Below are 54,966 nucleotides of genomic sequence, written 5' to 3'. Positions count from 1 at the left end.
GTCACGTCCTTGCCCATCGCCTCGGCCGCGACCTCGTTGTCACGAATGGCGCGCATCATGCGGCCCCACGGGCTGTTCAGCGCCTTTTGCGCCATCCAGAGCAGGACCAGCAGAACGATCAGGAACAGAAACGAATAGCCCAGTTTAACCGCCAGCGTCGAAGCCGTGACTGTATCCAGCCCCAACCACTCGGCGCGAGCGACAAAGCCAGGGTCATTCTGCAGATCGACCTCGTACCCAACGACCGGCGCAGGGCGCGGGATGCCGTAGACGTTTTTGACGCCCCGGGCCAACCAGTCCTCGTTTTTCAAGATCGCGATGATGATCTCGGCAATCCCCAGCGTTGCAATCGCCAGATAGTCCGAGCGCAGGCCCAGAGCAGTTTTACCAATCAGCCACGCTGCACCAGCCGCCAGCAGTCCACCTGCGGGCCAGGCCAGCAGAACAGGCAGATTCAGACCGCCGAGGTTGCCCGCAACAGCCGGTTCAATGGCCTCGACCGCCGCGGTGTTGGGGTCGAGAACAGCGCGGTAAACAAAGAAGCCGATGATGAGAATGGCAATGATCGACAAAGTCCGAACCCGACCTTTGGGCATCTTCTGCGCCACCAGAACTGTGGCCACAACGGTTGCAGCGCCCAGCAGCAGGGCCAGTACAATACCGAAACCTCCGGCAGACCAGGCGCCAGGTGTTGTCGGGGTCGAGACCAGCACAACGGCAAGCCCGCCCAACGCAACAAAGCCCATGACCCCGACGTTGAACAAACCGGCGAAACCCCATTGCAGGTTCACCCCAAGCGCCATGATGGCCGAGATCAGTCCCATGTTCAGGATCAATATCGCGGCGTTCCAGCTTTGCGTGAATCCGGTCAGCAGGATCAGGCCACCGACAACAGCGAAAAGCAGCGTATTTTTGACAGGCTCGGTCATACCGCTTTCCCCTTAAACAGACCCGTAGGTTTGAACAGAAGCACGATCAGCAAAATGACAAAACTTACGGCGAATTTGTAATCGGTGGACAGGAATTGCACCAATCCCGACGGCTCCAGGTTTTCCGGGGCAAGATAGGTCAGCACCTTTTTCCAGGCGTAAGTGATCGTGACTTCGGAAAAGGCGATGATGAACCCGCCGGCAATGGCACCCACAGGGCTGCCTAACCCGCCGACGATGGCCGAGGCGAAAATCGGCAGAAGCAGCTGGAAATAAACGAAAGGTTTAAAGCTCTTGTCCAGCCCGTACAGGACCCCGGCCGTGGTCGCGAGCGCCGCAACGATGATCCATGTAATCATCACCACCCGCTCGGGGTTGATACCGGACAGCAGGGCGAGATCTTCGTTATCCGAATACGCACGCATCGATTTGCCCGTGCGGGTTTTGTTGAGGAACCAGAACAACAGCACCACGGCAACAACTGCAACGATGACGGTAATGCCCTGAGATGTCTTGATCGCCAGCCCCTCATTCAGCCCGGTCATGGCCTTGAATTCACGTGCGGAGATCACAAACCGCTGACCGTCCGAAAACCTCTGATCGTCCGGGCCGATGATGAACCGCACCAGGCCGTTCATGATGAACATCACGCCCATCGACACGATAACCAGAATGACCGGCTTGGCCTTTTGCTCGCGATAAAATCGATAGACCAATCGGTCGGTGATCAGCACCAGAACGATACAGCCCAATATGGCAAAGGGCAGGGCCAAAAGGGCGGTCGGCAGCGGACCAAAACTGACCCCAGCGGCCTGCAGCCCCCAGGTGACCAGAACGGCGATCATCGCGCCAAAGGCCATCGTGTCGCCATGGGCAAAGTTGGAAAACCGCAGGATACCGTAGATCAGCGTGACCCCCAGCGCCCCCAGTGCCAGCTGGCTGCCATAAGCAATTGCAGGCACCAACACAAAATTCGCAAGCGCGACAAGCGCGTTCAGTATGTCCATCTCACCTTCTCATTCCGCCGGGTGCGGCCTTATGGCATACCCGCGCGCAAAGACACAATATTTCAACGGTTATGGACGGTCGAATTCCGAAGAAAAACTGCATATGGGCAGCGTTCCTTTCGGGCATTCAATGCGCGCCTGACAGGATCATGTCCGTCAGACGCGTCGCTGGCTCAGCTTTGCTGGTCTTGGGATAGTAAATGTGGTCAATTTTTGAGTGTACAGACCCCGCGTTCGTTGCGCTGTTGCCCGCCAGAGGCGCGAACTTCAAGATGACCGGTCTCTGAATCTACCGTGTATCCCACGCTACCGTTGCTTTGAATTTGCAGAAATTCCTGCGCGCCGAGGCTGGGGATCACAAGGACTTCATGTTCTTGACCCTCGGCCAAAAGCAAGCCCTTGGATTGCCCTTCGACCTGTTTCAGCACGACTTGGTGGGCTGGTTCAATTGGGTTGCACCCACCGGGGTTGCAGGTTTCGGTAATCTGGCACTCGTAAACAAATTCACCTTGCGCGGGGGCTTGCGACGCGGCCTGCGCGGTCGCAGGCAGAACGATGGCGGCAAGCGCAGCCAGATATTTCATAATATGTCTCCTGAAGGGGGCAATTGCCCAAAATATTTGAGAATCCAATCAGGATTCCCGCTGTTCGCGCGTTTGTGATTAGGGGCGGATCGTGGCGGAATTTGAGCCGAGACGAGGCGGAATTCTGAAGGGATTAATTTTAACAATTCTTAGGGGAGTGGGGTAACCAGCCGGGAACAAACCGTTTTATTGGAGGTTGTTTATCCGACCAGTGGCGCAAAGCTGCAAACGCCATCTTCTCGCCACGATTGATTGCCTGAAAGCACGCGGTTTAACCGTGTCAAAGAGGCGTTGACACGCGAACACAGCCTTTCACCTGGGATCAACTGAAAGTGAGGGCCGTCATGCAGCCTGTTGAAGTTATTTATCTAATTTATGATCTTTCCCTGTGCCCGAGGGCGCTGAATAAAGGGAGGTACATCATGAAATTCTACGCAGCAGTGATATTGAGCGCGGTTTTGCCTGCGATGGCGCAAGCCGCATCAAGCGACCCTCTGGACGGGGCGGATTTCGTCGTCAATTGCGTATCGGACAATACTGATAGCGCGGTGACATTGGCCAGGTCCGGAGCCACGGATAAGGGATTTATCGTCACAGATGATATTCGCGGAGAGGCGACGATCATTGCCGGTCTGAACTCGCTGACCTTCCTGCACATCATGGACAAGGACGTCGTGACCTTTGTCGTGGATTTCGAGGACTTGAATTATGATATGTCGATCAAAGGCCCGCATGCAGCGCAGGATTTCGGGTCTTGTGGTGATCCGATTGGATGATTGAAATTAGGTGTATGGGTGGTGAAGACAGGGCTGACTAAAGAAGGTCCTGGTTTTCCGGCGCGACGACCTAAAGCGAAGTTAACGCTACAATTTCAACGCGTTGAATCTTGAATAGTCAACTTAAGCAAATGCAGGAAAAAGGACGAAGTTGGAAAGCGCCACAAGGGCGTTGAAGTAGTCCATTATTTGCCTACCTGACAAGTGCCTAGGTACGAACGTGCAGAAGGTATGCCGCTCGTGAGTTTCACATGAACGCCAATTCGTCCGTTTTCTGACAACATGACGTCCCAGTTCTTAAATTCATCCAAAGGGGGCTGACCCTTCATGATAACCAAAACTTCGTTATTTTGGTGTTCCAGAACTATCTTTGCGCCTGATAATACGAACCTTTCTTCACCAACTTGACTGATGGCAGCATACGCATTTTGATCGCTACTATCTTCTGCTTTTAGAAGCTGAAAAGAAAAATTTAGGGGGTCTTTGCAATACCCCTTGCGCGGTTTGCAGTCATTGAAATCATCTCTACCGCAGTCAAGAGGTGGGCTGCAATCGTGTATGGCTGTACAGTGCATCTCATCACCGTTCTCCTTCAAACGCAGAATTTCTGCGAACCCGTTTCCGGGCATAAAAACGAAGGTAGAAACCGTAAGAATGTTGGCAAGATGCTTCATCCTCACCCCCCCAAGAAACTCTTCCGCACCTCGGGATCCGCGAGCAATTCCTTGCCCGTGCCCGAGTACGCATTCCGCCCCTGCACCAGGACATATCCCTTGTCCGCAATCTCCAAAGCCTGACGGGCGTTCTGTTCCACCATCAGGATTGGCAGGCCGGTGCGTGAGACCTCAATGATCCGGTCGAACAGTTCATCCATCACGATGGGTGAGACACCGGCTGTAGGTTCGTCCAGCATCAGCACCTTGGGCTGGGTCATAAGCGCTCGACCCACGGCAACCTGCTGGCGTTGACCGCCCGACAGCTCTCCGGCCGCCTGGTTGCGCTTGTCACGCAGGATGGGGAAGAGGTCATAGACCTGCTCCATCGTCTGGCTGATATCGTCGCGGCGGATGAAGGCACCCATTTCTAGGTTTTCCTCGACCGTCATGGAGGTGAAGATATTCGAGGTCTGCGGCACAAAACCCATCCCCCTGATCACCCGATCCTGCGGCGACAGTTTGGTGATGTCTTCGCCATCCAGCCGTACAGCGCCCGCGCGAACATCCAACATCCCGAATACGGCTTTCATCGCGGTAGATTTTCCAGCACCATTGGGGCCGACGATCACCGCGATCTCGCCCTTGTCCACGGCGATGGTGCAATCGTGCAGAATGTCGGGCCCCTTGCCATAGCCGCCGGTCATGGTGTCACCGATCAGAAAGGGGCCGCCGCTGACCTTGTGGGTTTCCCCGCTGGTCGGATGTGCAGGTGTCATCGTGCCAATGCCCTTGGTATTGGCAATTGTTGCGTCCTTGTTGCCGTGATCGTCCTGATAAGGGTTGTCGCTTGCGCCCGCGGTCATGTCTGGGCCTCCAGCTTGTCTTTGTTCTTCAGGCCGGTGCCCAAATAGGCCTCGATCACGTGTTCGTTGGCCTTGATCTCGTCCAAAGTGCCCTCTGCCAGAACCTTACCCTCGGCCATGCAGATGACCGGGTCGCAGATTTTGCCGATGAAATCCATGTCATGCTCGATGACGACAAATGTATAGCCGCGTTCTTTGTTGAGGCGCAGGATGGTGTCGCCGATGGTCATCAGCAAGGTGCGGTTCACACCCGCGCCGACCTCGTCCAGAAACACGATCTTGGCGTCGACCATCATGGTGCGACCAAGTTCCAGCAGTTTCTTTTGCCCGCCCGAAACCTGACCTGCCTTGTGGTCGGCCAGATGTTCGATCGTCAGGAACTCCAACACCTCATCGGCCTTGGCGCGCAGGGCGCGTTCCTCGTCGGCGATGCGTTTGCGGCCAAACCAGGTGTTCCACAGTGATTCACCCGATTGCGCGCCGGGCACCATCATCAGGTTCTCGCGGCAGGTCATTGACGAAAACTCATGCGCGATTTGGAACGTGCGCAGCAGCCCTTTGTGAAACAGCTCATGCGGAGGCAGGCCAGTGATATCTTCGCCATCCATGAAAACCTTGCCGCTGGTCGGCGGCAACACACCCGCGATCACGTTGAACAGGGTTGTCTTGCCCGCACCGTTCGGTCCGATCAGGCCGGTGATCGAGCCCTTTTGGATTTCCAGCGAAGCACCGTCCACCGCGTGGAACCCGCTAAAATGCTTATGCACGTCCTCAACGACGATCATGGTCTTCCCTTGCCTTTTCCCCGAAAACAGAGGTGCAGCCTTTTGTCACTGAAACAGCCCGGACACAAGGCCCGGGCTGTTCGGTTTTGCTCTGTCAGATGAGGATTTAACGGTAGTTAACCGTCTTCATCTCACCATCGATGACTTCGATTTCGCGGTAAGCACCGGCGCTTTCGCCGGGGCCGATCAGCTCAACACCCGAGGCGCCGACATAATCGATGTCTTGGCCCGCTGCGAGGAGCTCCAGACCCTTGGCCAGCTCACCCGGATAGATCTTTTCACCCGGTTCGTTGGCAACATCCATGATCTTGCCGCCATAGTCCGCCGGGTTGCTGGAACCCGCCGCCTGCATGGCCAGCAGGAACAGCGCCGCTGCGTCATAGGACTCGGGCACGAAGATGGACGAGCCGTCAAAACCCTCGGCCTCGGCCATGGCAAAGAACGAATCCGCAGCTTCGCTTTTCGATCCCGGGGCCTGACCATACGAGCCGTTCAGATCCGGACCGACGTTTTCAGGCAGCGAGTCACCGATCATGCCACCCGGCAGACCAAAGGTGTCAAATGCGCCGCTGTCCAGCGAGGACTGGATGATGCCCAGACCGCCCTGATCCAGATAGCCCGCAACGACCAGAATGTCGCCACCTGCCGATGCCAGCGCGCCGACTTCGGCCGAATAGTCGGCCTTGCCGTCTTCGTGCGCGGCAACGATGGTTACCTCACCGCCCAGCGCCTCGAACGAGGATTTGATCGCTTCGGACAGGCCCTTACCGTAGTCGTTGTTGGTATAGGTCAGAGCGATCGAGTTGACGCCGCGCTCTTTCAGGATGTCGGCCATGATTTCGCCTTCGCGCGCATCCGATGGGGACGTGCGGAAGAACAGGCCGTTATCTTCCATAACTGACAGGCCCGGAGAGGTGGCCGAAGGTGAGATCATGACCATACCATTCGGCACGGCGACGTTTTGCAGAATGGCACCGGTTACGCCCGAACAGTCTCCGCCAACAAGGCCGTTTATGCCTTCGGCAACCAGACGTTCCGCATTAGCGGTGGCCAGAGCATTGTCAGCGCAGCCCGTATCAGCACGTACGGGCGTTACGGTGGACCCGTCCAGCAGTTTGCCGGATTCCGAAACCTCTTTCATCGCCAGCTCAGCGCCGGACGCCATTGCTGGCGAAAGCGATTCAATCGGGCCGGTGAAACCGAACATAATGCCCAGTTTAACGTCTTCGGCCATGGCGGTGCCGGCCAACAGTGCGGTTGCTGCGGTTGCAGTAAGCAGCTTTTTCATGTGGTTACTCCCAAATTGGAACGTGTTCGTTCTGGGCACGACCCTAGGCAAGCTGTTCGGAAAAGAAAAGTCCTCACGCAATTGTGTGGTTGCCACCTGAAGTACTGGTTGTTTTGTTGGGTTTGTCCCGTTTCTGGCGGCTGGCATGCTGCAGGTGGAGAGCTGAATGTTGAGAGTTTTCACGATTCTGTTTCTTGTCTTTAAGGCGGCGCTGCTCAGTGCCGACGTACTGCAAACTTCTTCTGGCCCTGTGCGAGTGACGCCGATGGTCGAAGGATTGGATGCCCCGTGGGCAATTGGTATTTTGCCGAACCAGGGGGTTTTGATCACCGAACGGGATGGCAAACTGCTTTATGTTGCGGATGGGAAAGCCAAATCCGTCAAAGGTGTGCCCGACGTTTTGGCCAAAGGGCAGGGCGGTTTGTTGGACGTGACGGTCGCCCGTGATTTTAGCCAAACACGCGAGATATTCCTTACCTTTTCCAAACCACAGCGCGGCGGCGCCGGAACGGCCCTTGCGGTGGCCCGATTGTCTGAAGGCGGTGATCGGCTGACCAACCTGCGTGTGATCTTCGAGGCTGTCCCGGGTGGTTCATCAGGGCGTCACTACGGTTCCCGCGTGGTGGAAGCTAAGGACGGAACTTTGTTCGTCACAATCGGCGACAGGGGGGAACGCCCCAAGGCGCAAGACAGGTCCAATCATAATGGCACGGTGATCCGCGTGAACCGTGACGGATCGGTTCCCGGTGACAATCCCTTTATTCAGGCAAGCGGTGTGCGGCCTGAGATCTGGTCCTTTGGCCATCGCAATCCGCAAGGGGCCGATTTGGACGCAAGGGGCCGCCTTTGGATATCGGAACACGGGGCAAAAGGTGGGGATGAGGTCAATCTGGTTCAGCCGGGATTAAACTACGGTTGGCCAGTTATCTCCTTTGGCGTGCATTATTCCGGCGACAAAATAGGAGAAGGCACCACGAAGCCGGGTATGGAACAACCAGAGCATTATTGGGACCCTTCCATCGCCCCTTCGGGTCTGATGGTTTATTCCGGCAAGCTTTGGTCGGACTGGAAAGGGGATATCTTCGTTGGGTCGCTCAAATTCGACTATATCGCGCGGCTGGCGGGATCGCCGCTGCGCGAGGTTGAACAGATCAAGGGCCCTGAAACGATTCGGGTGCGCGACATAGTCGAGGCCCCTGACGGGTCAATCTGGTTCATTTCCGTGGGTGAAGGGGCCGTCTATCGTATGACCCCTGAGTAACTTACACCGACAACCGGTCGCCCTGCGCTCCACGCTCGCGATAAGGCGTGGTATTGTAATGCGCCCGGTAGCATTTCGAGAAATGGCTGGGCGAGGCAAACCCGCAGGCCAGCGCCACATTGATCACACTCATATCGGTTTGCATCAACAAGTTGCGCGCTTTGTGCAGGCGCAGCTCCATGTAATACCGTTTGGGCGAACGGCTCAGGTAGCGGCGGAACAGACGTTCCAACTGCCGCGTCGACATGCCGACATCCTTGGCCAGAATCGAGGGTGAGATCGGTTCCTCGATGTTCTTTTCCATCATCAGGATGACCTGGCTCAGTTTCGGGTGACGCACGCCAATCCGAGTTGGTGTCGATAGACGCTGGGTGTCTTGGTCGGTGCGGATCGAGGAATAGATCATCTGATCCGCAACGGCATTCGCCAAATCCTCGCCGAAGTCATCAGCAATGATTTTAAGCAGCAGGTCGATGGAAGACGTGCCGCCTGCAGTCGTCATCCGGTTGCCGTCGACGATAAAGACGGACTTGGTCAGTTCAACCTCGTCGAATTCCTCGACAAAGCTGTCGGAGTTTTCCCAGTGAATGGTTGCGCGTTTGCCATCCAACAGCCCGGCCTTGGCCAAAGTATATGCCGCTGTACATAGGCCACCGATGCGCAAGCCGCGCCTTGCCTCGCGGCGCACCCAGTTCAACACCTTCTTGGTGGTCGCCGCCTGAACGTCGACCCCACCGCAGATCATGACAACATCGTCGCGCTGCAGCTCAACTAGGTCTGAATCCAGCGCAAAGGTAGTTCCGGCCGAACAGCTGACTGTTTCGCCACCTTCACCCATCAATGTCCACGTATACAGCGTTTTGTCCGCCATACGGTTGGCTATGCGCAGGCTGTCTAGTGCCGAAGCAAACGACAGCAGAGAAAATTTGTCCAAAAGGACAAATACGAAATTGCGGGAGTTGGCCGCAGTGTCTTCCACCGTGACAACTTGGCGTTGCTCTTGCATGGCGAGGTGTCCTTGATTCGGCGCCCGGCGACTTTTTGTCCGACGTCAGATTTGGCAGCCACCTTGATCAAAGCTTGTTTGCTGCGTCAAGAGGGCCAAATCGTATATGGTCAGTCTTCAATGCATTTTGTATAGAAGCAACCTGAATACTTCAGCGGAGATCAAAGCTATGACTGAATGGCAAAAAACGAACTGGCGCAACAAGCCCCGGGTTCAAATGCCAGACTATACCGACGCGGCCGCGCTGGCCAAGGTCGAGGCGCAGCTTTCACAGTATCCCCCGCTGGTCTTTGCGGGCGAAGCACGGCGTCTGAAGCAACATTTGGGTGCCGCCGGTCGCGGCGAGGCCTTCCTGCTACAGGGCGGGGATTGTGCAGAAAGCTTTGAACAATTCAGCGCGGATGCGATCCGTGATACGTTCAAGGTGATGCTGCAGATGGCAATGGTTCTGACCTATGGCGCCAAGGTACCGGTGGTCAAAGTGGGCCGCATGGCCGGCCAATTCGCCAAACCGCGCAGCGCCCCGACCGAGGTGGTGGATGGCGTTGAGCTGCCCAGCTACCGTGGTGACATCATCAACGAACTGGCCTTCACACCCGAAGCACGGATTCCGAATCCGGGCAAGATGCTGCAGGCCTACACTCAGGCGGCTGCGACCCTGAACCTTTTGCGCGCTTTCTCGACCGGTGGTTTCGCCGATATGAGCATGGTGCATTCCTGGACTTTGGGCTTCACCGATGTACAGGACGTGCAGAAATACTCGGAAATCGCCGACCGTATTCAGGACACTATCGACTTTATGGGCGCGGCGGGGATCACGGCGGACACCACGCATGAGTTCTCGACCGTTGAGTTCTACACCAGCCATGAAAGCCTGCTGCTGGAATACGAAGAGGCGCTGACCCGTCTTGATTCCACCTCTGGCAACTGGCTGGCCGGTTCGGGCCATATGATCTGGATCGGTGACCGCACCCGTCAGCCGGACGGGGCGCATGTAGAATTTTGCCGCGGCGTCCTGAACCCGATTGGTCTGAAATGTGGTCCCTCGACCACGGCAGAAGACCTCAAGGTTCTGATGTCCAAGTTGAACCCGGAAAACGAGGAAGGTCGCTTGACCCTGATCGCGCGCTTTGGTGCGGGCAAGGCGGGTGAGCATCTGCCGCGTCTGGTCAAGGCCGTCAAGGAAGAGGGCGCCAATGTCACATGGGTCTGCGACCCGATGCACGGCAACACGATCAAATCGGCGACGGGCTACAAAACCCGTCCGTTTGATTCAGTCCTGCGCGAGGTGCGCGACTTCTTTGGTGTGCATCAGGCCGAAGGCACCATCCCTGGGGGCGTGCATTTTGAGATGACCGGTTTGGACGTGACCGAATGCACCGGTGGGGTGCGTGCCGTGACCGAGGAGGACCTCTCGGATCGTTACCACACTGCGTGCGACCCGCGACTGAACGCGACGCAATCGCTGGAACTGGCCTTTTTGGTTGCGGAAGAACTGACCAACCTGCGCCGCGATCGCAACAAACGTGAAGCCAGCTAAGACTTGCTGTCTTTAAGGTTAAAAGGCGGGCTGCACTGGCCCGCCTTTTTTGTCAGTCGTCCCGTGACGCAACCAGTCGTAGATGTGATCCGGGTTTCTTGAATTCTGCTTGCTCTTCCGCAAACCCGGCCGAGATTTGCTGCGCCGGTTGTTGCGGTGCCTGAACGTCTGAAACAGCCCGCACTCTGGTGTCGGGGATTGAGAAACGGCGAGGCGTCGCGCCAATTGCACCGTCGGACATCATGACACCCAACACGCGGCTGACATCGCCAAGATCGCTTTTCAGGGGCAACAGGATCATACGTGCCTGCAACTGGCTGCGGCCCAGTTTACCGGCGGCGACCAATCCAAGCTCGGCAATTGCCGGCTGGGCAAAGACCTGCTCTAATACGTCCGATATCTGGCCACGAGCGCTGGGTTCGAAAAACGCGGTTAACGGCATGCCGCGCACTTCCATGCCTGCCAGCTGTGTTAGATGGCTTCCAGCCAGACGAAACCGGGCCAGACCGGGCGCGATACGTTCCAGAATGAAAGTGTATTCCAGAACGTTCTCAAGCCCGCGCGGATCGATCTGCGCACGTTTGGGGACACCGTCGCCGGTTAACAGCGCGGTCCAGTATGCCTCGACCTGTCGGATGGGCGAGAGGCTGCGCCCGCTGTCAAAACGATCCATTGCGACGATCTTTCCAGAGTTCGATCCGAACCTGTTACCGAAAAACGTTTTCATTTACATCACCCTAGCGTCAATCGCCCGTCATTTATCTAAAATTCCAGATATCGGGACCCTTCAGGTCCGATCATCCCTGACCAAAGCCAAATTGACACGAGTTGAGTCAATTTTGGAGGAATTCTTTAATGAATGGTTAACTTCTGGGCGAAGGCCGAAAACCAGCAAACTCTTGCCCTGCGCCCGCCGATGGCATTAGGTGCGACAACCGAGCAGACAAGGACAGCCAACATGATCAGATCCATGACCGGATTCGCCGCAGGCAAAGGGGCGTATGGACCGCATAGCTGGACGTGGGACCTGCGCAGCGTGAACGGCAAAGGTCTGGACTTACGGCTGCGCATGCCCGAGTGGCTGACCGGGCTTGAAACCGCCTTGCGTGGCCAGCTGTCCAAATCACTGAGCCGGGGAAATGTCACCTTGTCCTTACGGTTAAGCCGCGAAGAAACTGCCCCTGATCTGGTTCTGAATGAAGACGCCATGGGCGCGGCACTTGCTGCGCTGGCCCGTACGCAGGAAATGGCGGTAGAAAGCGGCGTCGCGCTGGCACCTTCGACCGCGGCGGACCTGATAGGGCTGAGAGGAATGTTGGAGGCTGGCAGTGAGGTGGACGACCCCGCGCCTCTGGTCAAGGAATTGACGAACGAATTTGCCGACCTGTTGGCAGCTTTCGTCGACATGCGCCAGACAGAAGGCAAGGCTCTGGCAGACATTCTGGACGGGCAGCTTGCTCAGGTCGCCGACTTAACGGCGCAAGCGGCCGAGCTTGCAGAACAACGCAAGGACAAGACCGCCGAGGCACTGCGCGAAAATCTGGCCCGTGTGCTGGACAATGCGCAAGGGGCTGACCCAGACCGGGTCGCGCAGGAATTGGCGCTGATCGCGGTCAAATCCGATATCACCGAAGAAATTGACCGCCTGAAAACGCATGTGAACGCCGCACGCGATCTGCTGTCGCAGGATGGAGCCGTGGGGCGCAAGCTGGATTTTCTGATGCAGGAGTTTAATCGCGAGGCCAACACGCTGTGTTCAAAGGCGCAAAGCGCCGAGCTGACCTCGGTTGGGCTTGAGCTGAAGGCGGTAATAGATCAGATGCGCGAACAGGTGCAAAATGTTGAATGACGATGGGAACAACTGACATGGCAGATCGCCGCGGCCTACTTATCATCCTGTCTTCGCCTTCCGGGGCGGGGAAATCCACTTTGGCCCGAAGGCTTATGGCCTGGGATGAAGGTCTGGAGTTCTCGGTTTCGGCCACGACCCGCGCACCTCGTCCGGGCGAAGAACACGGACGGGAGTATTACTTTCTTTCAGAGGATGAATTCAGACAGCAGGTTGCCAAGGGTCAGATGCTGGAACATGCGCACGTGTTTGGGAACTTTTATGGCTCTCCGGCTGGCCCGGTGCAGGACTCGATAAATGCGGGCCGCGATGTTCTTTTTGACGTGGATTGGCAGGGTGAGGTTCAGATCCGCAATTCGGATCTGGGTAAGCACGCATTGTCGATTTTCATTCTGCCACCCTCGATCCCCGAATTACGCCGCCGCCTGGAAACCCGCGGTCAGGACAGCGAGGACGTGATCGCCAAGCGGATGCTCAAAAGCTGGGATGAAATCAGCCACTGGGGCTATTACGACTATGTGCTGGTCAACGATGACCTGGATACAACCGAGGAAAAGCTGAAAACCATCGTCAGCGCAGAGCGTATGCGCCGTATCCAACAACCAAGACTGCAAGACCACGTACGCACCTTACAGAACGAATTTGAAGGTTTGTCATGACCATCTATGCCTTGGGCGAACACGCACCACATATCCACGCCGATACTTGGGTTGCACCCGATGCCAACTTGATTGGCAAAGTAGTGCTGGAAGAAGGGTCCTCGGTTTGGTTCGGCTGCACCATCCGCGCTGATCATGAAGAGATTCGCGTGGGCGAAGGCAGCAATGTGCAGGAAGATTGCATCATGCATATCGATGCCGGTTTTCCTCTGACCATCGGTAAGAATTGTACCATCGGCCACAAGGTGATGCTGCATGGGTGTACGATCGGGGAAAACACGCTGATCGGCATGGGAGCCATCGTGTTGAACGGGGCAAAGATTGGTAAGAATTGTCTGATCGGGGCAGGGGCCTTGATCACCGAAGGCAAGGAAATCCCCGACAACTCGCTGGTCATGGGAACGCCGGGTAAGGTTGTGCGGGAACTGGACGAAGCCGCGGCGCAGAAAATCACGCTCAGCGCGTTACATTATCAACAGAATATGCGCCGGTTCCGTGACGAGATGAAGCCTGTGTCCTAACTTGCCGGGAAGGGTCTGAAGAATGTCAGACGACCTGCTTGCCGAATTTGTCTCGGCCATTCCGATGCCGGCTTTGATGGTCGACCAGACCGAACGGATCATTGCCGCCAATGACGATGCCAAAACCCTTCTGACGCAGAATATCGTCGGTCGGCATTTCGCGACGATTTTGCGGCAACCTGGGGTGATTGACGCAATTGAGCAGTGCCTGCATACCAATGGTCCGGCAAAGGCGCGCCACCTGTCCAATGACGGAGCGCAGGACACCACGTTCGAGGTCGAATGCCGTTATCTGAACGGTGTAGGGGCGGTGTCCGGCGGTGCCATGCTGGCGACTTTCCAAGATGTCTCGCATGTCGAGCAGGCCAGCCAGATGCGGCGGGATTTCGTGGCGAATGTCAGTCATGAGTTGCGCACACCGCTGACAGCGTTGATGGGCTTCATCGAGACGTTGCGTGGTCCGGCGCGTGATGACGCCGCCGCGCGCGCGCGGTTTCTTGAGATCATGGCCGACGAAGCCAATCGTATGAACCGATTGGTGGGGGATCTGCTGTCACTGAACCGTGTCGAAAGCGAAGAACGTGTGCGGCCCAAAGATCAGCTTGAATTGACGGGGCTGTTGCAATCAACGCTGAACTCACTGCGCCCGCTGGCCGAGAGTGCCAACGTCGAGGTGAGCTTGAACGCGCCAGAAGGGCCTATCTCGCTGATCGGGGATGGCGACCAGCTGCGTCAGGTCTTCACCAACCTGATCGAGAACGCCATCAAATACGGTGGCAGTGGGGGCAGCGTTGACATTCGGGTGGAATCATCCGAACGCGATTCCGTCATGCGTGGTCCGGCTGTCAGGGTTTTGGTCAGTGACAAGGGGCCCGGCATTGACGCGATACACCTGCCCCGCCTAACCGAGCGATTCTACCGCGCCGACAGCCACAGATCGCGACAACTGGGCGGAACTGGGCTGGGCCTTGCGATTGTAAAACACATAATCAACCGCCATCGCGGGCGTTTGCGGATGCAAAGCGAAGCTGGAAAGGGTTCAACCTTTACCGTAATATTGCCGCGATAACAGAAGCTTGCCAGCCGTGGTCTGCCTGTCATGTAAAAAGCGCATTGCAGCTTTGCGTTCCAACGGCCTGTTTTCATGCGATCTGTCATAAAGCTGTTACATACCTGTCACAAAAGGCTTACGCGCGACTTTTAGACGTTGGCGCAAGATCATCATGGGGATGATCACAAACTGATATGATCAAGGAGACTGGAATGTCCTTTGTAAAACTGTCGGCTTCGGCGCTTGCTATCGCTGCCGTATCGGCCACCGCTGCTGCTGCGCGTGACCAGGTTCAGGTTGCGGGTTCTTCGACCGTGCTGCCCTATGCTTCGATCGTTGCAGAAGCCTTCGGTGAAAACTTTGACTTCCCGACACCAGTTGTCGAGTCGGGTGGTTCGTCTGCGGGCCTCAAGCGGTTCTGCGAAGGTGTTGGCGAAAACACCATCGACGTGGCAAACGCATCGCGCGCGATCCGTGAAAAAGAGATCAAAGCCTGTGCCGAAAACGGTGTGACCGACATCATTGAAGTGCAGATCGGTTATGATGGCATTGTGTTCGCCTCGGACATTAACGGCAACACGTTCGAGTTCACGCCGGAAGATTGGTACAAAGCCCTGTCCGCGCAGATCGTTGTGGACGGCGAGTTGGTCGACAACCCGAACAAAACCTGGGCCGACGTGAACCCGGATTTCCCGGCGCAACCCATCGCAGCCTTCATCCCGGGCACCAAGCACGGCACCCGTGAAGTGTTCGAAGATAAGGTGATCCTGGCTGGTTGTGAGCATCTGGGCGACTTTGACGTCTACAAAGCTGCCAACGGCGACGACAAAAAGGCGGCTGAGAAAGCCTGTATCGCTCTGCGCACCGACGGCGTTTCGGTCGACATCGACGGCGACTATACCGAGACCCTGGCACGCATCGATAGCAATAAGGACGGCATCGGCGTCTTTGGTCTGGCGTTCTACGAAAACAACACTGACAAGCTGCAGGTTGCGACCATGTCAGACGTTGTTCCGTCGACCGAATCCATCGCATCGGGCGAATACCCGGTGTCGCGCCCGCTGTTCTTCTACGTGAAGAAAGCGCATATCGGCGTGGTTCCCGGCCTGAAGGAATATGCTGAGTTCTTTGTCGCGGATGAGATTGCAGGCCCCGATGGCCCGCTGGCCGAGTACGGCCTGGTCTCTGACCCGGAGCTGGGCAAGGTTCAGGAAACTGTTGCAAACGAAGCCGTTCTGGGCGGTGGTTCCTAATCCATATCGAAAACCGAACCGGGGCGTTTCCTTCACGCCCCGGTTCTTTTTGACTCCACTCACTGCCATCCTCACGGAGTTCTCATGGCGTTATCCTGGCTGTTGCTAATCCTGCTTGCGCTGGCAGTGATCGGATATTTCACGGGCCGTTCCCGAGCCCTGGCTAGCGCGGGGGGTAACGCCCGCGAACTGCATTCGTTGCCGTCTTATTACGGCTACAATGTTGCCTTTACGGCGCTTGTACCGGCCTTGGGCGTACTGATCATCTGGCTTTTGGTGCAGCCAATGATCATCGACAACGCAATATCCGGTTTGATCCCTGACAACGCGATCGACGAAGGGTCGGATCGCGGCCTTGTTATGAGCGAGGTGCGCCGCGTGGCTGACGGCCTGAACGGTGCTGTTGCCGCTGGCACGATGACCGAGGCACAAGCGCAGAACGCGAATGCGGATATTGACACACTGACCGCGGCTCTGAAGGACGCGGGCCAGGTTCTGACGCAAGATATCACCCAACCAATCTTGATGGCCGCTCAGAAATACCGCAGCATGACCAGCAGCGGGTCTGTGGCGATGCAGGTCGTAGTGCTGGCGCTGGCCTTGTTGGGTGCGGCCTTTGCTTACGTTCGCACGAATAAGGAATTCCGCGCCCGCAACGTGGTCGAGCAAGGCGTTCTGGCCTTGCTGCTACTGGCCGCGTCGATTGCTATTCTGACCACCGTAGGCATCGTCTTGTCGATGTTCTTCGAGACGCTGAACTTCTTCCAACTGCACTCGTGGAAAGACTTTTTCTTCGGCAGCACCTGGGCCCCGAATTTCCGCGGTGGGAGTGAGCTGTCGATCCTGCCGCTTTTGTGGGGTACGCTCTATATCTCGGTGATTGCCCTGTTGGTGGCGGTGCCGATTGGCCTGTTTGCGGCTGTGTATCTGTCAGAATACGCCTCGACCGTGACGCGGTCGGTCGCGAAACCTTTGCTGGAAATCCTCGCGGGTATTCCAACTATCGTTTACGGCCTGTTTGCCTTGCTGACCGTGGGGCCTGCGCTGGTGTCCCAGTTCGGAAATGGCGGCGCGTTGGGGCTGGGGTGGATGGCAAGTTCCAATGCCGTTCTGACCGCTGGTTTGGTGATGGGCATCATGCTGATCCCGTTTGTCTCATCGCTGTCTGATGACATCATCAACGCGGTGCCACAGTCGATCCGGGATGGCTCGCTTGGACTGGGCGCGACGAAATCTGAAACCGTGCGTCAGGTGGTTCTGCCCGCCGCGCTGCCGGGGATCGTGGGCGCGATCCTGTTGGCCGCCAGCCGCGCCATTGGTGAGACGATGATCGTGGTGATGGCCGCCGGTGCAATCGCCAAATTCTCGGGCAACCCGTTCGAGGCAATGACCACCATTACAACCCGGATCGTCAGCCAGCTGACCGGCGACACCGACTTTGCCAGCCCCGAGACTCTGGTGGCCTTCGCACTGGGTCTGACACTGTTCATCATTACGCTGGGGCTGAACATCTTTGCCCTCTACATCGTACGCAAATACCGGGAGCAGTACGAATGACCGATATTTCCCAAACACCTGGCGCTGCTCCTGCGGCGAAACCCAAGGGCGGTTCGCTGTTTGAAAAGGACGCGCGCACCAAGCGGCGCAATGCGGCTGAAAGTCGGTTCAAGATGTACGGTGTCGCCGCAATCGGTATCGGGTTGCTGATGCTGGTCGTGCTGGTCACGAATATTGTGACCGCTGGGACAGGGGCCTTCCAGCAGACCTATCTTGAACTGAATGTCGAGCTAAAGGCCGACAAGCTTGATAAGAAGGGCAACCGCAATATTGAGGACATCAAGAAGGTTTCGACCTTCGGTTACGCGCCCCTTATTGCATCGGCTCTGGAAGCCGAAGTTCAAGAGCTGGGCATTCAGACCGATCTGAAACCCAAGGCAATGGGTAAAACCCTGTCCAAGGCAGCGCAAGCCGAGCTGCGCAATTACGTCATCGCCAACCCAGATGAGATCGGCAAAACGGTCAGTTTCCGCTTTTTGACCAACAGCCGCGTCGATGGCTATTTGAAGGGCCGTGTCACACGTGAGTCGATTGCCAACGATAAGAGCATCACGGTCGAACAACTTGATTTCGTTGATCAGTTGCGGGATGCGGGCGTGCTGTACAAAGCTTTCAACCCTGATTTCATCTTTGGCTCGGACGCATCTGATCAGCGGCCCGAGGCTGCGGGGATCGGTGTATCGATGCTGGGTTCGCTGTTCATGATGTTTGTGGTGCTTGCGCTAGCGCTTCCGATTGGCGTTGCGGCCTCAATCTATCTTGAGGAATTCGCACCGCAGAACCGACTGACTGATATCATTGAGGTAAACATTTCGAACCTCGCTGCCGTGCCGTCCATCGTGTTTGGTATTCTGGGTCTGGCCGTGTTCATCAACTATATGCACCTGCCGACATCCGCTCCGCTGGTCGGTGGTCTGGTGCTGACGCTGATGACCTTGCCGACGATCATCATATCGACCCGCGCGTCGCTGAAGGCGGTTCCGCCGTCGATCCGTGATGCAGCGTTGGGGGTAGGGGCCTCGAAAATGCAGGCGGTGTTCCATCACGTTCTGCCTTTGGCCGCGCCCGGCATCTTGACTGGCACGATCATCGGCCTGGCGCAGGCGCTGGGGGAAACCGCACCCCTACTGCTGATCGGAATGGTGGGCTTTATCGCCTCGAACCCACCGGATGGCATCGTCGCTGGTTTCCTGTCGCCAAACTCGGCCATGCCGGCGCAGATCTATGAATGGTCCAAGCGCGCCGACCCGGCCTTTTATGAACGCGCATGGGGGGGCATCATCATTCTGTTGATCTTCCTTGTGACAATGAACACCATCGCGGTACTTCTGCGCCGCCGCTTTGAACGCCGCTGGTAAAAGGGGCCCAAGATGAACCAGATGACAAATGTGGAGAGAAACGTGGACTCCAAAAACATCAAGATCGCCGCGAATAACGTTCAGGTCCATTACGGCGATACGCACGCCATCAAAGACGTGAATGTTGAAATCGAGGACAAAACCGTCACGGCATTCATCGGGCCGTCGGGCTGCGGCAAGTCCACCTTTCTGCGGTGCTTGAACCGGATGAACGACACGATCGACATTTGCCGGGTGCAGGGCGATATCCTGCTGGATGGCGAGGATATCTATGACAAGCGCGTCGACCCAGTACAACTGCGTGCAAAAGTGGGCATGGTGTTTCAGAAACCCAATCCGTTCCCCAAGTCGATCTATGACAACGTGGCCTACGGTCCGCGCATTCACGGTCTTGCGAAGAACAAGGCGGAACTGGATGAAATCGTGGAAAAATCCCTGCGCCGCGGTGCGATCTGGGACGAGGTCAAGGACCGCCTGGACGCCCCTGGCACCGGTCTGTCCGGCGGTCAACAACAGCGGCTGTGTATCGCCCGCGCTGTGGCGACGGAGCCCGAGGTTCTGCTGATGGATGAACCATGCTCAGCCCTGGACCCGATTGCAACCGCTCAGGTGGAAGAACTGATCGACGACCTGCGCGCGCGCTATTCAGTGGTGATCGTCACACACTCGATGCAGCAGGCCGCGCGGGTCAGCCAGAAGACCGCGTTTTTCCATCTGGGCAATCTGGTGGAATTTGGGGAAACCGGGCAAATCTTTACCAATCCCGTCGACCCCCGCACGGAAAGCTACATCACCGGCCGGATCGGCTGAACACAGGTATTCAGATATGAGCGAACAACATATTGCATCCGCCTTCGACCGCGACCTAGAAGCCATTCAGGCCCATATCATGAAGATGGGCGGTCTGGTCGAAGCCGCCATCATGAACTCGGCCCGGTCCCTTGAAACACGAGACGAGGAACTGGCCCAGCAGGTCCGTCAGGGTGACAAGGCCATCGACGCTCTGGAAGAGTTGATCAACGAAGAAACCGCCCGCCTGATCGCGCTGCGTGCGCCGACCGCCAGCGATTTACGTCTGGTGCTGTCAGTTCTGAAGGTATCTGCCAACCTGGAACGCATCGGCGACTATTCCAAAAACATCGCCAAGCGCACCACGGTTCTAGCCAGTGGGGGGGATATCAACGGCAGCGCGGCTGCCTTGCGTCGTATGGCACGCGAGGTTGAACGCATGCTGCGCGACGCACTGGACGCATATATTCAGCGTGATGCCGAACTGGCCGCCGAAGTGATCGACCGCGATGAAGAGGTCGACCAGATGTATAACGGTCTGTTCCGCGAATTGCTGACTTTCATGGCTGAGGACCCGCGCAATATCTCGTCCTGTATGCACCTGCATTTCATCGCCAAGAACATCGAGCGTATGGGTGACCACGTCACCGCGATTGCCGAACAGGTCGTGTATTTCGTCACCGGTGAGCGCCCGACCGAGGCGCGCCCGAAAGCCGATATTACCTCTCAATCCGCCTAGGAGTTCAGACGAATGTCCGCTGATCAACCAACCGTTCTGGTGGTCGAGGATGAACCGGCCCAGCGTGAAGTGCTGGCCTATAACCTCGAAGCTGAAGGGTTCCGCGTATCCAAGGCCGCCAATGGCGACGAAGCCATGCTGTTGGTCGATGAGGAACAGCCTGACATCATCGTGTTGGATTGGATGATGCCGAATCTCAGCGGGATTGAGGTCTGTCGCCGTCTTAAAATGCGCCCTGATACACGCGCAATTCCGATCATCATGCTGTCGGCGCGTACGGAAGAGATCGACAAGGTACGCGGTCTGGAAACCGGCGCAGATGATTACGTTGTCAAACCGTATTCGGTGGTAGAACTAATGGCGCGGGTGCGCACGCAATTGCGCCGGGTCCGCCCGGCAACTGTTGGTATACGTCTTGAATTTGACGACATCATTCTGGACGCGGAAACGCACAAGGTGAGCCGTAACAGCAAACCATTAAAGCTTGGCCCGACCGAGTTTCGCCTGCTGAGCACATTCATGGAAAAACCCGGCCGCGTCTGGAGCCGCGAGCAACTGCTTGACCGGGTTTGGGGCCGCGATATCTATGTCGATACGCGCACCGTAGACGTCCATATCGGTCGGTTGCGAAAAGCACTGACGCAGCATGGCGGCAAGGACCCGGTTCGAACCGTTCGCGGCGCCGGTTACGCTCTGGGTTGAAGGTCGGGGCAGGGGTATGAGTTTTGCTCATAGTCAGATGCCAAACTCTTACTGTCTTTTGCTGAAAGGCCGGGTTAGTTTGCCGCGAAGCTGATTGAGCGGAGAAGCACCATGAACGCCCCTGACACCAAGCCAACTCTGCGCGCCAAAGATGCGCCTGATATGGGTAAATTCACATGGGATGATCCTTTTCGTTTGTCCGATCAACTGACGGAAGACGAACGTATGATCGCCGCCAGCGCCAACGCTTATGCGCAGGAAAAGCTGCAACCAAGGGTGACCAAGGCCTATCAGAACGAAGAAACCGACCCCGAGATTTTCCGCGAAATGGGTGAAATGGGCCTGCTGGGCACCACGATCCCCGAGGAATACGGCGGACTGGGGGCAGGGTACGTGTCCTACGGTCTGGTCGCGCGCGAAGTCGAGCGTGTAGATTCGGGCTATCGCTCGATGATGTCGGTGCAAAGCTCATTGGTGATGTACCCAATTTATGCCTATGGCAGCGAAGAACAGCGCCGGAAATACCTGCCGAAACTGGCCAGCGGTGAATGGATCGGGTGTTTCGGTCTGACCGAGGCTGATGCAGGATCGGATCCGGCCGGTATGAAAACCCGGGCCGAGAAAATAGACGGCGGATACCGTTTGACCGGCAGCAAGATGTGGATCTCGAACTCTCCGATTGCGGATGTGTTTGTGATTTGGGCCAAGTCAGACGCCCATGACGGAAAGATCCGTGGCTTTGTCTTGGACAAAGGTCTTAAGGGACTGAGCGCTCCGAAAATTCAGAACAAGCTGAGCCTACGGGCGTCGATCACCGGCGAAATCGTTTTGGACGGCGTCGAGGTCGACGAAAACGCGCTGTTGCCGCACGTTCAGGGGCTGAAAGGTCCGTTTGGCTGTTTGAATCGTGCGCGTTATGGCATCAGCTGGGGCGTGATGGGGGCGGCTGAAAACTGCTGGCACGCCGCGCGCGAATACGGGTTGGATCGAAAACAATTCAATCGTCCGCTAGCGCAGACGCAGTTGTTTCAACGCAAGCTGGCAGACATGCAGACCGAAATCTCATTGGGCTTGCAGGCAAGCCTGCGTGTTGGCCGTCTGATGGATGAGGCGAACGCCGCACCCGAGATGATTTCGATCGTCAAGCGCAACAACTGTGGTAAAGCACTGGATATCGCTCGGATGTCGCGGGATATGCACGGCGGTAACGGTATCTCGCTGGAGTTCCATGTCATTCGCCACATGGTCAATCTTGAGACTGTGAATACCTATGAAGGGACCCATGATGTGCATGCGCTGATCCTGGGGCGGGCTCAAACCGGGTTGCAGGCATTCTATTAAAGTTAGCGTGTAATTGGTATTATGGTAAAAAGATGATATGCCTAATATGCAAATCACACCATTTTAACAATGGATTACGACGGTTCACTGAACCGTCGTTTGAATAAGCTGAATGGAACTGCGCGGAAAAACTGTGGTTGTCACCGGTGCCGCTCAGGGTATTGGCAAAGGTCTGGCTGAGCGGTTCGCCAAAGACGGTGCCACTGTTGTCTGTTCAGACATCGACCAGCGCGGCGCAAAATCCGTGGCCTCACAAATCGGAGGTCACGGGCTGGCATGCGATGTGTCGAGCGAAGACGATATCAAAACTCTGATCAACACTGTTGAAAACGAAATTGGACCCATTGATCTTTTCTGTGCCAATGCCGGTATTCTCACACTTGGCGGTCTGGATGTTCATGACCAGGATTGGGATCGCATCTGGAAGATCAATGTCATGTCCCACGTCTGGACCGCGCGCCATATGGTGCCGCGTATGGTTGCGCGTGGCGGTGGTTATATCATGATCACGGCGTCTGCGGCTGGCTTGCTAAATCAACCAGGCGCCGCACCGTATGCCGTCACAAAGCATGCGGCAGTCGGATTTGCCGAGTGGCTGTCAATTACATACGGCCAGAAAGGTTTGCGTGTGTCCGTTCTATGCCCACAGGCGGTTCGCTCCGAAATGACGCGCGGGCATGAAACTTCGGTCGCTGCAATAGACGGCATGTTAGAGCCTGAAGAAGTGGCTGATGCCTGTCTTTCAGCTATTCAGTCCGAGCAATTTCTGGTCCTGCCGCATCCCGAGGTTCGGGATTACATGCAACTTAAAGCTGGTGACTACGATCGCTGGCTGTCCGGAATGCAAAAGCTAAATCAGCGGTTTATCGAAGACACCTAAGGTTTGTGCCGCACCTTGCGCATCAAACCTTCTTGCGCCACCGAAGCGACCAGTGTGCCGTCTTGGGCATAAATGGACCCACGATTGAAATTACGTCCCTGCCCGCTCCAGGGAGAATCCATTGCGTATAGATGCCAGTTTTCGAAATGTATCGGCGCGTGGAACCACAAAGCGTGATCTAGGCTTGCTCCGTTGACGTCTCCGGCAAACCAACTAAGCCCATGCGGGCGCAGGCCGGACGTCATCAGGTACATGTCAGACGCATAAGCCAGAATCAGATGCTGCGTCACCGGATCAGTTCCGGCGGCAGCTTTCATGCGAAACCAGATCTGGTTTCGGTCGTCTGATTTTTTGGGGGAAAATGGATTTTGGTGATCCACTTCGCGCACCTCGATTGGACGTTCTCGCAGCAGTTCGTCGCGTAATTTTTCGGGAACCTGGTCCACGTATCTTTGGCGCAATTCCTCGCGGGCCGGATAAGCTTCGGGTGCTTTGGTCTGCGGCATGGCGTGCTGGTGATCCCATCCTTCGTCCTGAACATGAAACGAAGCTGACATGTTGAGGATTTGTTTGCCATGTTGGATCGCAACGACGCGACGTGTGGTCATGGAACCTCCATCACGCGCTCTATCAACTTGATAAATAACAGGAATAGATGGATCACCAGCGCGAATGAAATAAGCGTGCAGTGAGTGGCACAGGCGATCTTCGACAGTTCGATAAGCCGCTGCTAGGGCCTGAGCGATCACCTGACCTCCGAATATGCGTGTTGGTGTTTCACCTCCGGATCCTGTGCCACGGAACAGATCAACCTCAAGCCTTTCGATGTCCAAAAGGTCCAGAAGGATACGTTCTGCTTCGGTCATGTTGCGGTCTCCGGGTGTTTTAAGTCTTGGGTATCAGCGGTCAGAACGTCATTCAATCAATGCCGAGAGGACAAGTGCCTTTAGCTCTGCCCGCGATGGGTATGAACTGGAGGGTGACAACTGGGTGAAGAAGACTGTGGTCAGGTCGTTGACCCGGTCGATCCAAAAGTATGTCGACGCCATGCCGCCCCAGCCAAAATCCCCCAATGAGCCTGGCACTCGGGTTCGACCGGGGTTTATCACCACAGCACCGCCCAAGCCGAATCCGGTACCCTCCATGGGCTGTTCTGCGAAACTTTGCGGACCCATCGCGGCGATGTCGCCTGGCAAATGGTTGCGCATCATGTAGTCCACAGTTTTGGGACCTAAAATGCGGTGTCCCGCGCCCTGCCCGCGATTTCGCAACATCTCCGCAAACCGTGAATAGTCGTCAATCGTGCCAACCAAGCCACCACCACCCGAAAAGGTCGTGGCGTTCTCGAACGGAGAACCTTTGGCCTGATCAACCAGCCTCAGGGTCTCGGCGCCGGTTTCTGCTGAATTCAATGCCATCGCGTCCCCGGCCAACGGAGTGTACAGCGACGCAAATCGATCCCCTGCTCCTTTCTGTACTGAAAACCGGGTGTCCTTCATTTCAAGCGGTTCAAGAATTTCCGTCGCGAAAAACTGGTCCAGAGTTTGGCCCGAAACAACCTCGATCACGCGACCAATTACGTCGATGCCCACGGAATATTCCCAGCGAGTGCCCGGTTGAAATGCCAAAGGCAGAGCAGCGAGGTCGCGGACGCGATCGGCTAGAAGACCTTGATCTGGTTTGAACATAAGGTCCTGTTCATCCATCGCTAGCGGCAGCACTCCGGGGTTGAAGGGATAGCTGAACCCACTTGTATGCGTCAGGAGTTGATGCAGCGTCGGCGTAGGTGCGTCTTCGGTTTGATCTAACCGCGCGGCCCCCGGAATCAGTGCCTGCATTTTGGAATATTCTGGCAGAAATTCTGATAGTTGCGCATCGAGGTGAAACAAACCCCGCTCGGCCAGCATCATCAGAGCGACAGTGGTGATCGGTTTGGTCATTGAATAAATGCGCACAACTGTATCGCGCTGAAAATCCAGATCATCTTCAACGCTTCTTTTGCCGCAGGCGTTGAAAAACACCTCGGAACCCTTGTGTTTCACCAACAGGGAGTTGCCCGCGTATTTTCGCTCATCGACATAACGCTGCATCCAGTCGGCAATGCGGCTCAAGCGGTTCGCGTCGAAGTTTGTCATTGATGATTAACCCTTTGGTACATGGGCGCGATCTTGCGGGCTTACGTGCTGAATTGACAGGGAAATCGACCACACGGACTGCAAGCCTGTTACACTAGGGTCGTAGCGGATTCGCTTGTCACGAGTTGGTTCATTTCTAGTGTTCAAATTCTCGGAGGAGCAACATGGCGCAACATATAGATTTCGTTTATGATTTTTGCAGTCCCAATGCATTTTTGGCGTTTAAGACCTTGCCGGACTTGGCAGGCGAACACGGTGTGCAGGTGAACAATGTGCCGGTCCTGCTGTCGACGGTTTTCAAGGTGACAAACAACCAAAGCCCGTTTCAGGCCTTTTCGGAAAACCGTCAGAAATCGGCCTATCTGACTCATGATCTGCATCGATTTGCGCGCACTCGGGGCCTGAGCTTTCACATGAGTCCTCATTTTCCGATTAACACCAAATTTGCCATGCGTGGGGCTGTGCTTGCGTCCGGAAAACCCTGGGAAGACAAATATATGAACGCTGTTTTCGATGCGATTTGGGTGCATGGTCAGAAGGTCGATGAACTGGGTGTTCTGTCGGAAATCATGCAAGAGAACGATCTGCCAGCGCGTAAAATACGCGAGGCGATGACCAGCGTCGATATCAAGCAACAACTGAAAGACCAGACCAAGGCCGCCGTAAAACGCGGTGTGTTCGGCGTTCCCAGCATGTTTGCGGGGTCCGAAATGTTCTTTGGCAAGAATAGTCTGGGAAATCTAGGGTTGGAGCTGTCAAAGACCCCTTAGCCTTCTATGGCGTCCAGCCCGTGTCGTGCGAATATTGGAACATACGAACCAAGTATCATCGCCCGTTCCGGGTCGGAAGCATTTCCGTCCTGCGCGCGTTTGAAGACCCCCTGCAAAATCGCGGCCATACGAAAGAAGTTAAAGGCTAGATAAAACCCGAAATTGTCGATCCCGGAAAAGCCACGACGCTGGCAATACTGATCGATAAATGCCTGATCTGAGGGCAGGCCTAGACTTGCCCGATCAATTCCGGCCAGCCCCCTGCCCTCGGCACCCGGCGGCATCTGCCACTGCATGATCACTGCCGCCAAATCTGCATACGGATGCCCGATCGTCGACAATTCCCAATCCAGAACCCCGATGCACTGTGTGCCGTCTTTCTCAAACATCAGATTGTCGATACGGTAATCACCATGCACCAGCGTTCTTTGGCCGTCATCTGCGGGTATCGAACCTTCAAGGGCGGTCATCAGCGCATCCATCTCGGGGATATTTGCGGTCTCAGAGGCGCGGTACTGTTTGATCCAGCGCGCAATCTGGCGTTCAAAGTAGTTTCCGGGCGGGCCATAGTCAGATAGTCCGGCGGCATCGATATCCACCTCGTGGAGGTCGGCCAGTACACGGTTCACTTCATCCAGCACGGCGGAGCGGGTGGCATCGGTTTCCCCGCTCAATGTAGGTTCTAGAAATACGCGCCCTTCCAGATGCTCCATAACATAAAAATCCGACCCGATGACATCGCCATCCTCGCACAGCAGGTACATTTTGGGGACCGGTACGGCACTGTTGGCCAACGCGCTTTGAACACGGAATTCCCGATCCACCGCATGGGCAGATTTCAATAACGCACCCGGAGGCTTGCGACGCAGAACATAAGACTGATCGGGGGTCTTCAGCAAAAAGGTCGGATTGGATTGCCCTATCGCAAACTTTCTCGCCTGCAACGGCCCACAATAGCCCGGAAGATGCGACTTGAGGTACGCATCCACAGCTGCCAGATTGAAACTCGTGCTGTCCATCTACGCCTGAATCCTCACAAAGCTTCGGCAAATATGTTCCCGGCCGTCTCGACGTTGATCCCACCGGACACCGGGATCACTGCACCGGTGACATAGCTGCCGCCACGACCGCATAGGAACAGCATACAGCCGGCAATATCCTCATCACGCCCAACCCGACCCAAAGGAACCGAGTTACCAACCCTTTCGCGTGTCTCTTCATCGGCCGTGGCAAAGGCAGTCATCTTCGAGACGAACGGCCCCGGTGCCAGCGCGTTGACCGTGATGTGGTAGGGCGAAAACTCCTTGGCCATGATCTTGGTCAGGTGCAGCACTGCCGCTTTCGAAGCCGAGTAGCTATAGGCCCCATCGCCCATCGGCACCTCACCCATGACCGAACCGACATTGACCACTCGCGCCGGGTCGTCAACTAAGCCAGACTGCATCAGCATCGGCAACAGTTTTTGGGTCAGCTCGAACAAACCCGCGACATTTACCGACATAACCTTGTCCCAGGCCTCATGTGGGAATTGTCCCATAGGCGCACCCCAGGTTACGCCTGCATTATTCATTAGGATATTAAGGCGATCTGTTCGCTTGTTAACCTCGGATACAAGCGCCGCGATTCCATCTTTGGTTGCAACATCTCCGCCGAACCCTTCGGCATGACCGGGCGCATCCAAAGCGTTCAGCTCAGCCGCAACGGCTTCGCAGGCGTCTGCCTTGCGGGATGCGATCAGAACACGCGCCCCTGCCCGCACCAATGCCTCGGCCGCCATTCGCCCGATGCCTGTTGCGCCACCGGTGACCAGTGCGGTTTTGCCTTGCAATGAGAATAACGTGTCGGGGGTCATGGTCTGCTCCTCGGTAAAGTGGCTATAGGCACGTCTGGGAAATGGTTGATTTCTTGACAACTCATTGGTCCGCGCCAAAGCTCCTCATATCCGAATAACAGGGATAACGGGATTAATATGCAAGCTTTACTCAGCGTCGCGCCGGGCGGGCCAGATACACTAGAGCTGACCAGCCTGCCTGATCCAGTACCGGGTAAAGGCGAATTGCTGATCGGGGTTAGGGCCGCAGGCGTTAACTTCCCCGACACACTGATCATTCAGGACCTCTATCAGATCAAGCCACCCCGCCCTTTTGCGCCGGGCGGTGAAATCGCCGGGGACGTTCTGGCCATTGGCGAAGGTGTGACCGGTTTCAACGTTGGAGACCGTGTTCTGGCGCTGACCGGGCATGGCGGGTTTTCAACACATCTAGCAATCCCTGCTGCAACCGCTATTAAATTCCCAGGCTCAATGCCATACGAGGATGCGGCCTGCTTTGTCTTTACCTACGGCACGTCTTATCACGCGTTGAAAGACCGCGCTGCCCTGCAGCCCGGGGAAACCCTGTTGGTCCTGGGCGCTGCCGGAGGGGTAGGGTCTGCCGCGATCGAGTTGGGCAAGGCCATGGGCGCACGTGTGATCGCCGCAGTCTCCTCGCCCGACAAAGCGGATTTTTGCCGAGATTTGGGGGCGGATGAAACGCTTATCTACTCCCGTGAGATGAACAAAGAGGCACAAAAAGAATTCTCATCGGGAATCAAAGATTTGGCAGGGCCGTTAGGTGTAAATGTCGTTTATGATGCTGTAGGTGGAGATTATGCGGAACCTGCGCTGCGTAGTATGGCCTGGGCCGGGCGATATCTTGTGATAGGTTTCCCGGCGGGCATTCCCAAAATACCTCTGAACCTGCCATTGCTAAAAAGCTGCCAAATTGTAGGGGTTTTTTGGGGCGCATCGGTGCTGCGCGATCCTGTAGGGCATTCAAAAAATGTGAGTGATTTGTTCAAGTTATACGTCGATGCTCGTATAAAACCGCGGATCAGCGCCAAGTATCCGTTCGACCTTGCCTCCAAAGCTCTGACTCATCTGGCCAACCGTTCTGCCCTTGGTAAAATCGTGGTGACAATGCCTGCAAGGGCTGAGCATGATTGACGGTTTCTTTAATCGCTCGCCCTATACGCGCGTTGGCCGGTGGACATTCCCACCTGTTCGCGTTTAAGAAACTGGTATGGGAACAGTGAAATAATGCACAAAGCTCTGATTTTGAATGGCCCGAACCTGAACCTTTTGGGCACCCGACAACCCGAGGTTTATGGAAGCACCACGCTGGAGATGGTTGAGAATCTGTGCGTCAGCCACGGATCTTCCATCGGTCTGGACGTGTCGTGCTTTCAGTCAAACCACGAAGGTGCCCTGATTGATGCCATCCACGCGGCCAAGGGGGATCAGGACGGCATTGTTCTGAACGCAGGTGCTTATACGCATACCTCAATCGCCCTGATGGATGCGATTGCGTCCGTTGAACTTCCAATGATCGAGGTCCACCTGTCCAACATTCATGCCCGCGAAGAATTCCGGCACGTGTCCTATATCTCGAAGGTGGCGATCGGCCAGATTTGTGGCTTTGGCCCGCAAGGCTATGTGATGGCTCTGGACGGATTGGCGGCGCATCTGAAAGGCGGGTCGACTGCATGAAGCTGAGCGAATACCTGCACTTTCTCAGCTATACCAAAACTTTGGAAGAGCTTTGGGACGCCCATTGCCGTCAGATGGCCGAATACGGGTTTGATCGGCTGATCTATGGCTACACCCAATACCGCACCGAGACATCGCTGGGTGATCCAGAGGATTTCGTGATTCTGACCAATCATGGAAAGTCCTATCTGGATGGATTCCTGCGTGGTGGCCTGTATTTTCATGCTCCGATGTTGAAATGGGCGCTAAGCAACGAAGGTGCCGCCAGTTGGAATATCGCCCAGGATTTGGTGTCCAACCGCGGATTAACACAGCAAGAACTGGACGTTCTGGAATTCAATCGAAAGCACGGCGTTGCGTTCGGATATACGGTCAGTTTCACCTCGGTTTCGATGCGTTCCAAGGGGGCGATTTCCCTTTCGGCAGGAAATGCGACCAGCCAGGACGAAGTGGATGCGATGTGGGATGAGCATGGTGATGATATCCTGCTGATGAACAATGTTGCGCATCTTAAAATCCTCACCCTGCCCTATAACGCGCCGAACCGAGCGCTGACCAAGCGCCAGCGTGAAGCGTTGCAATGGGTCGGTGACGGCAAGACCACCCAGGACATTGCCCTATTGATGGGGCTGACATCGGCTACGGTCGAAAAACATTTACGATTGGCGCGCGAGGCACTGTCGGTGGAAACCACCGCTCAGGCCGTTCTGAAGGCGTCACTACAGAATCAGATGTTCGTTATGGAGGTCTAAGGTCCGAGAATTGACGCTTAGGAGCGTCAATTTACCTTAGGTAAGGAAATCATGACTTTCCAATCTGGGGGGCTGGTTGCAAAGTGAGAGTGTTCCGTGAGTGGTGGCTTTAGCCAGGGAACATTTGGTTGGATCTTTGTAATACCAAGGCTCTCCAATCGCTCTGACATAAAGGCGCCTATTTGTCCGCGTCAGTTTGTCGGAATTTTGAGGGGCCTCGACCATCCCCATCATGCGGGGCCCCTCATACCCTTTCAGAAACGTTCAGGACGCGAATGCGTCCTTTTTTATTGGCTAATGGCTTGATTGGCCTAAAAAAACCGGCCACGACTTGCGTGACCGGTTTCTTTGGTTCCCCGAACTCCGCAGAGTTCGGGAATGCTTTTTTAGCCTTGTGCGGCTTTGGCAACTTCTGCTGCGAAGTCTTCTTTTTCGACAACGATGCCTTCGCCAACTTCCAGACGGACAAAGCCGGTGATGGTTGCGCCTGCCTCTTTCGCCGCTGCTTCAACGGTCAGGTCAGGGTTCACAACGAAAGACTGGTTCAGCAATGTGGATTCCGCGACGAATTTCTTCATGCGACCAACGATCATCTTTTCGATCACCTGCTCCGGCTTGCCGGATTCGCGGGCAATGTCCATCTGAACCTGCTTTTCTTTTTCAACAACAGCCGGGTCCATGTCTGCCTCGGACAGGGCCGCCGGGTTCACGGCTGCGATGTGCATTGCAACTTGTTTGCCGATGGCTTCATCGCCGCCAGACAGAGCAACCAGAACACCGATTTTGCCCATGCCGTTGGTGGCCGCGTTGTGGACATAGGACACAACAGTGTCGCCCGACAGCTTGGCCATACGACGGACCGACATGTTCTCACCAATGGTGGCGATTTTGTCGGTCAGAGTGTCCGCAACATTCTTGCCACCCAGATCAGCAGCCAGCAACGCCTCGACATTGTCGACGCCTTCTGCGGCATATGCGATCTTGCCAACCATTTCCTGGAACTCGGCGTTTTTCGCGACAAAGTCGGTTTCCGAGTTCACTTCGACAGCAACACCGTTGCCACCGTTGACGTGAACAGCGACCAGACCTTCTGCAGCGGTACGGCCCGATTTCTTGGCCGCCTTGGCCAGGCCCTTGGTGCGCAGCCAGTCAACGGCTTCGTCCATGTTACCTTCGGTTTCGGTCAGCGCTTTTTTCGCGTCCATCATGCCTGCGCCGGTCGAGTCGCGCAGTTCTTTAACCATTGCTGCTGTGATTGCCATCTCTTGGCTCTCCTCAATTCAAACGGAATTGGGGCAGGTCTACCCTGCCCCATATGTCATTTAGGTGACGGGCAGCTTACGCTTCGGCTTTGGCTTCCGGCGCGGCTTCTTCTGCGGGTGCTTCTTCCGCAACGGCTTCTTCAACCGGAGCTTCTTCGAACGCACCCAGATCAACGCCTGCTGCACCCATCTGCGCGGTCATACCGTCCAGAGCGGCCCGTGCGGCCAGATCGCAGTACAGCGCAATCGCGCGCGCCGCGTCGTCGTTGCCGGGAATGATGTAATCAACACCGTCAGGCGAGCAGTTGGTGTCGACAACGGCCACAACCGGGATACCCAGTTTGTTGGCTTCGGCGATGGCCAGTGCTTCTTTTTTGACGTCGATGACGAACAGCAGATCAGGGACGCCGCCCATTTCGCGGATGCCGCCCAGCGAAGCCTGCAGCTTGCCCTGGTCACGTTCCATGCCCAGACGCTCTTTCTTGGTCAGGCCCTCGGCACCCGATTCCATGGCTTCGTCGATCTGGTTCAGACGGTTGATCGACTGAGAAACGGTTTTCCAGTTGGTCAGCGTGCCACCCAGCCAGCGGTGGTTCATGTAGTACTGAGCCGACTTTTCAGCTGCTTCAGCGACGGGCTGAGCTGCCTGACGCTTGGTGCCGACAAACAGAACGCGGCCACCTTTTGCGACGGTGTCACGAACGGCTTGCAGAGCCTGATCCAGCATCGGAACGGTCTGAGTCAGGTCCATGATGTGGATACCATTGCGCGAGCCGTAGATGAACGGGCCCATGCGGGGGTTCCAACGCTGTGTCTGGTGACCAAAGTGAACGCCAGCTTCCAGCAGCTGACGCATGGTGAACTCGGGAAGAGCCATGCTATTTTCCTTTTCCGGTTTACGCCTGGGCGGGGGTGAAAGAAGCAGATGCTCCAACCGGCGGTCTTAATGAGGATGTCTCCCTCAAAAAGCCCAAACCCCGCCTGCGGGTTTGAATGGCGCGCGTATACGGCAGGTTTTCGGCTAGCGCAAGGGCTTTTCGCCCTTATTTTTCAAGCCCTGCCAGTGCGTGCGCGTGGCGCACGGCCTCTTCACAATATGCGGCCAGCGCCTTGCGGCTTTCGAAATCGCTAACCTTGGCCGGTGCATGATAAATCAATTCAACCGCACCCTGCCCGCGCGCACCCAGCGTTTTCAAAAGGTGTGGGGCGAAATCCATATCTCCCCACCAGCCATAAAACCGGTCGGGTTGCCCTTTGGGCGCGTGATACACAACCGAGACTGGCTGCACATACATGAAATCTCGCAATTCATCTGCGAAGAACGCGGCGAAAAGAGTTGTTTTAAAAGGTAAAACACGCTGCCCGTCGGTCGACGTCCCTTCGGGGAAAAACAGCAGCTTATGACCAGCTTTCAAGCGAGTTTCGAATATTCTTGTCTGTTCTCTTGCTTTCTTGCGGTCCCGCTCGATGAACACGGTTCCTGTTGCACGGGCAAGCCAGCCGATACCGGGCCATTTGGCCACCTCGGCCTTGGACACGAAATAGACGCGCTTGCGCGCATTCAAGGCGAAAATGTCCAGCCATGACGTGTGATTTGCAACCACAGCGCCGCGCTGTTGCATCAATTCGCCCGAGGTTCGAAACCGTATCCCGAGGATCCGAAACGCATTGCGGCAGACAAATTGCGAAATAAACGGCGTTACGGGGCGGCGCACGCCGTACAACGGACGCTCGATCAAGCGCACCACCAATAGAACTAGCAAACCTCCAAACACCAATACGGCCAGTGGTAATCCGCGGAGAAAAACCAACATCCACCCCACCAACCCCAGTTTGATGGGGTCTGGTTCATCCTCGCTGTTCCAAAGCGGTTCGTTCACCAATTTATGCCCCGCCATAGATGCGTTTCTGCCGCTCGTTCATGCGGGCCGTATCGAGGATCAGGCAAACATCAGTGGTGTTGAATGAATGGTCGATGAACGCGCCTTCTCCCACGAAACCCCCTAGGCGAAGATAGGCCTTGATCAATGCCGGAACCTGAACCATCGCAGCTCGGCGATCCAGATCGGCGGGCGCAACAAGATCCATGGAGTTAAATACTTCTGGTTGTGCCCTCACCCTCAAATCAGGCGGCGCGAGATGGTTGTGATGCAGCATCGACAAGGGCTGCGCCAATTCCTGAACATCCGTTCCGTGAAAGCTGGCGACACCGAACAGAACTTCGATCTCACGCTCATTTACATAGGCCGCCAATCCGTTCCACAGATGATACATCGCAGTGCCCCCGCGATAGTCACGGTGGACGCATGAACGGCCGAGCTCCAACAGCTTGCGACCGCTTTGCTTCAAAACAGTCAGATCGTATTCATCTTCGGAATAAAACTGCCCCAGTTCTGCAGCACGTTCGCCCGGTAATAGCCTGTAAACGCCAACAACTTCGCTTGTCAGGTCGTCTATCGCCAGCATGTGATCAAAATACGGATCGAACTTGTCGCGCTCCAGTCCGGCGTCATGATCCACCATCTCTCCGCCACCGCCCAGTTCGCGAACAAACACGTCATAGCGCAGCCGTTGGGCAGCGCGCAGTTCGTCCTCGGTCTGTGCAAGTTTGACGGTAAAGGAAGGGCCTGCGTCCGGCATTGATGGTTCCGTTCTTGTTTGCGCGCTGATACCGCAGTTTCCGTAGGGATGGCAACAAGAGCGGATTTGCGGGGCCGTTAACCTTTCCTAAACCAGTTTCACAGATCAAAGACCGGCATCAGGGCGATGCGCGTTCCGTCAATCACCACTTTCCCCTGCTCGCGAAAGTTCACGGTGATCTTGCCCCCGATGTTGGACTGCACCTGTCCAACGCCCCAATCGGGGTAATCGGGGTGGCGGACGTACATGCCCGGTGCAAGAATAGCATTAAGGTCTGTCATGCGAGGGCTCCGGTCCGGCGGCAGATGCAGCAGGAGGTACGCATGAGCGACACCACAGTCAACCTGGCCGAGTTGATCGGGTCCCGGATCTGTCACGATTTGATCAGCCCCATCGGGGCGATCACCAACGGTCTGGAGCTGCTTGAGATGGTTGGCGCAGTCCAGGGGCCTGAGATGGAACTTATCTCGGGCAGTGTTGGCAGTGCCGGGGCGCGGATTCGGTTTTTCCGCGTGGCGTTTGGTTCAGCCAGCGATCAGCCTTTGGGCCGAACCGAGGTCTCGGAACTGTTAAAGGATGTCGAACGCGCAGGCCGCGTGCGCGTCAACTGGCACCTGACCGAGGCGGTGCCGCGTAATCAGGTCAAACTGGCATTTCTGGCGTTGATGTGCTGCGAAAACGCCATGCCTTTTGGGGGCGAAGTGACCATCGATCAAAATGTTGAAAGCTGGACGGTCACAGGATCAGCCGACAAGCTGAATGTGGATAATGACCTTTGGAAGAATCTGCCGACAGGGCGATACCCCAATAAAGTCACGCCCGCACAGGTGCAGTTTGCTCTTTTGCCAAAGACTGCCACGTCGGTGGGGCGGCGGGTTGCGGCGGAAACCACCTCAACCCGCGTTGTGATCCGGTTTTAAGACCGGGTCGTTCCATTCCCGCGCACAAGATACTGAAAGCTGGTCAGCTGCGCCGCACCCACCGGGCCACGCGCATGCATCTTACCGGTCGCAATGCCGATCTCAGCGCCCATACCAAACTCACCCCCATCGGCAAATTGGGTTGAGGCATTGTGCATCAGTATCGCACTGTCGAGCCGTTCGAAGAACCGTGCAGCGGCGGTCTCGTCCTCGGTCATGATGCAGTCGGTATGGTCCGAGCCATTTAGGCGGATATGCGCGATGGCTTCGTCAATATCAGCGACCGGTCTTGCCGCGATGATACTGTCGAGGAATTCTTTGCCCCAGTCATCGGCCGTCGCAGCCACGGTGCCATTCTGGGCCAGCGCGCCTTCGGCGTGAACCTCAACACCTGCGGCCATTAGCGCAGCGATAACGTCGCGTCCCAGTGTTTCCACCACTTCCTGATGGATCAACAGGCATTCGGCTGCGCCGCAGATTCCGGTCCGCCGGGTTTTGGCGTTCATTACCACGTTCAGCGTTTTCTGCGGATCGGCGGCTTTGTCGATGTAGATATGCACGATGCCTTCAAGATGCGCGAAAACAGGCACGCGCGCCTCGCGCTGCACCAGCCCCACCAGGCCTTTACCCCCGCGAGGGACGATAACATCGACATAATCCGTCAGGGTAAGCAATTCCTGAACCGCGGCGCGGTCTCGCGTCGGCACCAGTTGGATGGAATCCTCGGGCAGGTTTGCGGCCTTTAGCCCTTGGACCAGACAAGCGTGGATGGCGCCCGAAGAATGAAAGCTCTCGGACCCGCCACGAAGGATCACCGCGTTGCCCGATTTCAGGCACAGCGCGCCGGCATCTGCTGTCACATTGGGGCGGCTTTCATAGATCACACCGATCACACCCAAAGGCGTACGCACACGCTGGATATGCAGTCCCGAGGGCATGTCCCATTCGGTCAGCACCTCGCCCACAGGATCAGCCTGATCCGCGACCGTGCGCAGCCCGTCAACCATGCCCTGAATGCGCGCCTCGTCCAGCATCAGGCGATCCATCATTGCCGGGTTCAGACCTTTTTCACGACCGAATTCGAGGTCTTTCTTGTTGGCCTCGATGATTCTGGCACGGTTGGCCCAAACCGCATCAGCGGCGGCGATCAGGGCTGCATGTTTCCGTTCGGCGCTGGCAAAAGCCAATTCGGCCGAGGCTTTCTTGGCGCGTTTTCCAAGATCGGCCATCAGTGTGGGGATGCTGTCGAAATCCTTCATCTCAGATGCCTTTCAGTCGGTCTTTTGGTGTTCTAACATCGCTCGGCTACCGCGCCAAATCGTCTCGGTGGATCAGCACGGCCCTGCCCGGATAACCCAGAGTCGCCTCGATTTCCGAGGATTTTCGCCCCTTGATCGCGTCTGCTTCTTGCGCGGTATAGCGGCTGAGGCCCTGTGCCAAGCGTCGCGCTTCCGGGTCCAGAATGGCCACAGGATCGCCACGGCCAAAGTCTCCGGTCACTTCGACGATCCCGGCAGGCAACAGGCTTTTACCGTTGCCAAGTGCCCGGGCTGCGCCGGCGTCCACCACGATTTCACCACGCGGCTTCATCGCCGAGATCCACCGTTTCCGGGCCGCATGTGGGTCCAGGGTCGCGGTGAACCAAGTGCAATTCGCACCGTTTTCAAGTGATTTCAGAGGGTTCAGCGGCGATCCTTCAGTAATTGCCATATCACACCCGGCGGCTGTCGCCATCTTTGCAGCCAGCAGCTTTGTCTTCATTCCGCCTTTGGACAGGCCTGACCCGGCGTCACCCGCCATCTGTTCGATCTTAGGCGTAATTTCTTCGATCACGTCGTAACGAGTGGCCGAGGTGTCCTCATTCGGGTTGCCGGTATAGAAACCGTCCACGTCAGATAGCAGTATCAACTGATCCGCGCCCACCGTGACAGCGATCTGTGCGGCCAAGCGATCATTGTCGCCATAGCGGATTTCATCCGTTGCGACCGTATCGTTTTCGTTGACGATAGGCACGACACCCAAACCCAGCAAAGTTTCAAGTGTCGCGCGTGAGTTCAGATAGCGGCGGCGGTCAGCGCTGTCCTCCAACGTCACCAAGACCTGCGCGGTAGTGATCTTGTGCGGCGTTAACGCCTCCTCGTACGCGCGAGCCAGCCGGATCTGACCTACAGCAGCGGCAGCCTGAGATTTCTCTAGCGGCAAAGCCTCCATCGGCAAGCCCAAGACCCCGCGACCCAACGCGATAGACCCGGATGACACCAAAATGACGTCCGTTCCCTGCCCCTTTAGCCAAGCTACGTCCTGCGCCAAGGAGTGCAGCCAGTCCGAGCGCAAAAGGCCCGTGTCCCGATCCACCAGCAAGGCGGACCCGATCTTGACCACCAGACGCTTGGCTGAGGTCAGGGTTGCCACGTCTTCGCCTCCTCAACGGGCTTTTGCCGCAGGCGGTTTTCGTCAATCTGGGTACGCAATGCGCGCAGAACCTCGGTCACGCCTAGATGCGCCACACCGGACATTGTCATGACGGGGCCGCCGACGGCCTCTTCCAGCTCGGCCTTAGCCGCTTCGCGTTCTTCGTCATCCAGTGCGTCGACCTTGTTCAGCACCGTAATACGAGGTTTCTCAGCCAGTTCGCCGCCATAAGCCTCAAGCTCGTGAATAATGGTCCGATAGTCATCAGCCACGGTCTCAGACGTTCCATCGACCAGATGCAGCAGAACGGCGCAGCGTTCCACGTGACCCAGAAAACGATCTCCGATCCCACGGCCTTCGTGGGCGCCTTCGATCAGGCCGGGAATGTCAGCCACGACAAACTCGACGTTATCAACGCCGACCACACCCAGGTTCGGGTGCAGCGTGGTAAAGGGATAATCCGCAATTTTCGGACGGGCGTTGGATGTTGCGGCCAGAAAGGTCGACTTTCCAGCATTGGGCATGCCCAGCAAGCCCACATCGGCGATCAGTTTCAGCCGCAGCCAGATGGTGCGGTCGATCCCCGCCTGCCCCGGATTGGCCCGGCGCGGGGCCTGGTTGGTGGCAGATTTGAAGTGCAGGTTGCCGAAGCCGCCATTGCCGCCTTTGGCCAGCAAAACCCGCTGACCGACCTCAGTCAGATCGCAGATGACGGTTTCTTCGTCTTCGTCCAGAATCTCGGTACCAACCGGCACCCGCAAGACAATGTCGTCGCCGTCCTTGCCGGTGCGCTGCTGACCCCGACCGGGTTGACCGTTCTTGGCAAAGAAATGCTGCTGATAGCGGAAGTCGATGAGGGTGTTCAACCCGTCAACGACCTCGGCCCAGACAGATCCGCCCTTACCGCCGTCACCGCCATCGGGACCGCCGTATTCGATGTACTTTTCGCGCCGAAAGCTGACGCAGCCGCCACCTCCGGCCCCGGACCGGATGTAGACCTTTGCAAGATCGAGAAATTTCATGTGTGTCCCCTACTGCAAAGGCCCCATCGGCCACAAGTCAGAGTTTCTTAGTATACGTCCAGGTGGGCACATTCGCATCACGCGCCACCGAATAGGTTTCGGCATCACCCAGATATTCAAACCCGCAATGGGTCAACACCCGCGCCGAGGCCGGATTGTCCTGAAAAACGCTGGCAAACATGGTGGCGTTTTCCAACGGGTTGGCATTGACCAGCGCTTCGACCGCCATCGATGCAACGCCCGTGTTCCAATAGACCGGCGCGACCCAATAGCCCACCTCGGACTGGTTGCGATCCAGGCGCGTCAGCGAGATCAGGCCGATCAGCTCGGGACCGCCATCTTTGGTGGCATCCATTGCCCAGACGTCTTCATCGCGTTCTTCGGACATCGCGCGCGTCACAAAAGCTTCGGTCGAACCCGGTGGCAGCGGATGTGGAATTGCTGTGGTCATGCGCGCCACGCGCTCATCACCTGCATAATGTTCAATGAGACCCAAATCCGACCGGCGCAATGGTCGCAGATCGAACCGCTCGGTTTCAATGACCGGCTGGTTTATTATTGCCTCAAGCTTCATGAGTGCGTTCCTCCTCCGAACAACACGAATAATACGGACGCAACGGTGAGACTGGCTAACGTCCACATCAGATATTTTTCAATTGGACGTCCTTCAACCGCGTGGGCAATTCTATCGCCCGCAAATGTCCAAATTGGATGAAGAATGACCTGACAAAACAACAAACAGAGAGCAATCGTTACTGTGGCCTCAATACTGGGCGTCCCTGCCGCCACAAACCCGGTAAACCCTGCAATGATCATCGCCCAAGCCTTTGGATTTAAGGGATGAACGATCAAACCAGCCAAGAACCCGGGTGCATTGCCATCAGCCTGCTGACGCGACAGGCGTGTGTTGGCGATCTTCCAGGCCAGCCACATGATATAGGCTGCTGACGCGTATTTCAGCGCTGTAAATACGTCCGGAGCCTGATCGGCCAGTTGCAGCAGGCCAAAGCCCACAGGCCAGATGATCAATTGCTTCCCTACAATGACGCCCCCGACAAACGGAAGTGCCGCCCGAAAACCATAGCGCGCACCAGTTCCCAACAGGACCATATTGGCGGGTCCTGGGGTGCCGACCTGACTGGCGGCGAAAATCAGGAAACTTGTGGTTGCGACGGGCATAGGTGCGTTCAATCAAAACTACGTTAAAACGAGAAAGGGGACCGGCATTTTCTGCCGGTCCCCCAAGAATTTTCAAACCTTATGGGTTTCGGCTTACTCTGCGGCCTCCGCCACTGGCAGGACCGAAATAAAGGTGCGGTTTTTGAGGCCTTTGTGGAACTTCACAGCGCCGTCGACAGTTGCAAAGATTGTATGATCTTTGCCCATGCCTACGCCTTCGCCCGGCCAGAACTTGGTGCCGCGCTGACGCACGATGATGTTACCTGCGATGGCGGCCTGGCCACCATACAGTTTCACGCCAAGGCGACGACCAGCTGAGTCGCGACCGTTACGGGAGGAACCGCCAGCTTTTTTATGTGCCATTCTCTCTCTCCTTAGCCTTTAGCCAGTTCTTTGGCCTGCTCAACCCATTCGGGTTTCACTTTGATGGTGTCGATAGCAGCAATCTGCTCGTCCGACAAGGCGGCCAGAGCGGCAAAGCTCTCGATACCGGCGTCGGCCAGCTTTTTGGCGGCGGCGGGACCGACACCGTTCAGGGCTGTCAGATCATCAGCGGCAGCAGCAGCAGCGGCAGGTGCCTCTGCTTTGGCTTCAGCTTTCTTGGCAGGCTTTTTCGCCGCCGGAGCAGCTTCGCCAGCAGGTGCCGAACCAGTTGCAGCTTTGATGCCCGATTTGTCAGCGCCCGATGCCAGGATGTCAGTGATTTTGACCAGAGTCAGTTTCTGACGGTGGCCAACGGTACGCTTCGAGCTGTGCTTACGACGACGCTTGACGAAGTTGATGACCTTGTCACCCTTGATCTGTTCGATCACTTCGGCCTGAACGCCTGCGCCTTCAACGAAGGGTGCGCCAACAACCGGTGCGTCACCGCCCAGCATCAGAACATCGTTGAATTGAACTTTTTCACCTGCGTCGGCAGCCAGCTTTTCAACACGGAGCACATCGCCCGCCTGAACCTTGTACTGCTTGCCGCCAGTCTTGAGGACCGCAAACATGCGTCTTTCCTTTTCCAAACCGCGTTCTGTGGTCCCCGTTTGGGTGTTTTGGCTTTCGCCACCTCGAACAGCGCGCCCTTTTTCCGGGCTGTGTGACGACCCGTGGGAAAAGCCCTTTGGGTCAATAATAACGAGACCCGGCGCGGAAGAACCGGCCGGGATGCGCGCTTATCCAAAGATTGCAGGGGAAAGTCAACATCAAATGCGACGCTAAAGGTCCGATCCTTTCAGCACCTGAGCGACCGCCTGACCCAGCTGATAATAGATCGTGTCGAACATCCGGTTAAAGCTTTCAAACAGGGCCGTATTGATCGCTTTGCCCGTTTCAGTGCGTGAAAATGCGATGTTCTCGCGCATTTGACTGTCGGTCAGTGGCTTGTATGCCAGCAAAAAGAAGGAATACAGCCACATTCGTGTGTCTTCGGTCATGCTGTCTTTATCCTCAAGCAGCTGTGCCAGAAGTTCCCCGTCGTCCCCACCAACCCCCAGGCTCATCCCACGGAAAAAATTGTAATCTGCACTGATGGAGTTATGCACATTCTCGTCAATCAGGTTGTTGACCTGAATATACTCGTCGACCAGCCGATATAGCTCCGTGCTGCGATCACCGTTTTTGTAGGCGTCCTGTGCCATTTCTTCGATGGCTTCATCTGCCAAGGCGACACGGGCGGATAATTCCAGCGAGGTTATAACCTGCCCTAAATCGCTTTCGAAAAACAGGATGGCGCGGTCTATCTGGCTCTCGGTCAGGGTTTCCGCGAACACACTTTCGACCTGATCACGCATTCTGTCCGCGTCGTAAATCCGGTCTACCTGATCCAGAAAGACTGGGCCGCCATTGTTGTTAAGAAAGGTTTGTTGAAGGTCCTGCCCAAGCGTACTGCCTTCGTCCCGCAGGATGTCGATAACCGCGTCCACTTGCAGGGCCTGCATAAGTTGTTCGACCTTTTCCTCGGCCTGCAAAGGCGTGGTCCAAACGAACAACGCCAGGAACGTCGCGATAAAACGCATCAGATATCCTGTGCCGGGTGCAAGTCCGCCATCCGAGTGGCAAGAATTTCGAATTTCATGGCCATGATTTCATATTGAACGGCATTCAGCAGTTCATAGACCTCTTGCATCAGCGGCTGCTCTAGCGCATCGGCATAAGCGTTCACATCGGCATCGGAAAAATCCTGGTACGTATAGGCAGCCCCGGCCAGGGCCGATAACTGCAACGCCTGTCGCATGCTTGTTTCGTTCTGGCGCATCATGAGGCGCAGTTGATCAGCATCCAACTGAAGATCAATTACCCCCGAAGCACTGGCGGCCAGCAGAAACCGCAGTTGAATCTCTTGCAGGGCTCGCAAGGCGGTCCCGCTTGAATCAATGGCCCTATTCATGCGTTTGAGGCTTTCAACACGGTGCGAGCCGTCTTTGATCAACTCAGCCACGATCTCTTGCCCCTGCTGCTGCTTGGCCTCGTCATCATCCAGCATATGCGAGGCGTTTTCCGCTTCGACCAGACGCTGCCCCAGGTCCGAGGCATAAAATTCCACTGCATGAAGCAGCGCCTCGTCTCTGAGTGTCTGCTCCAGAATCGACACGGCGGTTTCATGCATGTCTTCAGTGTCGAATACTTCTTCGGTCAGTCGGGCCCAATCGGAACCGAAACCATCCGGGTCTATGCCCAGCATCTGCGGCGCCGACGCAGAAGAGAGCGCGATACTTTCCAGCGCCACGTCAAAACCAGTTGTAGTCAGAAACGCTTCGATCCTGTCTCGCCCGGCGGCAAAGGACGACACAGGCGCCATGGCCAGTGTCAGAAGCAATAAGAATAGGGTGAAAGCGGAGCGGCGAAGAGAATAAGTCATAGTTCAAAGCCTAGGCGTTTTGTGCCGTCTGGCAATGGAAAATCCCGTCATAGTGAATTTCGGGAATTTTCTGCTTGCACCCCCGCGCGTTCCTCACTAAATCCCCCCCTCACAGACCCCCGCGGAGAGGTGCCGGAGTGGTCGAACGGGGCGGTCTCGAAAACCGTTGTGGGTGCAAGCCCACCCAGGGTTCGAATCCCTGTCTCTCCGCCACTATCTTCTTGAAATTGAAAGCTAGTAATAGAAATTCAGGGTGTAGTGTGCTTTCTGCCCTAGTCGACAGGTACGGCCATTGGTGTCCTACTGCGCCCCATTTTAGGACTTCCGGCTATGCCAATTACGCCCCTTGGGCGCCGACTATGACACATTGACACCCTTCCAAACTGCAATCAGGCAAACGAAAAAGGGATCCCGCGTCTGCGGGATCCCTTTTGAATGTTGCGGGGTTTAAAGGCTTCAGCGAAAGCCGTTGTCGCTGTTCTGCCTTAACCTGAGCGATTTCTTCCTGTGTCAGGTATCTCAGGTAGTAACGGCCTGTGGCAATCCGTTTGTGACCGCTGCAGTAAGACATGCCTCGCGTAGAGCGGTCTGAGTTGTCTCTCTTTACGAAGGATCCGATATAGAAACCAAAATCCTGTCAAGCTCGCTGTGAACTGGCTCCCATCCCGTGGCTAGTTTAAGAGCGCTGACATCCGCACAGATCTTTGCGATGTCACCAATACGTCTGGGCGCGTAGACCGGTGTGATCGACGGCGCATGCCTGTCCCGAAACCGCTGCACAATCTGTTTCACAGAGCAACTCGTCCCACTGCCGCAGTTAACGATTAAGTTCTGGCCAGTCTCAGCGATGTACTGGAGGCTGCGCCAGAACGCCTCGGTCACGTCGTCAATATGGATCAGATCGCGCTCGCAGGTGCCATCTTCGGTGTCATAATCATTGCCCAGAATCTGGAATTCGATCTTGTCAGTATTGCGCGCCCGCACCCGACACGCGGCCAACGCGTCCAGAAGGCTGGGCTCACTTCCAGCAATGTCTTCGTGGGTCATGAACGCGCCGCGGCCTGCCACATTGAACAGGCGCAAAATGGCGCATGCCATCCCGTAATGTTCGACCGAAGACCGCAGCACGTCTTCGAACATTTTCTTGGATAAGCCATAGGGAGATTTGGGCAGAGGGATGGCGTCCTCGGTCACGATCCCTCCGGGCACATCGCCATAGACGGCCGCTGAAGACGCAAACAGGAACTGCCGAATATCTGCCGCGGCACAGGCTTCCAAAAGCGCAACACTGTGAGACAGATTGTTGCTGTAGTGAACCAAGGGATCGCGCACCGACTCGGCGACGGATTTTGATGCTGCCAGATGCACCACCGTGCGGCAGTGGTGCGTGTTAAGAATCTGCGTGATCTCGTCCCTTCGGCTGATGCAGGTTTCATAGATCGGCACGTCATCAGGCAGACGCGCGCGCTCACCGTTGGATAGGTCGTCCACCACCACAACGTCGCAATTGCGGGATTGAAGATGCCGGACCAAATGGGCCCCAACAAAACCCGCGCCTCCGGTCACCAGGATTGGTGAGAGTGCATCTTGCATGAGTATCGATCAGACCTTTTTGAAAATAAGGGACGTGTTAATCCCGCCAAAGGCAAAGTTGTTTGACATCACATATTGGGGTCGGAACTCACGCGCCGCACCAATCAGGAAGTCGGGCGTCGTAGCGCTGACTGCCAGGCATCTTGGATCAGGGTCTGAGAGATTTGCCGTAGCCGGGAACCAGCCGTCATTCATCATCTCAATAGCCAGCCAGGCTTCGATGGCCCCACAGGCACCAAGCGAATGTCCGAAATGTCCCTTAAGCGAGTGCATGGGAACCGCGCGATCAAAAACGGCTGAGGTCGCATGAACTTCGGCAATGTCACCGGCATCCGTGGCGGTACCGTGGCCACTGACGAAACCGATGCTCCCCTGCTCAAGCCCGGCATCTTGCAATGCCAATCGCAGTGCGGTCTGCATCGTGTCGGATTGCGGTCGTGTCGCGTGACTACCGTCCGAATTGGTGCCAAAACCGACGATTTCAGCAAGGATGGGTGCACCACGGGCGGTGGCGTGTTCAAATTCTTCAAGGATCAGAGTCCCAGCACCCTCGCCGATCACCAAGCCGTCTCGGGCGCTGTCGTAAGGCCGGGGCGTCTGACCCGGGTGATCGTTCAACGCACTGGTGGAAAACAGCGTATCAAAGACAGCACTCATGCCGACGCTCATTTCCTCAGCCCCGCCAGCCAGCATGATGTCCTGCTTCCCATCCCGGATCGCCTCATAGGCAAACCCGATCCCCATACTGCCCGAGGTGCAAGCCGATGACGTCGGCAAAACTCGCCCGGTCAGCCCCAGATGGATCCCGATATTGACGGCTGAGGTGTGGCTCATCATGCGCACATAGCTTGCTGCGTTCAGATTGCGTGCCGTGCGATCTGTCAGCAAGCGGGCAAAATCGATGACCGGATCAACGTTGCCGAAGGATGAGCCATAGGCCACCCCGGCGCGTCCTGATTGCAAGCGCTCTGATTCTTCTTTCAGACCCGCAGACTCCAACGCCTTTTCAGAGGCATACATCGACAGCGCGGCCACCCGTCCGGCGGTTCTGAGGGCCTTGCGGTTATAGTGGTCCCGCGGCTCGAACGTATCGATCGGCCCGCCCAGCCGGGTGTTCAGATCCTGGCAATCATCCCATTCGTCCATGTATCGGATGCCGGTCTGCCCTTGCTCCATCCGATGCCGAATATCGCCCCATGTCTCGCCCAGAGACGTGACGCCAGCCATGCCTGTTACGACAACCCTGCGCGTCATTGCAGCCCTCCGTCCACGGCGATCACCTGTCGGGTAATGTAGGATGACCCGTCAGAACACAGAAAAGACACCAGATTTGCCACCTCCTCCGGCAGACCCGCACGCTGCATCGGAATCAGAGTCTTGACCATATCGCCGGGCAGTTCTGAGGTCATGCCTGTCTCAATGACACCCGGCGCCACGCAGTTCACAGTGATTTTTCGCTTGGCCAATTCAATGGCCAGAGACTTGGACGCCCCGATCAAGCCGGCCTTTGATGCCGCATAGTTGGTCTGCCCCCGATTGCCGATAATCCCCGAGACCGACGTCATCGTCACAATCCGCCCCGGCTTACGGCGCTGGATCATCGGCATCAACAAAGGATGCAGCACGTTATAAAATCCATTCAGGTTGGTATCAACGACCCCATCCCAATCCTCACCGGTGAGGGCGGGGAACGCGCCGTCTCGCGTCACACCAGCATTCAGAACGGCCCCGTAGTAGGCCCCGTTTTGCGCGATATCCTGTTCGATGACATCCCGACATTGGTCGCGATTGGAGACATCGAACGACAGCAAGTTGCAAGTGCCACTCTGACTTTGTATCGCATCGGCTTGAGCTTTGGCACCCGCGCGGTCACGCCCGTAATGCAACGCGATTTCAAATCCGTCGACCGCCAGCTTTTGGGCTATCGCAGCCCCCAGCCCTTTGCTCGCACCAGTGACCAGAATACGTTCAGGCATCTTCGGCCTCCTTCGTTACTTCGGTCCCATCCGGGCTGTACACGTTCAGCGTAGCAGAGGCGACGGTCTCGGCTCCACTGTCCACACGTCCGTCGAACGATGCCATGTTTCCGTCATTGAATCGTTCTTCAACGGTGACGGTCAGCACTTCTCCGGCTTCAAAAAAAGGCCGAGACAGGGGCATCGCACGAGTTCCCAGCAAAAAGCCGATGGACGGCGCACTGCCGCGTTGTGCCTTCCAAAATCCATCCAATGCCGCAACTGCTTGGGCCATGTATTCCAGCGACAGATAGCTCGGCACGCCTTCGTCTGGCCGATAGAACATGGATTCTGATTTAATCCGAACCTCAGCCTTGAGACGTCCGTTTTGCGCCTCGATCAAACGATCCAACAGCATCATGGGCCGGTCATGCGGCATGAACTGAGCAATATCCTCGGGCATACTAGGTGTCGTGTTTGTCATGGCTGTTCGCTCCTGCCCAGAACAAGGCTACAATTGTTGCCTCCGAAGGCGAATGAATTGCTGATCATAGCCGAGGCCCGCCGAGTGGTGGGGTCAGTTTCACCGGGCATGACGAAATTCAACCGTTCGCAATCCATTCCCAACTGCCCATCCCACAGGTGCGGTGGCAGAGCTGTATCTGTCGCAGAATGAGACAGCAACAACCACAGAAAACCTGCCTCAATAGCGCCAGCCGCCCCAAGCGTGTGGCCGGTCATGGGCTTCGTCGAACTGGCCGGGATGTCATGCCCGATGGCCTGAGCGACAGCAAGCGACTCCATCGCGTCGTTGGCTTTCGTTCCGGTTCCGTGCAGATTGACATAGGCGATATCACCGGCATCGCACCCGGCCATTCCCATCGCCATTTTGATAGCGTCAATTGCCCCCTGCCCTGACGGGTCCGGGGCGTTCATGTGATACCCGTCTGATGTCTCACCCCACCCCAAAAGCACCACGTTTGAATGCTGGCGCGTCATCAGAAAAACCGCCGCACCTTCTCCGATATTGATGCCGTTGCGATTGGCCGAGAACGGGTTGGACAGCCCCGGTGTAATCGACGACAACGCATCAAACCCATTCAAAGTCAGACTGGTCAACGCGTCGACGCCACCTACGATAACCGCATCACACTGCCCGGTCGCCAGAAAGCGCGCGCCGCTGGCCAGCGCATTGCCCCCTGATGAACAAGCGTTTGACACAGTAAAGGACGGGCCCCGAAGCTGGTAAAGCGTGGAAACGAAATCTGATGGATTGCCCAACTCCTGCATTTCCAACCGAAAATCGGACGCAAACGCACCATCCGCATGGACAGTTGCCAGTGCTAAACGGCCTTCTTCAATGCCGCTTGTCGTTGCACCAATTACAACGCCTATACGCTCTGGCCCATACCGTTCAACCGCGCTGACAATCGAATCCTCGATCTGCACCAGCGCGCTATACAGAATACGGTTGCTGCGCGTCGCAAACTGATCCGACCGCGGCAATGAGGGCAAATCCTCGGGCAGGTTCGGCACAATGCCGACAACGGTCTTTCCACGCTGCAAGTAACCCGGATCTGGTTGCATTCCGGATTGATCCCCGTCCAAAAGCGCCGCCCGCACGATCTGTTTCCCCTGCCCCAATGCGCAGGAGATTCCCAGATCGTTCAGGAAGTACGGTTGTGCGGTCATGACAATTCTACAGAAGAGATTTTCAGAGTGTAGCCGTGTTGTTGGTCATTGATCGTCAGCTCAGTCGAGTCAGACGGTTTGCTATAGGTGACGGTGACCAGAGGCTGCAACCCTTCACTGACCTTGCGGTCACGGCTGCCCACCTTCAGTTCAAGATCTTGGCGCATCAAAGGCAGCAGAGCTTCCGACGGCCAAAAGGCCAGAACTATGTCATCCAGAATATGGTGGTCCGATATCTGGGCGGGCAGGAATTGCGCGCTGTTCGGCTCAGCCTGACCATTCACCCATTTCAACGACCCCATCGGCAGCCCAAGTGGATCAAACAGCTGCATTTCGATCACTTCGCCCGACAGGCTGAGAAACGCCATCGCCTGCCGTGTATGCCCATCGACTTCTAATGTCAGCCTTTGCTGAAGCTTCAGCGGCGGCTTGGGCCAAACCAACCGGTTCGTTGTGAACACCGGTGTACTCTCTGACTGCGGTTGCTCTGACGCTACCGCAGGTTCGTCCGGGAAAACGGACGCCGGAGCGTCCTGCGGCGCTTCTGGTTCCGGCCCCGCACAGGCCGTCAGAACCAAAGCAAAGAATCCGGCCAAGACCCGGCGCATCAGGCGACCATCTTTCTGATCGCAGCCAAACCGCTTGCCGGTTTTTTGACCAGAGGATTGTCGCGGTTCCAGGCGTATCCCGCCAAAATCGACGTAACCATCCGAGTGACATTGTTGATCTCGGCCGGGTGATTGAAGATCACCTCTTGTAGACTTTGATCGTACCAACCGGTCACAAAGGTTCGGAAAACATCCACACCAGATCGTAAGGGGATCGCGAAATCGCGATCCCAATCCACTTCGGCACCGTCGAGTTGTCGCAGCAAAACATCGCAGGCCAGGTCCGCCGAATGCAGCGCGATTGTCACACCGCTTGAGAAAACCGGATCCAGAAACTCGGCCGCGTTGCCAAGCAAGGCGAAGCGCGGGCCATGCAAGGATTTGACATTCTTGGAATATCCCCGAATACACCCCGTCGGTCGAACCGCGCGTCCATCCTTTAGTAAACGTCCCAAGTTGGTTTCATTGACCCATTGCCACAATAGGTGTGCGTGGTCATCACCGGTGTCGCCCAAGTCATGCTCTTCCCCAAGAACAACACCGACCGAACTGGTCCCGTCAGAAAAACAGATTAGCCAGAACCAGACCTCGGGGTGCTGCGGATGCACGGTGATCACGATCTTGCCGCGGTCGAAATCCGGATTGGTGATGCCATCCTCGATATGGGTGAACAACGCGCCCCTGAACGGCAGGTCTGACGGGGTCTCAAGCCCCAGAAGCCGGGGCAACACCCGCCCGAAGCCGCTTCCGTCCAGTACAAAACCGGCATTGAGGCGCGTGGTTCGGCCACCCTCATCGCGCAGCGTCAGCGATGCATTCTGTGCTGAGATATCTGCGTCCACCACTTGCGTATCATAAAGCATCTCTGCGCCCGCACGCTCGGCCGCATCTGCCAGAATTTGGTCAAACCGGGCGCGTTGTACCTGAAATGTCGTCCCCCAGCCGGGTTCGTATTTCTGACGGAAGTCAATGTCTGTAGTCTGAGCGCCCCGCACGAAACGTGCCCCGGTCTTGATCTGAAATCCGGCCTCTTCAATCTCGGGCAGCAGCCCTGCACGTTCCAGTGGGATCATCGAAAAGGGCAGAAGACTCTCGCCAATAGAAAACCGCGGGTGTCGAGCGGATTCGACCACTGTCACCCGATGCCCGGTGTCAACCAGCCGCTTGGCCGCCAACGAACCCGCAGGCCCCGCCCCGATGATCGCAATGCCGGTGGTTGTCGAATTCAGCGTCATTTATGTATTCCCATGACTTGAGTTGAAAAGGGTGAAAGAAGCCACGCTACGGTCAGGCCCGCGGATAAAACGGTACCAATCTGGTGGATGGCAGGAAGGCTGCTGGTCCCAAGGATCGCGAAAGCACCAACCGAACTCAGCGCGGACAGGGTCACGGCGCGATAGGTCTCGGGATGCGGCCCAAGGTCCGGATCGCTAAGGAAGATCGCATAATCCGCACCGATGGCCAGCACCAGAAACAAAGACATCACGGTCAGCAGGTTCAACGGCACACCGACCAGCGTGGCCAAAACGGGGGCCGCCACAACCGCCGCTGCAGGAACCAGCGTCAACCTGGTACCGCGTGCCACCCCATTGCGCGCACAGAACAACGCCCAAAGCAGAACCAGCGCGACCAGCAACGCGTACTGAGCGCCCTTGCGTGATTTTTCGAAGGCCCGGTTCGCGCCATCGACCGGATCTACCATATACACGTCGTCAAAGCGCTGCGCCAATTCAGCAACCGCTGCAGCAGTACCGCCGACAATCGGAATGGCGGCCCAAAACCGCCCGTCCTGCGTATGGTGCACGATCTGCAGGGCGCGATGCTGGGGTGCGACGATCTGAACGCTTTCGATCGTAAGCGGTACGGGCTTTGGTAAAACAAATGGCAGGCCAGTTGCCTCTGCCCAGCGTGACGCCAATCCATTCTGCACCAACGCGGCGGTCTCAGACTGCTGAGCCAGGCTGGGGATCAGGTCTGAGATCAGAAAAGCCGAAGTGATCTGACCTTGCTGCTGAAGGCTGCGCAACGTTGGTGCGATGTGTTCAAGCCGTTCTAGCAATCTTTGGCTGTCATCAGCCTTTACCACAAGAAAGCGGCTGATCTGAGCCGACGGGAACAGCTCAGCCCCCAGCGCAGCATCGCGCAGCAACGCCTTTGGCGCATGGCCTAACGCTCTGACATCATCGGAAGGTGGCTTGAGAACCAGAAAAGCACTGGCCAGCAGCGCCAAACCCACGACCGGGTGCGCCAGAAAACCGGCCACCCGGATGTGCTGGCGCCGTAACTTCGCGCTGAACAACATCTGTTGTTGATTTGCCGAAATCGGCAGCAAACCAATTGCAGGAAAAAGGATTAGGATCGTCGTCAGTGACGCAGCAATGCCAGAACAAGCAATAACGGCGATTTGCGCCAACAGATCGGACGAGGTAAAAAACAAACTGGCGAACCCCACGACAGAACTGAGGGCTCCAAACAGCAAAGCTTTGCGGGTGGCCAATGCCACACGCTTGTTGCCATCAGGACGCGTCAGAAAATAGTGAAAGACGTAATCTGCCACCACACCCAGCAACCCCCCGGCGAAGCCGAGGGCGACGGTATTCACACTGCCCCACATCAGCGCGGCGACGGCCCCGCCCCACAGCAAACCGATGCCAAGAACCAAAGCAGTGGCAATCAGCGATCGGGCAGATCGCATGGAAACAACGACCACCGCCAGAACCCACAAGGCGGACAACAGCGTCAGGCGTTCTGCCTCGGCCCGCGATGCCTTGGCGATATCAGCCGAGAAGAAAACGCCACCCAAAAAATGGACCTGAACCTGTGGCCTGTCCTGCACCGTCTCAGCCACGGCTGCCCGAATTGCTGCTGCCAGGTCGCTCTGACCTTTCAAATCGTTGACGTCCGCCGCCTGAAACGGGACTCGCACGTGGTACACGCCGTCAGCAGATTGGAAAACCGGCACGCCATCGATCAACTGACTGGGGATTACTGGATCAAGGGCCGAGATCAACGCCTGCCCGGTCAGGTTGAACGGGTCGCGCACAGGATCGGTAAAGGACAAAGCTATGCCCGGAATCGTCAAGCCAGCGAGAGCGCGGGCCAGAATTCCATCGCCTTCCGACCGCTCAAGATCCCGGCGATCCTTGCTGCTCATAACGCCTGGGAAAGCCTGCAGCAGCAGCTCGGAAAACTGTTGATCCTCTGGGTTTTGTTCCGTTAGTCCTGCCGAGGAAAGGCCGGGATGAGCCGTCAAGGCAGCCTGTAGCGCAAGCGCCGCATCAACGGCGCGATCCGGGTCCTGATGCGACAGCAATACGCTGCCCTGCCCTGTTTGCCGCCCGCGCAGTTCGACCCAAACAGCATCAAGTTCAGCACTATCGCTGTTGCTGTGATCAAAGGCCGAGATGTCACCCCGGATGTTAAATCGCCCGTCGGCAATGCCCGCAAACAGGACAACGGCACATACCGCCTGCGCGAGTATCCACAATAGAGCCCGGCGATGGAGGACCACAGTCAGTGTGCCTCCTGAAACTGCTGCCACAGGGCCACAAGCTCGGCCCGGTCGGAACTGTCCACATCCAGACGCACTGCGCTGGCCTCATAGGTCTGACCTTGAGCATCTTTCGCCCAGAACACGATCTCCCGCAGAACGGAATCTGGCCCACCTGAGACACGTAAAGTGACCGGTTCGGATTTGCCGGATGGTGTTTTCATGACGCCGCGTATCTGCGTGTCACCATCTTGCATCTGCGTTTCATCGCTAAGCGTAAAGATCCCCGTCTTAACTAGCGAATGCGGATCACCCGAGAGCATGTGGTCGAGTATGGACAACTCCAGCGCCCCGCGCCCTTCATCAATCGCAGAAAAATCACCGGCGGGATTCAACTGATACAGCCCATCCCGTGCAACAATCAGTGTTGTTTCAAACGGTGTTCGGTTCACCCAGATCAACCCCTCACCGGGCAACAGGGCAAACGAACCTGTTGTTTCTAGCGTCACGTCGTGCTCAGGCAAATAACGCGACTGGTGGAATGTCCCACCCAAAGGTTCAGCCGCCGCAAGACTGGCAACCAGACACGCCAAGAGGATCAGAACAACGCGCATCTTCAAGCAGCCCGATCACTTTGTTTTTCGACTTTGGCGCGGAAGGTGACCGGTGTTTCGAACTGCATGACACCGGTATCTGCTGCAACGCAAACCATCGTCGTCTGGCCCTTGGTCAGGCGCGCGTCGGTCTCGATATCAACGACCTGATAATCAATGACCATGCGGTTGATGTATTCCCGCAGGGTCGCCGTCACCCGAATACACATCCCGAACCGCGCAGGCGCCACATATTTCACACGCAGATCAACCACCGGCCAGCCGAACCCATCCTCTCGCATCTGCGGATAGTTGTATTCCAGCTTGTCCAGCAAGGCACAGCGAGCCTCTTCGAACAGTTTGACATAGTTGCCGTGCCACATGATCTCCATCGGATCGAGATCATAGAACTGCACGCGCGTCTCAATGCTGGCCGAGATCATCGTTAAATCTCCCACACGCGGTTGTGGATGTCGTTGGTCAGTTTGCGCAAAACGGCATCTAGCGGGCGGTCTTCGTCAATCCGCGGGATCGTTTCGCCCAGTTGGTCCAAGAAGGCCCGGGTTTCCGGCGTCAGCTGATCGTTCCGCAATTCGCCGCATTCCAAACGCAGCAGGACCGCCTGATGAACAGAAATCAGCAAGGCGGCTGCCACCTGCTCGGTCAGCGTGCAGACCCGCAGCGCGTCTCGCGAGGCGATGGTACCCATACTGACCTTGTCCTGGTTGTGACACTCGGTCGAACGCGAAAACACACTGGCTGGCATCGTGTTCTTCAACGCTTCTGCCGTCCAGGCCGAAGCTCCGATCTGCAAGGCTTTCAGCCCGTGGTTGATCGGTGCGCGCTCGGGTTCAGCACCGGACAGGTTCGAGGGCAGCCCGTGATTGTACTTGGTGTCCACCAGCAACGCCATCTGGCGATCCATCAGGTCGGCCAGATTGGCGACAAGGTTCTTAAGCGAGTCGGCAACAAACGCCATGTGACCGCCATAGAAGTGCCCCCCATGCAGGATGCGATGGTCGTCCGGGTCGATCAGCGGATTGTCGTTGGCGCTGTTGATCTCAGTCTCTACCATCTGCGCAAATTGCGGCAGCATGTCGAACAGTACACCGATCACATGTGGCGCGCAGCGGATTGAGTACCGGTCCTGCAGGCGTGCAGGTTCGTATTCCGCACCCAGATTGGCCAGATCCGCACGAATACGGGCCGCTGCTTCGGCCTGACCGGGATGAGGTTTCGCCTCGAACAAGCGGGCGTCGAAATGGGCGGGGTTACTGGTCAGGGCAATGGCCGCCAGCGACGTGATGCGTGTTGTCAATCGGCCCAGATAGGCGGCCTGTTCCATCGCCAATGCGGTCAGCGCGGTCATCACCGCGGTTCCGTTCATGATCGCCAACGCCTCTTTCGGGCGCAGCGTGATCGGGCGCAAGCCTGCCATGTCCAATGCCTGTGCTGCAGGCATCACTTTACCCTGATAGGTGACGTCCCGCTCGCCGATCAGGGCAGCCGCAACATAGGACAAGGGCGTCAGGTCACCGCTGGCACCCACCGACCCTTCAGAGGGGATGCAGGGCAGAATACCGTGATTTAGCAACCCGGCCAGCAAGTCCACCAGCTCTTCGCTGACACCGGAAAACCCGTGCGTCAACGAGCTTAGTCGCACGGCAAGCACAGCTCGGCTCTGTTCCGGCGTCAACAACTCGCCCAGACCACAGCCATGGAAACGGCTCAGGTGCAGGGGAAGTTCGGGGACCAGCGCGGGCGGAACTGACCGCACAACACTGTCTCCGTACCCGGTTGTCACACCGTATATTTCGCCGTTTTCGTCCAGTAAGCGATCCAGATAGGCCGTGCTGGCCCGCAACTTGCCGCGATAGGTTGGACAGGTGTTGACCACGGCTGCCACAGCAGGTTGGCGCGCGATGCGAATGATGTCTGAACAAGAAATGCTGCGGTCGCCGAAAGTGATGCTCGCTATTGGAAAATTCATCGTGTTTTCTGCTCCGAAGCCCAGAAGTTGAAAAAGTTGAACCACTGATAGGGTGCTTTGCGGATTTGTGCCTCAAGGAAGGCAGCGTAGCGGCCAGCATAGTCCTTGAGCCCCTGTCCCCGGTTCGCCCGTGGCAGATGTACCCGGTCGGCCAGCTTTTCCCAGCTGACTTCGAACCGTCCGTC

General features: G+C 56.6%; 59 protein-coding genes and 1 tRNA gene (2 of these 60 cut by a window edge). 21 read left to right on the top strand and 39 right to left on the bottom strand.

Annotated features, from left to right (window positions below; genetic code table 11):
• From ACR0DL_RS05065 to ACR0DL_RS05055, 3 genes are all read right to left on the bottom strand, one after another.
• On the bottom strand, positions 1-929 hold the 5' portion of the coding sequence (locus tag ACR0DL_RS05065; protein ID WP_170358509.1) for a branched-chain amino acid ABC transporter permease. Its footprint begins 385 nt before the window's first position; only the first 929 of its 1,314 coding nucleotides appear in the window; it begins with the start codon at positions 927-929; the stop codon falls past the left edge of the window.
• A complete protein-coding gene (locus ACR0DL_RS05060; RefSeq protein WP_170409899.1) occupies positions 926-1,936 on the bottom strand; it encodes a branched-chain amino acid ABC transporter permease in 1,011 nt (336 codons plus the stop codon). Before ACR0DL_RS05060 ends, ACR0DL_RS05065 begins: the two co-directional genes overlap by 4 nt.
• A gap of 206 nt (positions 1,937-2,142) precedes the next feature.
• Complete coding sequence (locus tag ACR0DL_RS05055; RefSeq protein ID WP_170358507.1) at positions 2,143-2,520, bottom strand: hypothetical protein; 378 nt, start codon at positions 2,518-2,520, stop codon at positions 2,143-2,145.
• Between the two features lie 422 nt (positions 2,521-2,942).
• Between ACR0DL_RS05055 and ACR0DL_RS05050 the strand changes: the two genes are divergently transcribed.
• The gene (locus ACR0DL_RS05050) at positions 2,943-3,296 is read left to right on the top strand and encodes a hypothetical protein (RefSeq protein WP_480661900.1); all 354 of its coding nucleotides are present in this window, start codon (positions 2,943-2,945) and stop codon (positions 3,294-3,296) included.
• Positions 3,297-3,481: 185 nt separating this feature from the next.
• On the opposite strand, the gene ACR0DL_RS05045 is transcribed toward ACR0DL_RS05050, so the two are convergent.
• The 4 genes from ACR0DL_RS05045 to ACR0DL_RS05030 all read right to left on the bottom strand — a co-directional run bounded on the left by ACR0DL_RS05045 (position 3,482) and on the right by ACR0DL_RS05030 (position 6,888).
• On the bottom strand, positions 3,482-3,970 hold the full coding sequence (locus tag ACR0DL_RS05045; protein WP_480687900.1) for a hypothetical protein: 489 nt from the start codon (positions 3,968-3,970) through the stop codon (positions 3,482-3,484).
• A 2-nt stretch (positions 3,971-3,972) separates the two neighbouring features.
• A complete protein-coding gene (locus ACR0DL_RS05040) occupies positions 3,973-4,815 on the bottom strand; it encodes an ABC transporter ATP-binding protein (protein WP_170358501.1) in 843 nt (280 codons plus the stop codon).
• The gene (locus tag ACR0DL_RS05035) at positions 4,812-5,600 is read right to left on the bottom strand and encodes an ABC transporter ATP-binding protein (RefSeq protein ID WP_480687898.1); all 789 of its coding nucleotides are present in this window, start codon (positions 5,598-5,600) and stop codon (positions 4,812-4,814) included. Before ACR0DL_RS05035 ends, ACR0DL_RS05040 begins: the two co-directional genes overlap by 4 nt.
• Before the next feature lie 106 nt (positions 5,601-5,706).
• A complete protein-coding gene (locus ACR0DL_RS05030) occupies positions 5,707-6,888 on the bottom strand; it encodes an ABC transporter substrate-binding protein (protein ID WP_170348728.1) in 1,182 nt (393 codons plus the stop codon).
• A 166-nt stretch (positions 6,889-7,054) separates the two neighbouring features.
• Between ACR0DL_RS05030 and ACR0DL_RS05025 the strand changes: the two genes are divergently transcribed.
• A complete protein-coding gene (locus tag ACR0DL_RS05025) occupies positions 7,055-8,149 on the top strand; it encodes a PQQ-dependent sugar dehydrogenase (protein WP_480687896.1) in 1,095 nt (364 codons plus the stop codon).
• A gap of 1 nt (position 8,150) precedes the next feature.
• On the opposite strand, the gene ACR0DL_RS05020 is transcribed toward ACR0DL_RS05025, so the two are convergent.
• On the bottom strand, positions 8,151-9,155 hold the full coding sequence (locus tag ACR0DL_RS05020; RefSeq protein ID WP_170348726.1) for a GlxA family transcriptional regulator: 1,005 nt from the start codon (positions 9,153-9,155) through the stop codon (positions 8,151-8,153).
• A 169-nt stretch (positions 9,156-9,324) separates the two neighbouring features.
• Between ACR0DL_RS05020 and ACR0DL_RS05015 the strand changes: the two genes are divergently transcribed.
• Positions 9,325-10,695, top strand: coding sequence for a class II 3-deoxy-7-phosphoheptulonate synthase (locus ACR0DL_RS05015; protein ID WP_480687894.1), 1,371 nt, complete (start codon positions 9,325-9,327; stop codon positions 10,693-10,695).
• A gap of 52 nt (positions 10,696-10,747) precedes the next feature.
• Here the strand turns inward: ACR0DL_RS05015 and ACR0DL_RS05010 are convergent, their stop codons facing one another.
• Positions 10,748-11,422 carry a PAS domain-containing protein gene (locus ACR0DL_RS05010; protein WP_480687892.1) on the bottom strand — a complete coding sequence of 225 codons (675 nt, stop codon included), beginning with the start codon at positions 11,420-11,422 and terminating at the stop codon, positions 10,748-10,750.
• Positions 11,423-11,653: 231 nt separating this feature from the next.
• On the opposite strand from ACR0DL_RS05010, the gene ACR0DL_RS05005 reads away from it, so the two are divergent.
• From ACR0DL_RS05005 to ACR0DL_RS04950, 12 genes are all read left to right on the top strand, one after another.
• Positions 11,654-12,544, top strand: coding sequence for a YicC/YloC family endoribonuclease (locus tag ACR0DL_RS05005; protein WP_480687890.1), 891 nt, complete (start codon positions 11,654-11,656; stop codon positions 12,542-12,544).
• A 17-nt stretch (positions 12,545-12,561) separates the two neighbouring features.
• Positions 12,562-13,203, top strand: a complete 642-nt coding sequence (gene gmk, locus ACR0DL_RS05000) for a guanylate kinase (RefSeq protein WP_170348722.1) — start codon at positions 12,562-12,564, stop codon at positions 13,201-13,203.
• Positions 13,200-13,724 carry a gamma carbonic anhydrase family protein gene (locus tag ACR0DL_RS04995; protein ID WP_480687888.1) on the top strand — a complete coding sequence of 175 codons (525 nt, stop codon included), beginning with the start codon at positions 13,200-13,202 and terminating at the stop codon, positions 13,722-13,724. Before gmk ends, ACR0DL_RS04995 begins: the two co-directional genes overlap by 4 nt.
• A gap of 22 nt (positions 13,725-13,746) precedes the next feature.
• Entirely contained in the window at positions 13,747-14,793 is a 1,047-nt protein-coding gene (locus tag ACR0DL_RS04990) for a sensor histidine kinase (RefSeq protein WP_480687886.1), read from the top strand.
• Between the two features lie 194 nt (positions 14,794-14,987).
• Positions 14,988-16,028, top strand: coding sequence for a substrate-binding domain-containing protein (locus ACR0DL_RS04985; RefSeq protein WP_170348719.1), 1,041 nt, complete (start codon positions 14,988-14,990; stop codon positions 16,026-16,028).
• An 84-nt stretch (positions 16,029-16,112) separates the two neighbouring features.
• Positions 16,113-17,585, top strand: coding sequence for a phosphate ABC transporter permease subunit PstC (pstC, locus tag ACR0DL_RS04980; RefSeq protein ID WP_480687884.1), 1,473 nt, complete (start codon positions 16,113-16,115; stop codon positions 17,583-17,585).
• Positions 17,582-18,943: a phosphate ABC transporter permease PstA gene (pstA, locus tag ACR0DL_RS04975; protein WP_480687882.1), complete on the top strand. Its 1,362-nt coding sequence runs from the start codon at positions 17,582-17,584 to the stop codon at positions 18,941-18,943. Before pstC ends, pstA begins: the two co-directional genes overlap by 4 nt.
• A 12-nt stretch (positions 18,944-18,955) precedes the next feature.
• Entirely contained in the window at positions 18,956-19,753 is a 798-nt protein-coding gene (pstB, locus tag ACR0DL_RS04970) for a phosphate ABC transporter ATP-binding protein PstB (RefSeq protein WP_170532963.1), read from the top strand.
• Between the two features lie 16 nt (positions 19,754-19,769).
• Complete coding sequence (gene phoU / locus ACR0DL_RS04965; protein ID WP_058281268.1) at positions 19,770-20,471, top strand: phosphate signaling complex protein PhoU; 702 nt, start codon at positions 19,770-19,772, stop codon at positions 20,469-20,471.
• A 12-nt stretch (positions 20,472-20,483) separates the two neighbouring features.
• The gene (gene phoB / locus ACR0DL_RS04960) at positions 20,484-21,173 is read left to right on the top strand and encodes a phosphate regulon transcriptional regulator PhoB (RefSeq protein ID WP_170348715.1); all 690 of its coding nucleotides are present in this window, start codon (positions 20,484-20,486) and stop codon (positions 21,171-21,173) included.
• Positions 21,174-21,284: 111 nt separating this feature from the next.
• Complete coding sequence (locus ACR0DL_RS04955) at positions 21,285-22,514, top strand: acyl-CoA dehydrogenase (protein WP_170394102.1); 1,230 nt, start codon at positions 21,285-21,287, stop codon at positions 22,512-22,514.
• A gap of 112 nt (positions 22,515-22,626) precedes the next feature.
• Entirely contained in the window at positions 22,627-23,394 is a 768-nt protein-coding gene (locus ACR0DL_RS04950) for an SDR family oxidoreductase (protein WP_480636648.1), read from the top strand.
• Here ACR0DL_RS04950 and ACR0DL_RS04945 read toward each other — a convergent pair.
• On the bottom strand, positions 23,391-24,260 hold the full coding sequence (locus ACR0DL_RS04945; protein ID WP_480687880.1) for an acyl-CoA thioesterase: 870 nt from the start codon (positions 24,258-24,260) through the stop codon (positions 23,391-23,393). The genes ACR0DL_RS04950 and ACR0DL_RS04945 overlap by 4 nt on opposite strands.
• Positions 24,261-24,308: 48 nt before the next feature.
• Positions 24,309-25,529, bottom strand: coding sequence for a serine hydrolase domain-containing protein (locus ACR0DL_RS04940; RefSeq protein ID WP_480687878.1), 1,221 nt, complete (start codon positions 25,527-25,529; stop codon positions 24,309-24,311).
• A gap of 164 nt (positions 25,530-25,693) precedes the next feature.
• Between ACR0DL_RS04940 and ACR0DL_RS04935 the strand changes: the two genes are divergently transcribed.
• Positions 25,694-26,299 (top strand): DsbA family protein, encoded by a 606-nt coding sequence (locus tag ACR0DL_RS04935; RefSeq protein WP_480687876.1) that lies wholly within the window; start codon positions 25,694-25,696, stop codon positions 26,297-26,299.
• On the opposite strand, the gene ACR0DL_RS04930 is transcribed toward ACR0DL_RS04935, so the two are convergent.
• Together ACR0DL_RS04930 and ACR0DL_RS04925 are read right to left on the bottom strand one after the other, a co-directional pair.
• The gene (locus ACR0DL_RS04930; protein ID WP_480687874.1) at positions 26,296-27,318 is read right to left on the bottom strand and encodes a phosphotransferase family protein; all 1,023 of its coding nucleotides are present in this window, start codon (positions 27,316-27,318) and stop codon (positions 26,296-26,298) included. The genes ACR0DL_RS04935 and ACR0DL_RS04930 overlap by 4 nt on opposite strands.
• A 14-nt stretch (positions 27,319-27,332) precedes the next feature.
• Positions 27,333-28,151, bottom strand: coding sequence for an SDR family oxidoreductase (locus tag ACR0DL_RS04925; protein WP_480687872.1), 819 nt, complete (start codon positions 28,149-28,151; stop codon positions 27,333-27,335).
• Positions 28,152-28,268: 117 nt separating this feature from the next.
• Between ACR0DL_RS04925 and ACR0DL_RS04920 the strand changes: the two genes are divergently transcribed.
• The 3 genes from ACR0DL_RS04920 to ACR0DL_RS04910 all read left to right on the top strand — a co-directional run bounded on the left by ACR0DL_RS04920 (position 28,269) and on the right by ACR0DL_RS04910 (position 30,577).
• Positions 28,269-29,282 (top strand): NADPH:quinone oxidoreductase family protein, encoded by a 1,014-nt coding sequence (locus ACR0DL_RS04920; RefSeq protein WP_480687870.1) that lies wholly within the window; start codon positions 28,269-28,271, stop codon positions 29,280-29,282.
• 93 nt (positions 29,283-29,375) lie between these two features.
• A complete protein-coding gene (gene aroQ / locus ACR0DL_RS04915; RefSeq protein ID WP_170348706.1) occupies positions 29,376-29,825 on the top strand; it encodes a type II 3-dehydroquinate dehydratase in 450 nt (149 codons plus the stop codon).
• Complete coding sequence (locus tag ACR0DL_RS04910) at positions 29,822-30,577, top strand: helix-turn-helix transcriptional regulator (RefSeq protein ID WP_170348705.1); 756 nt, start codon at positions 29,822-29,824, stop codon at positions 30,575-30,577. The genes aroQ and ACR0DL_RS04910 overlap by 4 nt, the downstream gene beginning before the upstream one ends.
• A gap of 386 nt (positions 30,578-30,963) precedes the next feature.
• Here ACR0DL_RS04910 and tsf read toward each other — a convergent pair whose 3' ends face one another.
• The 5 genes from tsf to ACR0DL_RS04885 form a co-directional block, all read right to left on the bottom strand.
• Positions 30,964-31,839 (bottom strand): translation elongation factor Ts, encoded by an 876-nt coding sequence (tsf, locus tag ACR0DL_RS04905; RefSeq protein WP_170348704.1) that lies wholly within the window; start codon positions 31,837-31,839, stop codon positions 30,964-30,966.
• A 76-nt stretch (positions 31,840-31,915) separates the two neighbouring features.
• On the bottom strand, positions 31,916-32,716 hold the full coding sequence (gene rpsB / locus ACR0DL_RS04900) for a 30S ribosomal protein S2 (protein WP_170348703.1): 801 nt from the start codon (positions 32,714-32,716) through the stop codon (positions 31,916-31,918).
• Positions 32,717-32,882: 166 nt separating this feature from the next.
• Entirely contained in the window at positions 32,883-33,737 is an 855-nt protein-coding gene (gene olsA, locus ACR0DL_RS04895) for a lyso-ornithine lipid O-acyltransferase (protein WP_170348702.1), read from the bottom strand.
• On the bottom strand, positions 33,724-34,479 hold the full coding sequence (olsB, locus tag ACR0DL_RS04890; RefSeq protein WP_170348701.1) for an L-ornithine N(alpha)-acyltransferase: 756 nt from the start codon (positions 34,477-34,479) through the stop codon (positions 33,724-33,726). The genes olsA and olsB overlap by 14 nt, the downstream gene beginning before the upstream one ends.
• A gap of 98 nt (positions 34,480-34,577) precedes the next feature.
• Positions 34,578-34,760 carry a DUF3553 domain-containing protein gene (locus ACR0DL_RS04885; RefSeq protein WP_170348700.1) on the bottom strand — a complete coding sequence of 61 codons (183 nt, stop codon included), beginning with the start codon at positions 34,758-34,760 and terminating at the stop codon, positions 34,578-34,580.
• A gap of 42 nt (positions 34,761-34,802) precedes the next feature.
• Between ACR0DL_RS04885 and ACR0DL_RS04880 the strand changes: the two genes are divergently transcribed.
• The gene (locus ACR0DL_RS04880) at positions 34,803-35,399 is read left to right on the top strand and encodes a histidine phosphotransferase family protein (RefSeq protein WP_254440172.1); all 597 of its coding nucleotides are present in this window, start codon (positions 34,803-34,805) and stop codon (positions 35,397-35,399) included.
• On the opposite strand, the gene ACR0DL_RS04875 is transcribed toward ACR0DL_RS04880, so the two are convergent.
• From ACR0DL_RS04875 to ACR0DL_RS04835, 9 genes are all read right to left on the bottom strand, one after another.
• Positions 35,396-36,658: a glutamate-5-semialdehyde dehydrogenase gene (locus tag ACR0DL_RS04875; protein ID WP_480687868.1), complete on the bottom strand. Its 1,263-nt coding sequence runs from the start codon at positions 36,656-36,658 to the stop codon at positions 35,396-35,398. The two genes, ACR0DL_RS04880 and ACR0DL_RS04875, sit on opposite strands and share 4 nt — an antisense overlap.
• Before the next feature lie 46 nt (positions 36,659-36,704).
• A complete protein-coding gene (gene proB, locus ACR0DL_RS04870; protein WP_480687866.1) occupies positions 36,705-37,811 on the bottom strand; it encodes a glutamate 5-kinase in 1,107 nt (368 codons plus the stop codon).
• Complete coding sequence (gene obgE / locus ACR0DL_RS04865; protein ID WP_170348696.1) at positions 37,799-38,833, bottom strand: GTPase ObgE; 1,035 nt, start codon at positions 38,831-38,833, stop codon at positions 37,799-37,801. Before obgE ends, proB begins: the two co-directional genes overlap by 13 nt.
• Before the next feature lie 37 nt (positions 38,834-38,870).
• On the bottom strand, positions 38,871-39,407 hold the full coding sequence (locus tag ACR0DL_RS04860; RefSeq protein ID WP_170358452.1) for a GNAT family N-acetyltransferase: 537 nt from the start codon (positions 39,405-39,407) through the stop codon (positions 38,871-38,873).
• Positions 39,404-40,012 carry a LysE family translocator gene (locus ACR0DL_RS04855; protein WP_480687864.1) on the bottom strand — a complete coding sequence of 203 codons (609 nt, stop codon included), beginning with the start codon at positions 40,010-40,012 and terminating at the stop codon, positions 39,404-39,406. The genes ACR0DL_RS04860 and ACR0DL_RS04855 overlap by 4 nt, the downstream gene beginning before the upstream one ends.
• Before the next feature lie 93 nt (positions 40,013-40,105).
• Complete coding sequence (rpmA, locus tag ACR0DL_RS04850) at positions 40,106-40,375, bottom strand: 50S ribosomal protein L27 (protein WP_010440093.1); 270 nt, start codon at positions 40,373-40,375, stop codon at positions 40,106-40,108.
• Between the two features lie 11 nt (positions 40,376-40,386).
• Positions 40,387-41,007 carry a 50S ribosomal protein L21 gene (locus ACR0DL_RS04845; protein WP_170375320.1) on the bottom strand — a complete coding sequence of 207 codons (621 nt, stop codon included), beginning with the start codon at positions 41,005-41,007 and terminating at the stop codon, positions 40,387-40,389.
• A 210-nt stretch (positions 41,008-41,217) separates the two neighbouring features.
• Positions 41,218-42,018, bottom strand: a complete 801-nt coding sequence (locus ACR0DL_RS04840; protein WP_480687862.1) for a DUF2059 domain-containing protein — start codon at positions 42,016-42,018, stop codon at positions 41,218-41,220.
• Positions 42,018-42,860, bottom strand: coding sequence for a DUF2059 domain-containing protein (locus ACR0DL_RS04835; protein WP_480687860.1), 843 nt, complete (start codon positions 42,858-42,860; stop codon positions 42,018-42,020). Before ACR0DL_RS04835 ends, ACR0DL_RS04840 begins: the two co-directional genes overlap by 1 nt.
• Positions 42,861-42,983: 123 nt before the next feature.
• On the opposite strand from ACR0DL_RS04835, the gene ACR0DL_RS04830 reads away from it, so the two are divergent.
• A tRNA-Ser gene (locus ACR0DL_RS04830) sits at positions 42,984-43,073 on the top strand.
• Between the two features lie 390 nt (positions 43,074-43,463).
• Here ACR0DL_RS04830 and galE read toward each other — a convergent pair.
• The 12 genes in view from galE to ACR0DL_RS04770 are tightly spaced (at most 9 nt apart) and all read right to left on the bottom strand, a layout consistent with a single transcriptional unit that may run on beyond the window.
• Positions 43,464-44,453 carry a UDP-glucose 4-epimerase GalE gene (gene galE / locus ACR0DL_RS04825; protein ID WP_480687858.1) on the bottom strand — a complete coding sequence of 330 codons (990 nt, stop codon included), beginning with the start codon at positions 44,451-44,453 and terminating at the stop codon, positions 43,464-43,466.
• A 9-nt stretch (positions 44,454-44,462) separates the two neighbouring features.
• A complete protein-coding gene (locus tag ACR0DL_RS04820) occupies positions 44,463-45,707 on the bottom strand; it encodes a beta-ketoacyl-ACP synthase (RefSeq protein WP_480687856.1) in 1,245 nt (414 codons plus the stop codon).
• Entirely contained in the window at positions 45,704-46,429 is a 726-nt protein-coding gene (fabG, locus tag ACR0DL_RS04815; RefSeq protein WP_480687854.1) for a 3-oxoacyl-ACP reductase FabG, read from the bottom strand. Before fabG ends, ACR0DL_RS04820 begins: the two co-directional genes overlap by 4 nt.
• Positions 46,422-46,892, bottom strand: coding sequence for a hotdog family protein (locus ACR0DL_RS04810; protein ID WP_480687852.1), 471 nt, complete (start codon positions 46,890-46,892; stop codon positions 46,422-46,424). The genes fabG and ACR0DL_RS04810 overlap by 8 nt, the downstream gene beginning before the upstream one ends.
• Positions 46,889-48,100, bottom strand: coding sequence for a beta-ketoacyl-ACP synthase (locus ACR0DL_RS04805; RefSeq protein ID WP_480687850.1), 1,212 nt, complete (start codon positions 48,098-48,100; stop codon positions 46,889-46,891). The genes ACR0DL_RS04810 and ACR0DL_RS04805 overlap by 4 nt, the downstream gene beginning before the upstream one ends.
• Positions 48,097-48,708 carry a DUF3261 domain-containing protein gene (locus tag ACR0DL_RS04800; RefSeq protein WP_480687848.1) on the bottom strand — a complete coding sequence of 204 codons (612 nt, stop codon included), beginning with the start codon at positions 48,706-48,708 and terminating at the stop codon, positions 48,097-48,099. The genes ACR0DL_RS04805 and ACR0DL_RS04800 overlap by 4 nt, the downstream gene beginning before the upstream one ends.
• Positions 48,708-49,943 (bottom strand): NAD(P)/FAD-dependent oxidoreductase, encoded by a 1,236-nt coding sequence (locus tag ACR0DL_RS04795; RefSeq protein ID WP_480687846.1) that lies wholly within the window; start codon positions 49,941-49,943, stop codon positions 48,708-48,710. The genes ACR0DL_RS04800 and ACR0DL_RS04795 overlap by 1 nt, the downstream gene beginning before the upstream one ends.
• Positions 49,940-52,219 carry an MMPL family transporter gene (locus ACR0DL_RS04790; RefSeq protein ID WP_480687844.1) on the bottom strand — a complete coding sequence of 760 codons (2,280 nt, stop codon included), beginning with the start codon at positions 52,217-52,219 and terminating at the stop codon, positions 49,940-49,942. The genes ACR0DL_RS04795 and ACR0DL_RS04790 overlap by 4 nt, the downstream gene beginning before the upstream one ends.
• A 2-nt stretch (positions 52,220-52,221) precedes the next feature.
• Complete coding sequence (locus tag ACR0DL_RS04785) at positions 52,222-52,812, bottom strand: LolA family protein (RefSeq protein ID WP_480687842.1); 591 nt, start codon at positions 52,810-52,812, stop codon at positions 52,222-52,224.
• 2 nt (positions 52,813-52,814) lie between these two features.
• Positions 52,815-53,234 (bottom strand): acyl-CoA thioesterase, encoded by a 420-nt coding sequence (locus ACR0DL_RS04780; protein ID WP_480687840.1) that lies wholly within the window; start codon positions 53,232-53,234, stop codon positions 52,815-52,817.
• A gap of 2 nt (positions 53,235-53,236) precedes the next feature.
• The gene (locus tag ACR0DL_RS04775) at positions 53,237-54,781 is read right to left on the bottom strand and encodes an HAL/PAL/TAL family ammonia-lyase (protein ID WP_480687838.1); all 1,545 of its coding nucleotides are present in this window, start codon (positions 54,779-54,781) and stop codon (positions 53,237-53,239) included.
• On the bottom strand, positions 54,778-54,966 hold the 3' portion of the coding sequence (locus ACR0DL_RS04770) for a glycosyltransferase family 2 protein (protein ID WP_480687836.1). The gene runs 1,488 nt beyond the window's last position; only the last 189 of its 1,677 coding nucleotides appear in the window; its start codon lies beyond the right edge, outside the window — the gene reads right to left on this strand; it ends in the stop codon at positions 54,778-54,780. The genes ACR0DL_RS04775 and ACR0DL_RS04770 overlap by 4 nt, the downstream gene beginning before the upstream one ends.

Source organism: Ruegeria sp. BB5 (genome assembly GCF_056539405.1).
Note: the sequence above shows the minus strand (reverse complement) of the source record. Positions and strands in the feature narration are given on the sequence as shown.

Excerpts from the sequence above, each read along its gene's own strand:
- ACR0DL_RS04845 (WP_170375320.1), bottom strand. The coding sequence starts at position 41,007 with ATGTTTGCGGTCCTCAAGACTGGCGGCAAGCAGTACAAGGTTCAGGCG.
- aroQ (WP_170348706.1), top strand. The coding sequence starts at position 29,376 with ATGCACAAAGCTCTGATTTTGAATGGCCCGAACCTGAACCTTTTGGGC.
- ACR0DL_RS04855 (WP_480687864.1), bottom strand. The coding sequence starts at position 40,012 with ATGCCCGTCGCAACCACAAGTTTCCTGATTTTCGCCGCCAGTCAGGTC.
- olsB (WP_170348701.1), bottom strand. The coding sequence starts at position 34,479 with ATGCCGGACGCAGGCCCTTCCTTTACCGTCAAACTTGCACAGACCGAG.
- ACR0DL_RS05020 (WP_170348726.1), bottom strand. The coding sequence starts at position 9,155 with ATGCAAGAGCAACGCCAAGTTGTCACGGTGGAAGACACTGCGGCCAAC.
- ACR0DL_RS04835 (WP_480687860.1), bottom strand. The coding sequence starts at position 42,860 with ATGACTTATTCTCTTCGCCGCTCCGCTTTCACCCTATTCTTATTGCTT.
- phoB (WP_170348715.1), top strand. The coding sequence starts at position 20,484 with ATGTCCGCTGATCAACCAACCGTTCTGGTGGTCGAGGATGAACCGGCC.
- ACR0DL_RS04935 (WP_480687876.1), top strand. The coding sequence starts at position 25,694 with ATGGCGCAACATATAGATTTCGTTTATGATTTTTGCAGTCCCAATGCA.
- ACR0DL_RS04840 (WP_480687862.1), bottom strand. The coding sequence starts at position 42,018 with ATGCGTTTTATCGCGACGTTCCTGGCGTTGTTCGTTTGGACCACGCCT.
- ACR0DL_RS04955 (WP_170394102.1), top strand. The coding sequence starts at position 21,285 with ATGAACGCCCCTGACACCAAGCCAACTCTGCGCGCCAAAGATGCGCCT.
- ACR0DL_RS04860 (WP_170358452.1), bottom strand. The coding sequence starts at position 39,407 with ATGAAGCTTGAGGCAATAATAAACCAGCCGGTCATTGAAACCGAGCGG.
- ACR0DL_RS05005 (WP_480687890.1), top strand. The coding sequence starts at position 11,654 with ATGATCAGATCCATGACCGGATTCGCCGCAGGCAAAGGGGCGTATGGA.
- ACR0DL_RS05050 (WP_480661900.1), top strand. The coding sequence starts at position 2,943 with ATGAAATTCTACGCAGCAGTGATATTGAGCGCGGTTTTGCCTGCGATG.
- ACR0DL_RS04985 (WP_170348719.1), top strand. The coding sequence starts at position 14,988 with ATGTCCTTTGTAAAACTGTCGGCTTCGGCGCTTGCTATCGCTGCCGTA.
- olsA (WP_170348702.1), bottom strand. The coding sequence starts at position 33,737 with ATGGCGGGGCATAAATTGGTGAACGAACCGCTTTGGAACAGCGAGGAT.
- tsf (WP_170348704.1), bottom strand. The coding sequence starts at position 31,839 with ATGGCAATCACAGCAGCAATGGTTAAAGAACTGCGCGACTCGACCGGC.
- obgE (WP_170348696.1), bottom strand. The coding sequence starts at position 38,833 with ATGAAATTTCTCGATCTTGCAAAGGTCTACATCCGGTCCGGGGCCGGA.
- galE (WP_480687858.1), bottom strand. The coding sequence starts at position 44,453 with ATGCAAGATGCACTCTCACCAATCCTGGTGACCGGAGGCGCGGGTTTT.
- ACR0DL_RS04810 (WP_480687852.1), bottom strand. The coding sequence starts at position 46,892 with ATGACAAACACGACACCTAGTATGCCCGAGGATATTGCTCAGTTCATG.
- ACR0DL_RS05060 (WP_170409899.1), bottom strand. The coding sequence starts at position 1,936 with ATGGACATACTGAACGCGCTTGTCGCGCTTGCGAATTTTGTGTTGGTG.
- ACR0DL_RS04805 (WP_480687850.1), bottom strand. The coding sequence starts at position 48,100 with ATGACCGCACAACCGTACTTCCTGAACGATCTGGGAATCTCCTGCGCA.
- rpsB (WP_170348703.1), bottom strand. The coding sequence starts at position 32,716 with ATGGCTCTTCCCGAGTTCACCATGCGTCAGCTGCTGGAAGCTGGCGTT.
- ACR0DL_RS04800 (WP_480687848.1), bottom strand. The coding sequence starts at position 48,708 with ATGCGCCGGGTCTTGGCCGGATTCTTTGCTTTGGTTCTGACGGCCTGT.
- ACR0DL_RS04775 (WP_480687838.1), bottom strand. The coding sequence starts at position 54,781 with ATGAATTTTCCAATAGCGAGCATCACTTTCGGCGACCGCAGCATTTCT.
- ACR0DL_RS04910 (WP_170348705.1), top strand. The coding sequence starts at position 29,822 with ATGAAGCTGAGCGAATACCTGCACTTTCTCAGCTATACCAAAACTTTG.
- ACR0DL_RS04995 (WP_480687888.1), top strand. The coding sequence starts at position 13,200 with ATGACCATCTATGCCTTGGGCGAACACGCACCACATATCCACGCCGAT.
- ACR0DL_RS05040 (WP_170358501.1), bottom strand. The coding sequence starts at position 4,815 with ATGACCGCGGGCGCAAGCGACAACCCTTATCAGGACGATCACGGCAAC.
- ACR0DL_RS04785 (WP_480687842.1), bottom strand. The coding sequence starts at position 52,812 with ATGCGCGTTGTTCTGATCCTCTTGGCGTGTCTGGTTGCCAGTCTTGCG.
- ACR0DL_RS05045 (WP_480687900.1), bottom strand. The coding sequence starts at position 3,970 with ATGAAGCATCTTGCCAACATTCTTACGGTTTCTACCTTCGTTTTTATG.
- ACR0DL_RS04930 (WP_480687874.1), bottom strand. The coding sequence starts at position 27,318 with ATGGACAGCACGAGTTTCAATCTGGCAGCTGTGGATGCGTACCTCAAG.
- ACR0DL_RS04990 (WP_480687886.1), top strand. The coding sequence starts at position 13,747 with ATGTCAGACGACCTGCTTGCCGAATTTGTCTCGGCCATTCCGATGCCG.
- ACR0DL_RS05035 (WP_480687898.1), bottom strand. The coding sequence starts at position 5,600 with ATGATCGTCGTTGAGGACGTGCATAAGCATTTTAGCGGGTTCCACGCG.
- fabG (WP_480687854.1), bottom strand. The coding sequence starts at position 46,429 with ATGCCTGAACGTATTCTGGTCACTGGTGCGAGCAAAGGGCTGGGGGCT.
- pstC (WP_480687884.1), top strand. The coding sequence starts at position 16,113 with ATGGCGTTATCCTGGCTGTTGCTAATCCTGCTTGCGCTGGCAGTGATC.
- ACR0DL_RS04920 (WP_480687870.1), top strand. The coding sequence starts at position 28,269 with ATGCAAGCTTTACTCAGCGTCGCGCCGGGCGGGCCAGATACACTAGAG.
- ACR0DL_RS05010 (WP_480687892.1), bottom strand. The coding sequence starts at position 11,422 with ATGAAAACGTTTTTCGGTAACAGGTTCGGATCGAACTCTGGAAAGATC.
- pstB (WP_170532963.1), top strand. The coding sequence starts at position 18,956 with ATGAACCAGATGACAAATGTGGAGAGAAACGTGGACTCCAAAAACATC.
- ACR0DL_RS04780 (WP_480687840.1), bottom strand. The coding sequence starts at position 53,234 with ATGATCTCGGCCAGCATTGAGACGCGCGTGCAGTTCTATGATCTCGAT.
- ACR0DL_RS05055 (WP_170358507.1), bottom strand. The coding sequence starts at position 2,520 with ATGAAATATCTGGCTGCGCTTGCCGCCATCGTTCTGCCTGCGACCGCG.
- ACR0DL_RS04885 (WP_170348700.1), bottom strand. The coding sequence starts at position 34,760 with ATGACAGACCTTAATGCTATTCTTGCACCGGGCATGTACGTCCGCCAC.
- pstA (WP_480687882.1), top strand. The coding sequence starts at position 17,582 with ATGACCGATATTTCCCAAACACCTGGCGCTGCTCCTGCGGCGAAACCC.
- ACR0DL_RS04875 (WP_480687868.1), bottom strand. The coding sequence starts at position 36,658 with ATGAAGGATTTCGACAGCATCCCCACACTGATGGCCGATCTTGGAAAA.
- ACR0DL_RS04795 (WP_480687846.1), bottom strand. The coding sequence starts at position 49,943 with ATGACGCTGAATTCGACAACCACCGGCATTGCGATCATCGGGGCGGGG.
- ACR0DL_RS05030 (WP_170348728.1), bottom strand. The coding sequence starts at position 6,888 with ATGAAAAAGCTGCTTACTGCAACCGCAGCAACCGCACTGTTGGCCGGC.
- ACR0DL_RS04925 (WP_480687872.1), bottom strand. The coding sequence starts at position 28,151 with ATGACCCCCGACACGTTATTCTCATTGCAAGGCAAAACCGCACTGGTC.
- ACR0DL_RS04820 (WP_480687856.1), bottom strand. The coding sequence starts at position 45,707 with ATGACGCGCAGGGTTGTCGTAACAGGCATGGCTGGCGTCACGTCTCTG.
- ACR0DL_RS05025 (WP_480687896.1), top strand. The coding sequence starts at position 7,055 with ATGTTGAGAGTTTTCACGATTCTGTTTCTTGTCTTTAAGGCGGCGCTG.
- gmk (WP_170348722.1), top strand. The coding sequence starts at position 12,562 with ATGGCAGATCGCCGCGGCCTACTTATCATCCTGTCTTCGCCTTCCGGG.
- ACR0DL_RS04940 (WP_480687878.1), bottom strand. The coding sequence starts at position 25,529 with ATGACAAACTTCGACGCGAACCGCTTGAGCCGCATTGCCGACTGGATG.
- ACR0DL_RS04950 (WP_480636648.1), top strand. The coding sequence starts at position 22,627 with ATGGAACTGCGCGGAAAAACTGTGGTTGTCACCGGTGCCGCTCAGGGT.
- phoU (WP_058281268.1), top strand. The coding sequence starts at position 19,770 with ATGAGCGAACAACATATTGCATCCGCCTTCGACCGCGACCTAGAAGCC.
- ACR0DL_RS04880 (WP_254440172.1), top strand. The coding sequence starts at position 34,803 with ATGAGCGACACCACAGTCAACCTGGCCGAGTTGATCGGGTCCCGGATC.
- rpmA (WP_010440093.1), bottom strand. The coding sequence starts at position 40,375 with ATGGCACATAAAAAAGCTGGCGGTTCCTCCCGTAACGGTCGCGACTCA.
- ACR0DL_RS04945 (WP_480687880.1), bottom strand. The coding sequence starts at position 24,260 with ATGACCGAAGCAGAACGTATCCTTCTGGACCTTTTGGACATCGAAAGG.
- ACR0DL_RS05015 (WP_480687894.1), top strand. The coding sequence starts at position 9,325 with ATGACTGAATGGCAAAAAACGAACTGGCGCAACAAGCCCCGGGTTCAA.